Source organism: Microbacterium yannicii PS01, from assembly GCF_000304335.1.
Taxonomy (GTDB): Bacteria; Actinomycetota; Actinomycetes; order Actinomycetales; family Microbacteriaceae; genus Microbacterium; species Microbacterium yannicii_A.
The window spans coordinates 1-57671 of the sequence record NZ_CAJF01000018.1; the positions used below are offsets into that span (position 1 = coordinate 1).

Annotated in this window: 51 protein-coding genes and 2 pseudogenes (1 of these 53 running past the window's edge); 19 read left to right on the forward strand and 34 right to left on the reverse strand. The window is 69.2% G+C overall.

What is annotated here, in order from left to right; all coding sequences use genetic code 11:
- Positions 1–170: 170 nt before the first annotated feature.
- Positions 171–2339: an acyltransferase family protein gene (locus WYM_RS19985; protein ID WP_019180940.1), complete on the reverse strand. Its 2169-nt coding sequence runs from the start codon at positions 2337–2339 to the stop codon at positions 171–173.
- Between the two features lie 895 nt (positions 2340–3234).
- Here WYM_RS19985 and truA point away from each other — a divergent pair.
- Positions 3235–4088, forward strand: a pseudogene (truA, locus tag WYM_RS19990) (tRNA pseudouridine(38-40) synthase TruA).
- Between the two features lie 6 nt (positions 4089–4094).
- Here truA and WYM_RS11270 read toward each other — a convergent pair.
- The gene (locus WYM_RS11270; protein WP_237739404.1) at positions 4095–5282 is read right to left on the reverse strand and encodes a hypothetical protein; all 1188 of its coding nucleotides are present in this window, start codon (positions 5280–5282) and stop codon (positions 4095–4097) included.
- A gap of 5 nt (positions 5283–5287) precedes the next feature.
- Positions 5288–6937, reverse strand: a complete 1650-nt coding sequence (locus tag WYM_RS11275) for a sensor histidine kinase (protein ID WP_019180944.1) — start codon at positions 6935–6937, stop codon at positions 5288–5290.
- 224 nt (positions 6938–7161) lie between these two features.
- Here WYM_RS11275 and WYM_RS11280 point away from each other — a divergent pair, with 224 nt between their 5' ends.
- The gene (locus WYM_RS11280; protein WP_019180945.1) at positions 7162–7866 is read left to right on the forward strand and encodes a glycosyltransferase; all 705 of its coding nucleotides are present in this window, start codon (positions 7162–7164) and stop codon (positions 7864–7866) included.
- A gap of 110 nt (positions 7867–7976) precedes the next feature.
- Here the strand turns inward: WYM_RS11280 and WYM_RS11285 are convergent, their stop codons facing one another.
- Entirely contained in the window at positions 7977–8912 is a 936-nt protein-coding gene (locus tag WYM_RS11285) for a response regulator transcription factor (RefSeq protein WP_019180946.1), read from the reverse strand.
- A 241-nt stretch (positions 8913–9153) separates the two neighbouring features.
- Here WYM_RS11285 and WYM_RS19995 point away from each other — a divergent pair, with 241 nt between their 5' ends.
- The 3 genes from WYM_RS19995 (at position 9154) to WYM_RS11300 (ending at position 11602) form a co-directional block, all read left to right on the forward strand.
- Positions 9154–9864 (forward strand): endonuclease/exonuclease/phosphatase family protein, encoded by a 711-nt coding sequence (locus WYM_RS19995; protein WP_019180947.1) that lies wholly within the window; start codon positions 9154–9156, stop codon positions 9862–9864.
- Positions 9865–10139: 275 nt separating this feature from the next.
- Entirely contained in the window at positions 10140–10643 is a 504-nt protein-coding gene (locus tag WYM_RS20000) for a VanZ family protein (protein ID WP_019180948.1), read from the forward strand.
- Between the two features lie 176 nt (positions 10644–10819).
- On the forward strand, positions 10820–11602 hold the full coding sequence (locus WYM_RS11300) for an alpha/beta hydrolase (RefSeq protein ID WP_237739400.1): 783 nt from the start codon (positions 10820–10822) through the stop codon (positions 11600–11602).
- 17 nt (positions 11603–11619) lie between these two features.
- On the opposite strand, the gene WYM_RS11305 is transcribed toward WYM_RS11300, so the two are convergent.
- The 6 genes from WYM_RS11305 to WYM_RS11330 form a co-directional block, all read right to left on the reverse strand.
- A complete protein-coding gene (locus tag WYM_RS11305; protein WP_019180950.1) occupies positions 11620–12459 on the reverse strand; it encodes a hypothetical protein in 840 nt (279 codons plus the stop codon).
- Between the two features lie 478 nt (positions 12460–12937).
- A complete protein-coding gene (locus WYM_RS11310; protein WP_019180951.1) occupies positions 12938–13516 on the reverse strand; it encodes an LPXTG cell wall anchor domain-containing protein in 579 nt (192 codons plus the stop codon).
- Positions 13517–13573: 57 nt separating this feature from the next.
- Complete coding sequence (locus WYM_RS11315; protein ID WP_026059751.1) at positions 13574–15361, reverse strand: DUF4012 domain-containing protein; 1788 nt, start codon at positions 15359–15361, stop codon at positions 13574–13576.
- Positions 15362–15391: 30 nt separating this feature from the next.
- On the reverse strand, positions 15392–16336 hold the full coding sequence (locus WYM_RS20005) for a CPBP family intramembrane glutamic endopeptidase (RefSeq protein ID WP_019180953.1): 945 nt from the start codon (positions 16334–16336) through the stop codon (positions 15392–15394).
- 29 nt (positions 16337–16365) lie between these two features.
- Complete coding sequence (locus WYM_RS11325; RefSeq protein ID WP_019180954.1) at positions 16366–16749, reverse strand: hypothetical protein; 384 nt, start codon at positions 16747–16749, stop codon at positions 16366–16368.
- 99 nt (positions 16750–16848) lie between these two features.
- Positions 16849–17211, reverse strand: a complete 363-nt coding sequence (locus WYM_RS11330; protein ID WP_019180955.1) for a hypothetical protein — start codon at positions 17209–17211, stop codon at positions 16849–16851.
- A 141-nt stretch (positions 17212–17352) separates the two neighbouring features.
- On the opposite strand from WYM_RS11330, the gene WYM_RS11335 reads away from it, so the two are divergent.
- Entirely contained in the window at positions 17353–17667 is a 315-nt protein-coding gene (locus WYM_RS11335) for a hypothetical protein (protein ID WP_019180956.1), read from the forward strand.
- On the opposite strand, the gene WYM_RS11340 is transcribed toward WYM_RS11335, so the two are convergent.
- Entirely contained in the window at positions 17652–18014 is a 363-nt protein-coding gene (locus WYM_RS11340; protein ID WP_019180957.1) for a hypothetical protein, read from the reverse strand. The two genes, WYM_RS11335 and WYM_RS11340, sit on opposite strands and share 16 nt — an antisense overlap.
- 359 nt (positions 18015–18373) lie before the next feature.
- Here WYM_RS11340 and WYM_RS11345 point away from each other — a divergent pair, with 359 nt between their 5' ends.
- The 3 genes from WYM_RS11345 to WYM_RS11355 all read left to right on the forward strand — a co-directional run bounded on the left by WYM_RS11345 (position 18374) and on the right by WYM_RS11355 (position 19892).
- Complete coding sequence (locus WYM_RS11345) at positions 18374–18619, forward strand: hypothetical protein (RefSeq protein WP_237739401.1); 246 nt, start codon at positions 18374–18376, stop codon at positions 18617–18619.
- Between the two features lie 164 nt (positions 18620–18783).
- Entirely contained in the window at positions 18784–19044 is a 261-nt protein-coding gene (locus WYM_RS11350; protein ID WP_019180959.1) for a hypothetical protein, read from the forward strand.
- A 266-nt stretch (positions 19045–19310) separates the two neighbouring features.
- Complete coding sequence (locus WYM_RS11355; RefSeq protein ID WP_019180960.1) at positions 19311–19892, forward strand: GNAT family N-acetyltransferase; 582 nt, start codon at positions 19311–19313, stop codon at positions 19890–19892.
- A 74-nt stretch (positions 19893–19966) separates the two neighbouring features.
- Here WYM_RS11355 and WYM_RS11360 read toward each other — a convergent pair whose 3' ends face one another.
- Together WYM_RS11360 and WYM_RS11365 are read right to left on the reverse strand one after the other, a co-directional pair.
- Entirely contained in the window at positions 19967–21400 is a 1434-nt protein-coding gene (locus tag WYM_RS11360; protein WP_019180961.1) for an AAA family ATPase, read from the reverse strand.
- 581 nt (positions 21401–21981) lie between these two features.
- Complete coding sequence (locus tag WYM_RS11365; protein WP_019180962.1) at positions 21982–22920, reverse strand: DUF1214 domain-containing protein; 939 nt, start codon at positions 22918–22920, stop codon at positions 21982–21984.
- 117 nt (positions 22921–23037) lie between these two features.
- On the opposite strand from WYM_RS11365, the gene WYM_RS11370 reads away from it, so the two are divergent.
- Complete coding sequence (locus WYM_RS11370; RefSeq protein WP_157525112.1) at positions 23038–23280, forward strand: hypothetical protein; 243 nt, start codon at positions 23038–23040, stop codon at positions 23278–23280.
- A 28-nt stretch (positions 23281–23308) separates the two neighbouring features.
- On the opposite strand, the gene WYM_RS11375 is transcribed toward WYM_RS11370, so the two are convergent.
- From WYM_RS11375 to WYM_RS11415, 9 genes are all read right to left on the reverse strand, one after another.
- Positions 23309–24619, reverse strand: coding sequence for a UDP-glucose dehydrogenase family protein (locus WYM_RS11375; RefSeq protein ID WP_019180964.1), 1311 nt, complete (start codon positions 24617–24619; stop codon positions 23309–23311).
- Between the two features lie 49 nt (positions 24620–24668).
- Positions 24669–25667, reverse strand: a complete 999-nt coding sequence (locus WYM_RS11380; RefSeq protein WP_019180965.1) for a glycosyltransferase — start codon at positions 25665–25667, stop codon at positions 24669–24671.
- Entirely contained in the window at positions 25664–26929 is a 1266-nt protein-coding gene (locus WYM_RS11385) for a wax ester/triacylglycerol synthase domain-containing protein (RefSeq protein WP_019180966.1), read from the reverse strand. The genes WYM_RS11380 and WYM_RS11385 overlap by 4 nt, the downstream gene beginning before the upstream one ends.
- Positions 26930–27012: 83 nt before the next feature.
- Complete coding sequence (locus tag WYM_RS21110) at positions 27013–27630, reverse strand: 4'-phosphopantetheinyl transferase family protein (protein ID WP_192813742.1); 618 nt, start codon at positions 27628–27630, stop codon at positions 27013–27015.
- Between the two features lie 30 nt (positions 27631–27660).
- On the reverse strand, positions 27661–27942 hold the full coding sequence (locus WYM_RS11395) for an acyl carrier protein (protein WP_019180968.1): 282 nt from the start codon (positions 27940–27942) through the stop codon (positions 27661–27663).
- Between the two features lie 133 nt (positions 27943–28075).
- Positions 28076–29800: a fatty acyl-AMP ligase gene (locus WYM_RS11400; protein WP_019180969.1), complete on the reverse strand. Its 1725-nt coding sequence runs from the start codon at positions 29798–29800 to the stop codon at positions 28076–28078.
- 38 nt (positions 29801–29838) lie between these two features.
- Positions 29839–30849 (reverse strand): glycosyltransferase family 2 protein, encoded by a 1011-nt coding sequence (locus WYM_RS20015; protein WP_019180970.1) that lies wholly within the window; start codon positions 30847–30849, stop codon positions 29839–29841.
- Positions 30846–31397 carry an acyltransferase gene (locus WYM_RS11410; RefSeq protein ID WP_019180971.1) on the reverse strand — a complete coding sequence of 184 codons (552 nt, stop codon included), beginning with the start codon at positions 31395–31397 and terminating at the stop codon, positions 30846–30848. The genes WYM_RS20015 and WYM_RS11410 overlap by 4 nt, the downstream gene beginning before the upstream one ends.
- Positions 31394–32386: a glycosyltransferase family 2 protein gene (locus WYM_RS11415; protein ID WP_026059754.1), complete on the reverse strand. Its 993-nt coding sequence runs from the start codon at positions 32384–32386 to the stop codon at positions 31394–31396. Before WYM_RS11415 ends, WYM_RS11410 begins: the two co-directional genes overlap by 4 nt.
- Before the next feature lie 256 nt (positions 32387–32642).
- Here WYM_RS11415 and WYM_RS11420 point away from each other — a divergent pair, with 256 nt between their 5' ends.
- From WYM_RS11420 to WYM_RS11435, 4 genes are read left to right on the forward strand one after another with little or no spacing between them, the layout of a single operon-like run.
- Positions 32643–33671, forward strand: coding sequence for a hypothetical protein (locus tag WYM_RS11420; RefSeq protein ID WP_019180972.1), 1029 nt, complete (start codon positions 32643–32645; stop codon positions 33669–33671).
- A 9-nt stretch (positions 33672–33680) separates the two neighbouring features.
- A complete protein-coding gene (locus WYM_RS11425) occupies positions 33681–35246 on the forward strand; it encodes an O-antigen ligase family protein (RefSeq protein ID WP_019180973.1) in 1566 nt (521 codons plus the stop codon).
- A 5-nt stretch (positions 35247–35251) separates the two neighbouring features.
- Positions 35252–36097: a glycosyltransferase gene (locus WYM_RS11430; protein WP_040569290.1), complete on the forward strand. Its 846-nt coding sequence runs from the start codon at positions 35252–35254 to the stop codon at positions 36095–36097.
- Complete coding sequence (locus WYM_RS11435; RefSeq protein ID WP_157525114.1) at positions 36094–37731, forward strand: lipopolysaccharide biosynthesis protein; 1638 nt, start codon at positions 36094–36096, stop codon at positions 37729–37731. Before WYM_RS11430 ends, WYM_RS11435 begins: the two co-directional genes overlap by 4 nt.
- 13 nt (positions 37732–37744) lie before the next feature.
- On the opposite strand, the gene WYM_RS11440 is transcribed toward WYM_RS11435, so the two are convergent.
- The 6 genes and pseudogenes from WYM_RS11440 to WYM_RS11465 form a co-directional block, all read right to left on the reverse strand.
- Positions 37745–38983 (reverse strand): hypothetical protein, encoded by a 1239-nt coding sequence (locus WYM_RS11440; RefSeq protein ID WP_019180976.1) that lies wholly within the window; start codon positions 38981–38983, stop codon positions 37745–37747.
- Positions 38984–38993: 10 nt separating this feature from the next.
- Positions 38994–39971: a glycosyltransferase gene (locus WYM_RS11445; RefSeq protein ID WP_040569280.1), complete on the reverse strand. Its 978-nt coding sequence runs from the start codon at positions 39969–39971 to the stop codon at positions 38994–38996.
- Between the two features lie 42 nt (positions 39972–40013).
- Positions 40014–41198, reverse strand: a complete 1185-nt coding sequence (locus tag WYM_RS20020) for a glycosyltransferase (protein ID WP_019180978.1) — start codon at positions 41196–41198, stop codon at positions 40014–40016.
- Positions 41195–41341, reverse strand: a pseudogene (locus WYM_RS22530) (DapH/DapD/GlmU-related protein); the annotation flags it as partial. The pseudogene WYM_RS22530 and the gene WYM_RS20020, both read right to left, overlap by 4 nt.
- A 407-nt stretch (positions 41342–41748) precedes the next feature.
- The gene (locus WYM_RS20030; RefSeq protein WP_019180980.1) at positions 41749–42873 is read right to left on the reverse strand and encodes a glycosyltransferase; all 1125 of its coding nucleotides are present in this window, start codon (positions 42871–42873) and stop codon (positions 41749–41751) included.
- 138 nt (positions 42874–43011) lie between these two features.
- Positions 43012–44055, reverse strand: a complete 1044-nt coding sequence (locus WYM_RS11465) for an alpha/beta hydrolase family protein (protein ID WP_157525116.1) — start codon at positions 44053–44055, stop codon at positions 43012–43014.
- A gap of 269 nt (positions 44056–44324) precedes the next feature.
- On the opposite strand from WYM_RS11465, the gene WYM_RS11470 reads away from it, so the two are divergent.
- Together WYM_RS11470 and WYM_RS11475 are read left to right on the forward strand one after the other, a co-directional pair.
- Positions 44325–44786 (forward strand): hypothetical protein, encoded by a 462-nt coding sequence (locus WYM_RS11470; RefSeq protein WP_019180982.1) that lies wholly within the window; start codon positions 44325–44327, stop codon positions 44784–44786.
- Positions 44758–46350 (forward strand): DUF5979 domain-containing protein, encoded by a 1593-nt coding sequence (locus WYM_RS11475; protein ID WP_019180983.1) that lies wholly within the window; start codon positions 44758–44760, stop codon positions 46348–46350. Before WYM_RS11470 ends, WYM_RS11475 begins: the two co-directional genes overlap by 29 nt.
- Positions 46351–46412: 62 nt before the next feature.
- On the opposite strand, the gene WYM_RS21760 is transcribed toward WYM_RS11475, so the two are convergent.
- Positions 46413–46553 (reverse strand): hypothetical protein, encoded by a 141-nt coding sequence (locus WYM_RS21760; RefSeq protein ID WP_157525118.1) that lies wholly within the window; start codon positions 46551–46553, stop codon positions 46413–46415.
- Positions 46554–46817: 264 nt separating this feature from the next.
- On the opposite strand from WYM_RS21760, the gene WYM_RS11485 reads away from it, so the two are divergent.
- Positions 46818–48092, forward strand: coding sequence for a hypothetical protein (locus WYM_RS11485; protein ID WP_157525120.1), 1275 nt, complete (start codon positions 46818–46820; stop codon positions 48090–48092).
- A gap of 199 nt (positions 48093–48291) precedes the next feature.
- Here the strand turns inward: WYM_RS11485 and WYM_RS20035 are convergent, their stop codons facing one another.
- From WYM_RS20035 to WYM_RS11510, 4 genes are all read right to left on the reverse strand, one after another.
- Positions 48292–49689, reverse strand: a complete 1398-nt coding sequence (locus WYM_RS20035) for an HNH endonuclease signature motif containing protein (protein WP_040569292.1) — start codon at positions 49687–49689, stop codon at positions 48292–48294.
- Positions 49690–50056: 367 nt separating this feature from the next.
- Positions 50057–50302, reverse strand: coding sequence for a hypothetical protein (locus WYM_RS11500; protein ID WP_019180988.1), 246 nt, complete (start codon positions 50300–50302; stop codon positions 50057–50059).
- A 316-nt stretch (positions 50303–50618) separates the two neighbouring features.
- Positions 50619–51044 (reverse strand): DUF4260 family protein, encoded by a 426-nt coding sequence (locus WYM_RS11505; RefSeq protein WP_019180989.1) that lies wholly within the window; start codon positions 51042–51044, stop codon positions 50619–50621.
- A gap of 142 nt (positions 51045–51186) precedes the next feature.
- Positions 51187–51447, reverse strand: a complete 261-nt coding sequence (locus WYM_RS11510; protein WP_019180990.1) for a hypothetical protein — start codon at positions 51445–51447, stop codon at positions 51187–51189.
- Between the two features lie 267 nt (positions 51448–51714).
- On the opposite strand from WYM_RS11510, the gene WYM_RS11515 reads away from it, so the two are divergent.
- Positions 51715–55458: a DUF3376 domain-containing protein gene (locus tag WYM_RS11515; protein ID WP_019180991.1), complete on the forward strand. Its 3744-nt coding sequence runs from the start codon at positions 51715–51717 to the stop codon at positions 55456–55458.
- 842 nt (positions 55459–56300) lie between these two features.
- Here WYM_RS11515 and WYM_RS21765 read toward each other — a convergent pair.
- Positions 56301–57452 (reverse strand): hypothetical protein, encoded by a 1152-nt coding sequence (locus WYM_RS21765; protein WP_157525122.1) that lies wholly within the window; start codon positions 57450–57452, stop codon positions 56301–56303.
- Positions 57453–57554: 102 nt separating this feature from the next.
- Between WYM_RS21765 and WYM_RS20040 the strand changes: the two genes are divergently transcribed.
- Positions 57555–57671 carry the start of a polysaccharide pyruvyl transferase family protein gene (locus WYM_RS20040; protein ID WP_237739402.1) on the forward strand. Its footprint extends 948 nt past the window's final position, so 117 of the gene's 1065 nt are visible here — the first part of the coding sequence; it begins with the start codon at positions 57555–57557; its stop codon lies beyond the right edge, outside the window.

Genomic DNA, 57671 nt, shown 5'->3' on the forward strand with positions numbered 1-57671 from the left:
CTCGCTCATCTCCTCCGCTTATGACGGGCCGGTGGCCGAGGGTGAGGTCGATGCCGAGGTGCGGGGGTCCGTGAACGATCGGAGGAGATGGCAGAAGCGGGAGGACGGATCGGGGCGAAACACTCCTCCGTTTCCGCTCATCTCCTCCGGTTTTGCGACGGGCCGGTGGCCTAGGGGGTGAGGTCGATGCCAAGGCGCGACTCGATGCTGCGGATGGCGTTCTCCTGGCGCTCCCGGCGCTCCCGCTCGGCGGCGTCCACGGCGTCGGCGACGGTCTCGGCGAAGAGTCGGCCGCCCTCGAGCCCGGGGTGGATCTCGTCGCCCGCGAGCAGGTCGGTGCGCGGCGTGACCGCGCCGGACCAGTCCGCGATGCTCACGTTGCAGCGTGCGTCGGCGAACGCCTGCAGGTCGGCGTTCACGCCGGGGATCCAGTCGCGCGGCGCGTAGGCGTTCACCAGCACGAGGTGCCGTTCGGGTCCGACGGCGGCGACCATCCGCTCGAGCGATTCGGCGTTGACCGGTCCGTTGGTGCCGAGCGCGACGACGACGTACGGCCGCAGCCGTCCGGCATCGGCGAGGGAATCCAGGATGCCGGGGCCCGCCCAGATCGACCGTGACACCTCGGCGTCGACCTCGATGCCCGGCAGGCGCTCGAGCAGCCCGGGCGCCGATGCCAGCATGACCGAGTCGCCGACCGCCGTGATCTGATCGCCCGGGACGTGTGCGGAGGCCGGGTCTGCGGCATCCGTTCCCGTGGAGCCCTCGCCTGCGGCACCCGGAGTCGGCGTCGCACCCGGGGTTGCCGAACCCTCGGCGGCGGGGGTGGCCGCACCGGCCTCGGGGCTGGCCGCCGCCGACGCCTCGCGCATCGCCTCTTGGAGCGCGTGGCGTCCGGCCTCGACGACGGCCTCGCTGCTCGACACGGTCGGGGCGGCCGCGATGGCGGCGCCGGTTCCGGCGACGAAGAGCACGCCCGCCAGTGCGACTCCGATCGCCCGAACGCGCGCGCGTGGGCCGCTGCGCAGCCGGGCTCCGAGCACGTGGAGCGACCCCCGTAGCCCCCGCCGGCGCACCGGCATCTCGACGAAGCGATACGACAGAGCGGATGCCGCGGCCGTCGCCGCGAGCACTCCGAGTCCGATCCACACCGGCACGCCGGCCGAGGTTCCGGTGCCTTCGACAGCGGCGACCGCGAGCACCAGGAGCGGCCAGTGCCACAGGTAGATGCCATAGGAGCGGTCGCCGATCCACCGCAGCGGGGCGACGTCGATGCCCCGCCCGAACCACGAGCCCGGCCACACCCCGGCGACGATCGCGACGGCGGTGAGCGCGCTCGCGCCGAGGAGGCTGCCCGGGAAGGTCAGCGCGGAGTCCGCCGGCGCCACCATCGCGATCGCGACGATGCCGGCCACGGCTGCGATGCCGATGATGCCGCTGATGATCCGAGCGGCCCGGGTATCGATCCACGCTCGCTGCGTAGTGCCGGCAACCGCCGCTGCGGGAGCGTCCGAGGTGCCGGAGGCCGGCGCGGTCCGCGGGATGACGACCTTCCAGCCGGCCGGAAGCGCCACTCCATCAGGCAGCGCGGGCACGTGCGGCGCTGCCGCCGCCGAGACGGCGGCCTCCGGCATCCCATCGCTCTGCGCCACCGGCAGCCGCACGAGCACCCGCGCAAGCAGGAAAGCCAGGCCGACGCCGAGGAGCAGCCCGAACGCGTGCGTGTCGGTGCCGAAGTACGCGCGCGTGAGATCGTCGCCGCGGCTGACGACGGCGCCCATCCAGATCGCGGATGCCGCTGCGAGCGCCAGCGCGACCGCGACGCGCGCCCAGACCCGCGGCAGCAGCAGGAACAGCGGGAAGACGAGTGGCCAGAGCACGTAGAACTGCTCTTCGACCGCGAGCGACCAGAAGTTCCGGAAGAGCTCCGGCGTCGCGGCGGCGAAGTATCCGCCGCCGCCGGCGATCGAGACCCAGTTGTAGCTGAAGGTCGCGGCGCTGGCGACCTGGGCGCCCAGTCGTACGAGCACATCACCGCCGACGAGCCACGCCAGCGTCGAGCACACCGCTACGACCAGTCCGAGAGCGGGCAGGAGGCGTCGAGCTCGGCGCTGCCAGAACGTCCAGAGGCCGATGCGGCCGGTGGCGTCGTGCTCCCGCAGCAGCAGGCTCGTGATCAGGAAGCCGCTGATGACGAAGAAGACATCGACCCCGACGAATCCGCCCGGCAGCAGCGCCGGCGGGAAGAGGTGGTAGACGACCACCAGCGTCACCGCGATGGCGCGCAGACCGTCGAGTCCCGCGTAGCGAGCGGGGCGTTCGGCGGGCGCAGTCGACGTCATGTGTTCTCTCGAGGGGGGACGGCCAAGTCTACGACGACGCCTCTGAAGTCTCACCGTGAGTGGCGGTGCGGTGCCGTCGCCGGCCGGTCACGAACGGAGGAGATACGGCGGAACGGAGGAGGTTTGCGCGGGGACGGTCCTCCCCTTCCTGCCATCTCCTCCGCTCTCGCTCCGCCTGCACCGCGGCCCTGACCGCCCCAGTCCGCGCTGCCACCCGATCCCGCGCCACCACCCGATCCCGCGCCACCACCACCCGATCCCCGCCGCGACCACCCGATCCCGCGCTACCCCCCGATCCCCGCCACCCCCCGATCCCGCGCCAGAGCGGAGGAGATGAGTCAAGAGGGAGGAGGATTCGCCTCGACGGGTCCTCCTTACGTCCACAACTCCTCCGTTTCGTGCACGCCACCCCGCCGAGCACCGCACGCCACCCCGCCGAGCACCTCACGCCACCCCGCCGAGCACCTCACGCTCGCCGGGCGCCTCACCACGCCGTGCACGCCCATCCCGCCGGACGCCTCGCACCCTCCGAGCGCCCCCGCCGCCCCCGGCGCCAGAGGCGGAGGAGATGAGCCAAGAGGGAGGAGGATTCGCCTCGGCGGGTCCTTCGAACGTGTGCAACTCCTCCGTTCGCGTTCGGGCACCCTGCCACGCGCCACGGCTCGAAGCGCACCGATCCACGCCCTGGGCCAGCCGACCCCGCGCCCGAGACGGAGGAGATGCGGCAGAACGGAGGAGGCTCCGCCCAGCCCTGCCCTCCCATCCTGCGCATCTCCTCCGCATGCGCCGCTTACCGCCGCCGCACCTCGCGCCCGCGCCCCACCTCGCGCCCGCGCCCCACCTCGCCACGGCTCCTGCCGCGTCACCGGGATACGCCCGCAAGTAGGGTGGACGGGTGCGGATCCGGCTCGACATCGCCTACGACGGGACGCACTTCCGCGGCTGGGCGCGGCAACCGGGACTCCGCACGGTGCAGGAGACGCTCGAGTCCGCGCTGGGCCGGGTGCTCGGCGGCGAACCGCGGCTGGTGGTCGCGGGGCGGACGGATGCCGGGGTCCATGCCACCGGTCAGGTCGCGCACGTCGACCTCGATGAGAGCCAGGCCGAGCGGCTTCTCGCCCGCCGGCCACGCCCCGGGCACGACGCCCCGCCGACCGCACCGGCGCTCTCGCCGCCCGCATGTCGGGCGTGGTGGGCTCGTACTCCGACGTCGCGGTCACGCGCTCCGCCGAGGCCGCGCCCGGTTTCGACGCCCGCTTCTCGGCGGTGTGGCGGCGCTACGAGTACCGCATCGCCGACGCGGTCACCGGGTACGACCCGCTCGAGCGTCATCGCACGACCTCGGTGCGAGCATCCCTCGATCACGAGGCGATGGATGCCGCGGCCCGCAGCCTCATCGGCCTGCATGACTTCGCGGCCTACTGCAAGCCCCGCGAAGAGGCCACCACGATCCGCACGCTGCTCGAGTTCGACTGGCACCGGGACGAGGCCGGCGTCCTCGTCGCGAACGTCAAGGCCGATGCGTTCTGCCACAGCATGGTGCGCGCGCTGGTCGGCGCGTGCGTCGCCGTGGGCGAGGGCCGGCTCGACACGGAGGACGTCAGCGACATCCGCGACGCCCGCGAGCGCGTGCCCGAGGTGAAGGTGCTCGCCGCGCGCGGCCTGACCCTCACCCAGGTCGGCTACCCGGCCGACGACCTGCTCGCTCAGCGTGCCGAGCAGACCCGCGCGCGCCGGTCGTACGAGTGAGCGGCGTCAGCGCGAGTCGGCGCGGACCCGCGGTGTCTCGGAGCGGCTGATCAGCCGGTCGACGACGGTCGCACCCACGCGCTCCCATCGGTCGCCGCCCTGCTCGCTCGCCAGGGCCGAGGCCTCGCGTGCGGTGTAGATGAGGGCGTCGAGGTCGTAGCCGAGCGTCGACACCGGGGCCCAGCCGGCGCTCGCGGTCGGGCGGATGGCGAGGCTGCCGTGCACGTCGAGCTGCGGCACGCGGTCGAGAATGGTGCGCAGGTAGTCGCGCACGGTGGCGTCGGGGCGGGGCACGAGCACGACGACGGTTCCCGCTCCCGGCGAGCCGATGTCGGCCTCGGCGGGGAACACCGAGCCGACGGCGCGCTCGAACCGGCGCGACAGGTCGGCGAGGGCGCTCGCCCCGGCGGTCTGGCGGATGTCGGCAGCGTCGTCGAGGTGCAGGTAGACGATCGACCAGGGTTCGCCGGTGGCGGCGGCGCGCACCAGCCGGTCGCCCGCGGTGCGCTCGAACCGCTGCCACTCGTTCGAGGCGGCGGCGGTACGGACGAGGCCGCCGTCCCGCGTCGCCAGCCCGACGACGGCGACCAGCGCGCAGCCGACGTAGGCCAGCATCCCCACCGACGAGATCATGCGCAGCAGGCCGAAGTCGTCGCCGCCGGTGGGAGGGAAGAGCAGTCCGGTGAAGAGAGTTCCGACGCCGAGCACGAAGAACGCGATCGAGACGATCGCCATCGGCAGCACCAGTCGATCGTTCCGGCGGTCGGCGCCGCGCACCCAGTCGAGGAAGAACAGGCCCGCGAAGACGGATGCCGCGAGATACGCGACCCGGTAGGTCAGAGTGAACCAGACCATGTCGGGTGCGAGGGCCAGCGCCGTGCCCGCCACGGCCGCCATCGCGAAGCCGGTCCACGCGTACGGCGTGAGTCCCCACCACGCGCGGAAACCCGACCACAGGAATGCCGGGGCCCCGAGGAGCGCCCCGAGAGCGACGCGTCGCAGCGTCTCGGCGTCGTTGAGCTCGCCGGCAACGACGCCGTAGGTGGCCGTCATGGCCAGTGTGAAGGCGATGGACCAGTACAGGGTGGCCCTGCCGGGCTTGACCAGGAAGGCGATGCCGATGGTCAGCGCGGTGGCGAGCGTGGTGATCGCAGCCAACGCGATGCCGAGCTCCATCCCGGAGCTCACGAGCATGTCGTTCACGAGCGCACCTCCAGGTCGAGGTCGTGGGCATGGGGCAGTCGCACCCACACCGTGGTGCCTTCGCCCGCTGCGCTGTCGATGGTGAGGGTGCCGCCATGCGCGCGGACGATCTCGTTGGTGATGCCCAGGCCCAGCCCGGTGCCGCCCGCCGTCTCTTTGGCCTGCGTGGTGCGGTAGTACGGCGTCATGATGTTCGGAAGGTCGTCGGCCGCGATCCCGATGCCGGTGTCGCTGACCGCCAGCGCGACGCTGTCGCTCTCGAGGCGACCGACGATCTGCACGCGGCCGTCACGCGGAGTGTACTTGATGGCGTTGCTGACGATGTTGTCGACGACCTGGCGCAGGCGGAAACCGTCGGCGGTCACCGGCAGCGCCTCTTCGGCCTCGACGTCCACCGCGACCTCGTGCGCGGTCGCCGTGGCGCGGAACGACGCCACCGAGTCGAGAAGGATCGGCCGCAGGTCGATCTCGTCGAACGCGTCGCGCCGCGAGAAGCCGGCGCGCGAGGTCGACATCATGCTGTTGGTCATCTCGAGCATGCGCTCGCTGGCCGAGACGATCGCCTCGAAGCGCTCGCGCGTGCGCGGCGTGAGGTCGTCGAGCTCGAGGGCGAGCTCGGCGTTGCCGATCATCACGGTGAGCGGGTGCTTGAGCTCGTGCGACGCCATGGCCGTCAGCCGCTCCCGCTCGCGCTGCGCGTAGGTGATGACCGTGACGTCGTGGACGAGCAGCAGCACGCCGCTGTCCTCGTCGCCTGCGGCGCTCAGGCGCTTGGCGGTCACCGAGAGCGCGTGCCACTCGCCCTCCGGCGTGAACAGCCACACCGAGGCATCCGTGAAGGTCTCTCCGCGTGCGGCGCGCACGAAGGGCCGCTCAGACAGCGGAACCGGCATGCCGCGCTGCGCGGTGTACTCGACCGAGCGAGCCGGCAGCATCGGGTCGAGCGGGTCGAGGCCGTACAGGCGCGTGTACGCGTCGTTGGCGGTGATGAGGGTGCCGTCGCTCGAGATGCGGGCGATGCCGGTGTCGACGCCGTTGAGGATCTCGGTGGTGCGGCGCTCCTGGTCGGAGCGGCGCTCCAGCGTTGCGCTCAGCCGACCGGCTTGCCGGCGCAGCAGGCGCCTGAGCGATCTGGTGCGGCGCAGGGCGAGGTGCGCGGTGATCCCGAGGAACGTGAGCGAGACGAGCACGACGAAGACCCGCAGCGTCCCGGGTCCGCCCGGATTGGCCCATGTGTCGATGAGCAGGATGCCGCCGACCAGCGCCAGCATGGCGGCGAGGGCGACCGCGGGGAAATGCATCGCCACCCACATGACGGGGAACACCCAGAGGTAGCCCAGCCGGAGCTGGTTGCCGCTCGCCACGAACCCGATCGCCAGCGCGTCGGCGAACGGGATCGCGAGCACCGCAAGCGGTGGGAGGCGTGCCCACGGCACCGCGAGGGTGACGAGGGTCAGCACGATGAGGGCGAACATGCCGCCGGCGAAGTACCAGTTGCCGAAGAGGGTGGGCTCGAGAACCAGCACCAGGACGCACGTGAGCACAACGCTCGCGGCGAGGACGAGCTGGGTCAGCCACACCGAGCGGGTGCGCGCGTCCGGCGTTCCGACGACGAACGTCGGCAATGCGAGGCCCCCGGTCGCCATAGAAGCGATTCTATTCACGCTTCGCCCTCGAGCCCGCGCACCGATCCGGCTCGCCGTCAGGCGTTCTTGGGGAGGGCTTGTGCGAACCTTGCGCTTCCTCGGCGGCATCTGGGGCCTCGTCTTGCGGTCGGCCCGTCAAGCTGATGTCAGTCCCGGGGTCGGTACCCCGACTCCGACTCCGGGGCTTCCACTCCCGGACTTCTTCGAACCACAAGGCGACGATCGTGACAGACCTGGCTCCCATCCGCTCCACCGGCACCGCGCGTGCCGTCGAGCCGGTCGCGCCCCCCGTCACCGACGCCGCGGGCCACCACGCGACCATCGGCTGCGTCATCCCCGCCCACAACCAGGAGGAGTCGATCGCGCAGGTGATCGAGTCGCTGCTCGCCCAGACCCGCGTTCCCGACGTCGTCCACGTCGTGGTGGGAAACACCACCGACGCCACCGTAGACGTCGCGTCGCGGTACGCCGGGCCGCACGAGGTCGTCACGGTGCTCGGTGAGCAGTACACCGAGGTCTTCGTCCACGACATCGGCCGGAACCCCGGCGAGAAGGCCGGCGCGTTCAACTACGGCTACACCCTCCTCGAGGGCTATGACTTTCTGCTCGCCATGGACGGCGAGGCGGTCACTGATGACCGAGCGGTGGAATACCTGGAGTCGGAGGCGGTCGCAGAGACTCGCATCGGCGCCATGTCGGCGATCTCGTGGATCGACGACGCGTTCATCATCTTCTCGACGCAGGCTCTGCGCGAGGCGATGGAGCAGGGCAGCCGGTCTGCGCCGTGGGAGCGCACCGGCGAGGTCGCCGATCGGGCGGCCTCTCACGGCGGGATGCATCCCGTCGAGGTCCTGCACTTTCATCCGTCGACGGGCGGACGAGGTCTGATGCGAACCCGAATCGCATCGGAGAGTGGGGAGCGCCGCTAGCTGGGGAGCGCGGCGTGGGGGAGAAGAGGAGGCATCCGTTTCTGGGGAACGGATGCCTCCGCTTCCTTTTCGTGCGACGGTTTCGTGCGACGGTGCGGTGTCCGGCGGGCTCAGGCGGTCTCGGACGTGAGGCGGTAGCCCACCCCGCGCACCGTCTCGATGTAGCGGGGGCTCGCGGCGCTGTCGCCGAGCTTGCGGCGCAGATTGGTCATGTGCGCCTCCACCGCCCGCTTGTCGGCGTCGCCGACGAAGTAGCTGGTCACGTACGACTCGCCCCGCAGCACCAGCGTCAGGTCGGCCTTGCTGCGCACCCGGCGCTTGGACTCGAGCAGCGTCGCCAGCAGGTCGAACTCGGTGCGCGTGAGGTCGAGCTCTGCATCGCCGGCCACGGCGACGCGGTACTCGGGGTGCAGGCGCAGGTCGCGGTGGACGAGCCATTCCTCGACGGACTCCGTGTAGGTGTCGTTCCCGAGACCGGCAACGGCGGTCGCTTCGCTCGAGGAGGGGCGAGTCTCGACCTCGTCGAGGGGGACGACGTCGGCGTCGACCGCGTCGTGCGGTGGTGGGCTGGTCGTCCCGCTGGCCACGCGCGCTCCCGGGAAGGAGGGGCCCACGCTGTCCCGAGCGGGAAGCGGCGGAGCAGTCGTGGTGACGGCGCCCGTCGTCTCGCGGGAGCGGCGCAGCATCGCGTCGACGCGCGCGCGCAGTTCTCGCGGCCGGAACGGCTTCTGCAGGTAGTCGTCGGCTCCGGCACCGAGGCCGGCGATGACGTCGGCCTCTTCGTTGAGACCGGTCAGCATGATGATGAACGTGTCGGACTGGGCGCGGATGCGCTTGGCGGCCTCGAACCCGTCGATGCCCGGCATCGTGACGTCGAGCGTCGTCAGCACCGGCTGGTACGTCAGCACCGCCTTCACGCCGTCGATCCCGTTGCCGACCGAGACGGTGGTGAAGCCGGCGGCCTCGAGCACTTCGGCGAGGATCTGCCGGATCTCAGGATCGTCCTCGATGATGACGGCGGTCTTGAGTTCGTCTGGGGCGGTCATGGCGCGAGAGGGTCCTTTCGACCTTTCGACTTGCACCGGACCCCAACCCCCCAGCCGCGGCCCCCGACGCATGCGGCAAGTACACCTGATGCTACACATAACGGCCGACGGGCCGGACTCACCGCCCCGGGCCTGGGCGTCATCCGCCGGCTGACCTGGTCCCGTGTTGCCCTTAAGTCATCCGAGGGTCCACCGCAAGGCCAGGCGCGCGCAACCTCACGGGCCTAGGCTGGGCGGCGACATGAAGGTCATCTCGTACAACCTGCGCAAGCATCGCGCCGTGGGGGAGCTCGTCCACCTGGTCGAGCGTCACGGAGCCGATGTGCTCTGTCTGCAGGAGGCCGACACCTCCGACCTGCCGGAGGAGATCTCGGGTCTGAGGCTGGCTGAGTCGACGCAGCGCAACCGGCTCGGGCTGGCGGTGTACTACCGCGAGAACACGTACCGTGCCGACGAGGTGCGCGCCCTGGCGCTGAAGAAGTCGCTTCACGACCGCGTGCTGAAGCCGGCGGAGGAGCGGATGCTGGGGGTCCGGCTGCACGATATCGACGAGAACGTCGACTTCATCGTGGCGTCGTTCCACGCGGCGCCGCTCACCGCCCTGAATTCGCTGCGGCGGCACCAGATCCGCACGGCGCTTGCCGAGCTGCAGCAGCTGGGCGCCGATCTGCCGTCGCTGATGGTGGGCGACTACAACTACCCGGTGTTCAAGGAGCATCTGAGCCAGCACGTGCGCGAGCAGGGGTACGAGCTGAATCTCAGCGACTCGCGCACCTATACGCGCTACCGGTTCTTCCGCGGGCACTACGACTTCGCGACGTCCGTCGGCTTCGAGATCGACCGGGTGCGCACCCTCCCGCAGGGTTTGAGCGACCACCTGCCGATCCTCGTGACCGCGCACCCCTTGGCCGGCGTACGTCGCACCGTCGAGGCCCAGACCGGCGCCGCCTGACGCTCCGGTCCCTGAGCCCCTCCGGTCCCTGAGCCTCCTCCGGCCCCTGAGCCTCCTCCGGTCCCTGAGCCTCCTCCGGCCCCTGAGCCTCCTCCGCCCCCTGAGCCTCCTCCGGTCCCTGAGCCTCCTCCGGTCCCTGAGCCTCCTCCGGTCCCTGAGCTTGTCGAAGGGCGCCTGACCCGCGCTCGACCGGGGTGAACGCACCTGCCTCCGCGCGGTATCGTTGCGACACTCGCGCGGCATCGGGGCAGCGCCCGACGAGAGGGTTGCCCGCCATGAACGCCGCAGGGGATGCCGCAACCGGCGACACCGCCGCGCTTGTGGTGGTGCCCACCGCGGTGCGTGATCGGCGCATGCGTCACGATGCGCGCCGGTGGCTCGTGGCGTATGTCGTGGCGCTGACGTTGATCGCCCTGTGGCCGACGCCGGTGGATCGCGGGGCCGCGGGCCTCCTGTCCGCGATCACCCGGACGGTGCCGTGGCTCACGTACGACGTGATCGAGACGGCGGCGAACGTCGTGCTGTTCGTCCCGTTCGGCGTGCTGCTGACCCTCGTGCGCCCGCGGTCGTCGTCGCCGTGGTGGGTGTTGGGCATCGCGCTGGCCGCGACCGTCGCGATCGAGCTCGCCCAGGCCGTTCTTCTGCCCGAGCGGACTCCGAGCGAGCGCGATGTGCTGGCGAACCTCTGCGGTGCCGCGATCGGTCTGGGTGCGGTGCTGTGGCTCCGCAGGCAACGCGAAGAAATGGGGCTCGGTACCTCCGGCGACCGGGTCGTGTAGCTCGACCTGCATCGGTGTTTCGAACCTGCCGAGCGAAGCCGCGAGCTTCAGATCGGCGCTGATACGCTTGGCCGTCCGTGCAGGAATCTGAGGAGGTGGTACCCGTGAACGAATTGACGTCGGTGCTCCTCTGGGGAGTCGCGGTCGGGCGATAGGTCGTCCGGGAGCGCCGCATAGTGGCAGCACTCCTGAAAGGCACGACCATGCACTTCACTTGTGAACAGATTCTCGACGAGGGCATCACCGAGCGTCGATTCACTGTCGGCGACTTCTCCGGCATTCTGTGGACGCCGCAAGCAGCTTCGGCGTCCACGCCAGTTCCACTCATCCTGATGGGACAGCCCGGCGGGTTCGGCATCCGACGGATGTATACCCGCCTGGTTGTACGGGCGCTCAGCGCCGCTGAGCAGGGCTTTGCTGCGGTCTCCATAGAGCCGCCCGGGGCTGGCGACCGAAGGCCGTTGCCCGGTGCGGAGCAGGCGCGAGCAGACCTCATCCGTGCAATCTCCACTGGCGGTCGGCCGGCCGCGGACGTCATAGACCGACTGATCCTTCCGCTGGTGGATCACGCTGTGCCAGAGTGGCAGATCACTCTCGACGAGGTGCTCGACCGTCCCGAAATCGGCGAGAAGGTCGGATTTTCGGGTGGGGTGATCGCGGTCGGCACCCGCCTTGCCGCCATCGATTCACGTATCACGGCGGCCGGACTCTTTGCTGGAAGCTACGTGCCGCGCAAGACGATGGAAGAGGCGCGCCAAGTCACCATCCCGCTCCACGTTCTCCTGCAGTGGGATGACGAGGGAAATGACCGCAGTATGGCTCTCGATCTGTTCGACGCCTTCGCATCGACCGAGAAGACTCTCTCCGCCAACATGGGTGGCCACACAGGCGTCCCGCAATTCGCGGGAGAGGACGTGGCCCGCTTCTTCGCCCGCCATCTCGGCCCAGTCGTTGGCTGAGGGTGCGCCGGCCTCGACTATCGCAGGCCGGGGTCGGCCTCGTTCCACTTCTCGATTCCCTGCACGACCCAGAACGCGAAGAACAGCCCCAGCGCGGCCGCTTCGGCCAGCAGGATGAGCGGGATGCCGTAGGCGTCGGCCTGCGGCAGCAAGATGACGTACGCCACGAGCACCAGTGCGAGCCCGACGGCGATCGCGGCGTAGAGCACGCGGTACACCAGCCGCGGCGGTGCCTCCCGGCGCGGGAAGGCACTCCGGATCGCGACCGCCGCGAACAGCGCGAAGAACGCGATCGTCGCGGCGAAGTGGCCCTGCTGCAGAAACGTGTCGCGTGCGAAGGTCCATGTCAGTCCGACCGCTGCGAGCACGGCGACCGTGACGGCGAGCGAGAACCCGATCGCCGCCAGCGAGACCTGGCGAAGAGCCGCGAGAAGGAGGGCGACCAGCACGGTGACCCCGCCGACCACGAGGTACGTGCCGACGCCGTTCGCGGCATCCGCTTCGTATGCCGGTGGAAAGCAGCGATGCGCGCACGTCACCGAGACGCCAGGGATCGCATCGGGCACGACCGTCGTCGGCACCAGGGCGATGAGCGGGGCGAAGAGTGCAGCGGCGTCGAGCAGGGCGCGTTCGGTGCCGCGGCCCGAGAGCGCGACGAGGGCGAGGGCGACGGCGATCAGGGCACCGACGAACGCGTTGCGCGCGGGCGTGTAGAAGTAGTCGCTCACCGAGGTCAGCCAGCCGACGGATGCCGCGGCCAGGCCGACCGCGACGAAGATGACCACGACCGTCCCGGCGACGCCGATTCGCAGGTACCGGTAGGTGCGCTCGATCGACGTCGACACAGGCACGGTCATGCCGCCGACGATACCGCGAGCCGCGGACCTCGACGGTCGTTGCCGACCGCCGTTCGCGGGTCACTTCGCGCGCTACGCGACCGTGATTCCCGCAGGAACTGTCCCTCGAACCCTGATGGCGGCTCGGAAGTTTGTGTTCGCGGGTCACTTCGCGCGGCTTCACCACCGTGATACTCGCGCGACGTGCCCCTCGAACCCTGATGGCGACTCAGAGGAGTGTTGTGTTCGCGGGTCACTTCGCGCGGCTTCACCACCGTGATACCCGCGCGACGTGCCCCTCGAACGCTGATGGCGGCTTGGAGGTGTGTCTTCGCGGGTCACTTCGCGCGGCTTCACCACCGTGATACCCGCCCTACCTGTCCCTCGAACCCCGATGTGGCTCGGGCCGCTTGTTCGCAAGTCAGTTCGCGCGGCCACGCGACCGCGACTCGCGCAGGAAGTGCCCCTCGGATGCTGCGGAGCGAGCCCGCGAGGGAACTCAGTCGTTGTCGCGCATGCGGCGAGCGACAGCCGCGAAGGCGAGGGCCGCGCCGGCAGCCACCAGCGCGCCGCCGCCGATCCACAGGCCGAGCGTCGACGAGCTGTCGAGACCGGTCGCGGGAAGGCCGTCGGCCCCGGTGATCGTGAGGGCGGCGGTGCCGCCGGCCGATGTCGACGAGACGGCGGCGATGTTGTACGTGCCCGACGCGTTGGCGGGGAGGGTGACTCCGACGCGGGCGAGGGAGCCGTTGGACTCCGAGGTGACGATCTCGCTCGCCGTCGAGATGGCGAAGCGCACCATGCCGATCGAGGCGTTCGCGCCGTTCTCGCCGGTGACCGTGATCGTGACGCTCTCGTCACCCGAGAAGGTGCCGGCGGCGCACTGGAAGCCGATGGTCTCGCCGGCCTGCGCGGTCGCGGGTGCCGTGGTGCACGAACCCGACGGCGGGTAGATCGTCGACGACGCCTGCGCCGCGGCGGGAGCGCCGAGGATCGCGAAGGACGCCAGCGCGGCAACGGCTGCCACTCGGGCAACGGGCGAGGCGCGGCGTTCGGCACGCAGACGTGAGGCGATCATCGGCTCCAGACTACGGGTGCCGCCGTGGTCCTACCAAACTGAAGAACCCCTGTTCACTCAGCTGTAACTGCAGGTGGCGGTCACGTCGGCGACCGGCGCGGTGGTGGGCGTGCCCACGACCTCGATGGTCGCCGCTCCCGGCGTCACGGCCTTGGCGGTCACCGCCGCGGTCACCGACTGCCCCGGCGCGAGGTCGGCCGAGAAGCTCACGACCCGCCGGCCGTCGTGCATGCCGCCGCCGAATCCGGCGCCGTTCGACATCGTCGCGTCGGCCAGTTCCCACCCCTCGGGCAGATACGCGTAGGCCACGGTGCGAGCGATCCCCGGCTCCACGCCGAAGGCTCCACCGCCGGTGATGTACGCGGGCAGCGACGCTGCGTCCGCGGGCGCATTGTTAGCGATCGTCACCGACATCGTCGCGTCGCCGACTGTGGTGCCGGCGGCGTCCACGCGGCAGTCGTTCCAGGTGAGGGTCGAAGTGGCGGTTTGGTAGAAGTCCATCTTCGAGCCGGTGCCGTCGTTGAGGTAGACGCCGAAGCGGGCGGTCGCGGCATCCGTCACCGGCAGCCCGCCCGCGAGAGTCGTGTCGGCGAGCACGGCCTGCTCGTCTTCGTGTGCGCTCCACAGCAGCAGGCGGTTCTCGTCGCCGGCCTTGCCCAGCGCCTCGACCAGGGCGGCGGGATCGACCCCGCCGTTGGCCATCCGGTCGAACACCATCGCGGCGGCGGCGGCGAAGAAGGCGTCCTGGTCGGCGGGGCGCTCGTAGCGGAGGTACGCCTCGTTGAGCAGGAGCGGCACGGCGGTCTCGGGGGTCAGCACGTCGCCGGTGGGCATCTCGATCGGTCCCGTCGCCGCCAGCAGATACGACAGCGCGACGGGGTCGAGGGCGATGACGCCGTCGACCTGCTGACCGCCGTGCTCGCGCGCCCACATCTCGCGGGCGAGTGCGGCCGCCACGGCGAAGTCGGGGGCCTGCGTGACGTTCTGGATCCACCGGCCCGGGCGCTCGCCGTACAGCGCGGTCATCTCGTCGCCGAGCGGCAGCACCGACGCGTCGTAGCGGGGGTAGTCGGTCGACGACTCCTGCGCGGCGAGGCTGAGCGCGCCGCCGTCGGTGTGCAGCAGCGCCATGGCGCCCGGGATGCCGCCCAGCGAACGCCACTCGGCGTTGTTCTGGAACAGCACGAGGTAGTTGCGCGGCCCCTCGGCGCCGAGCATCGCGGGCAGCAGGGTGGTCGCTCGAGAGAGCGCGCTCGTGGCCACCGTGGTCTCGGCGAGCAGCGCGTCGACCTGATCGACGGCGCCGCGCACGGGCGAGAGCAGCGGGGTGCGATCGATGGCCGAGACGGATGCCGCGGCGGCGGCGATCCCGTCGGCTGCCGTGTGCGCGGCATCCTGGATCTGCACGATGGTCGTCAGGTCGATGCGGCCGTCCTGCGGGCGAAGGGCGTCGAGAGGGAACCCGGCGGCCGCGTCTGCGAGCGGCGCGAGGGCGTCGGACGCGATGTCGTCGAGCGACGCCGCCACGCTCGAGACCGCCGCGAGCTGCGGACCGATCCAGGGCGCGCCCTCGGCGAGTCTCCAGATCGGATCGGAGGTGAGATCGTGCGCCGCTGCCGTGTGCGGAGCGATGCCGGCCACGGTATCGGCGGCGGCAGCAGGGTCGGACAGCTGAGCGCCGGCGCCGGATGCCGCAGCCTGCGCGTCGCGCAGGTGACCGTACGCGAGGGCACCGCGGATGCCGATCCAGGCGACGACGAGAACGACGGCGATGAGCACGCCGGCCAGCACCCAGGCGAAGACTCGACCCGCCGTGCGCGCAGAGGAGGGCAGCGGTGAAGTCACCGCACCACCCTACGACGCCCGCCCGAGCGTTCACCGCGCGCGATCAGGCGCGTCCACTTCCTTCTGCTCCGCGGCGACCGCGGCTTCCGCGCCGTCGAGCCGGAGCTCTTCGACCGGGACCTCCCGCAGGTAGTGGTCGAATCCAAGCCGACCCCTGGTGAGAACGACGATGAGGAGCGCGGCGCCCCCGAAGCCGACGAAGCCGTTGACGAGGCTTCCGGCCTGGGCGGGGAACAGCGCCCCGATGTAGATCGAGAACGCGTTGATCGACGTGTGGGCGAGGATCGTCATGAACAGACTTCCGCGGGTCCGGTTGTAGATCCACGAGAGGATGACCGTGATCGGGATGACGCTCGCGATGTAGATGAGCATGGCCGGGAGGTTGACTCCGCCGTTCTGCGCCGCCCACGTCGGCATCATGTACTGCGGGAAGTGCCAGAGCGCCCACAGCACACCCAGGATCAGCGTGCCGACGAGCGGTCCCCAGTAGCCGAGCTTCGCCTCCATTCGCGGGAGCGCGAATCCCCGCCAGCCGGGTTCCTCGAGGAGCGGCCCGCCGACGACCAGCACCAGTACGAAGTAGACGGCATAGCTCGCCCAGCCTCCGGGCAGCCCGGGCAGCGCCGGCGGGACGGGCGCGACGGTGGGGTCGAAGGACGCGATGGCCCCTGGCAGGGGCAGCGTGCCGAGCACCAGGACGACCGGTATGCCCACGAGCACCACCAGGTACCAGACCCAGTTCACTCGCACGCGGATCATCCGCTTCAGCAGGTGCAGCACGCCGGAGCGCCCGTACAGCACCGCCTGCATGGTGAACGCGGCGACGAACGGACCGGCGGTGATCAGCACGATCGTGACCCACGTCGTCGGCAGGTCCGGTTGAGGGATGACGTGGACGAGCACCACCGCCCACGAGATGAGCACCGCGAGCGCGAAGTACGCGATGAGCGGGTACCGACGCAGCAGCCGGATCACGGCCAGTCCCTTTCCTGAGGCGGTGTTGCTCAGCGGGTGAAGAAGGCGTTCGCCGACTTCGTGTAGAGCAGGATCACGCCGATGATCGACGGCAGCGCCGACAGGAGCGCGGTCCATAGGCTCTGCGTTCCTGTGAACATCTGGATGACCGCGTTGACGATGTTCAGAACGAACACGACGGTGACGATGATCCTCGCCACGTTGCTGCCTCGGAACAGGCCGAAGCTCACGATGATCACGACGATTCCGACGATGATCGAGATGACGGCGGCGATGATGAGCGCCTCGCGGCTCATACTGGCGACTTCCAGGCCGCTGATGATCATGAGGATGCCGCCGAGGATGCTGAAGAATCCAGAAATCCAGGCGAGAACCGCCACGATGGTGACCCCGACGGGGCGTGACTGTGCCATGAACGTACTCCGTTGTTCGTTCCCCAGCTCACGAACGTGAGTTGCGCACAACGTACTGGGTCGACGCCACACCCGTCTACAGGGCAGGCAGGCGGGCGCTTACGACCCGAAGTACTCCCGCGCCTGGCGCGTGTAGAGCAGGATCAGCCCGACGATCGACAGCGCCGAGCCGAGGATCGCCGACCACAGGCTCTCACCGTTGAACATGCCGAGCACTTCGAACACGATGTTGATGACGAACACGATGGTCGCGATGGTGCGTGCGGTCGGGTTGCCGCGCCACAGGCCGACGCCGACCGCCAGGGTGACCGCGCCGATCACGAGACTGATCCATCCGACGACGGCCGGCCACGTCACGAACTGCGCCGTGATGATCACGATGACCGAGCCGATGACCTGCACAAAGCCCGACAGCCACGCGATGATCGCGACGAGGGTGACACCGAGGGGGCGCTGCGCCATGTGAATTGTCCTTCGTCTTGTCGAGCACGGGTGCTTCGGTCACAACGTAGCGGCCGCGCCGGTCGGCGGGATAGCCCGAGTTGAGGCTGTCCGATCCGCGACGTATTCTGTTGCCCTCGGCCGGAGAGAGGGGAAACTCCGGTGGAGGACCGAGCGGACTGGCATCCGATCCTGGCGGCGGTCGAGGGACCGACCGGAACGTGGCGCATGATCGCGCCCGACGGCAGTCAGTACGGCACGATCGAGATCCGTCGCGTGATGAACGGCGCCGACGTCCGCTATCGCGTGGTGCGGCGCGGCGAGGTGCTCGGCTGGGCGACCACGCTGCGTGAGGCGTGCCAGCGCGTGCATCGCGTCTACATCGACGCGCACGGCCCCCGCGGCGGAGCCGTCGCCGACTGGGGCGAGCTCACCGGCCGGGGGCGCCGTGCAACAGCCCGTCAGTCGCCGAAGTAGGCGCGGGCGGAGCTGGTGTAGAGCAGGATCAGGCCGATGATCGACAGGATGCTGCCGCTGATGGCCGACCACAGGCTCTCGCCGTTGAACATGCCCAGCACCTCGAGCACGATGTTGGCGATGAAGACGATCGTGGCGACCGTGCGTGCGGTGCGGCTGCCGCGCCAAAGCCCGACGCCGACGATGAGGGTCACGATGCCGATCGCGAGGCTCAGCCAGGCGACGAGCGCGACCGGGGTGATGACGAGGGCGGCGACGATGACGAAGATCGAGGCGATGATCTGAAGAAGGCCGCTCACCCACGCGATGATCGCGACGATGGTGACGCCCACAGGACGCTTGTTCATGAGTTTCTCCGATGGCGAGGGTTGCGTACTGGCCCTCACCGTAGCGGCGCCGCGTGACGAGCGCGAGGGGGTCCCACGCGCTCATGGTCGTCCAACCGGATACGACACGGTCATTCGCACGGTGTGAAGACATCCCCGCAGCTTCCTTGGGGGACTCGCAGAACGCGAATACTGCGGGGATGCCGGTCACGCCAGCGGCTCGTCATCCCGATCGTACCAACCGGACAATTCCTCGAGAAGAGGGTCGGCCGCGGGCGTGACGTCCCTTCCCGTTCGCTGCCCGGCGGCCTAGACTCGACCCATCCCTCGCCGGGAGCAATGGAGCTTGAGGTATGGCAGGTCGGTTCAGGACAGTGCCGGTGAGCGACACCGGCTGGCTCATCTCTGACACCGCCTATCCGCTCGACGACTCGCGCCATGTGGTCGCGCACATCGAGGCGAAGCAAGACATCTTCGACGTCACCTGGTTGCGGCACCTGCGCCTTCCCATGTCCTACATCCGGCTGGAGGACGCGCTGCACGACGTCGAGCGACGCACTGCGACTGGCACGCTTCAGCGCTCGACCCGACCGATCAAGATCCCGCACCTTCCGCCCGTGCGGTAGACGTGCGCCCATGAGTGCCGACTTGTATCCCGCCGCATGAGAACGCCAGGATGAGGGATGCCGCGACACAACGCGGCTGCGCCGGCACAGGGGACACGATCACGGTCGGCGAACGCGGCTCTGGGGAGAGCACGCGCACTGGGGAATGAGTCTGGGGATTCAGGATGAGCAAGGGTGAGACGCGTTCTGCCCAACGGCGTTACGACCGAACTCGCGACGCGTATCTGCGCGATCGACTCGGATCGGCGAAAGCCCGCCCGAGGATCGTCGCCGAGTATCGCGGCGATGTGGGCTGGAAGCGCTCGCGGGGCGGGAGGCTCGACGTGCAGAAGGCAGAACAGCTGCGCGCCGCGGGCGTGACGCTCGTCCGGGTGCGTCGATTCTTCACGACCCGCGAGATCACCCTGCGGCGGTACCTCGGCTGAAGGCCGCTGAGGGTGAGGGCCCGTGTGGGTCGGCCTCGCCCGACGCGTCTCCAGCACACCGCGGGCACTCGGTGAACCGGCCGAGATCGAGGACCGAACGAATCGATCTCGTCGACTGGATCCATCATGACAGGGCCCTCCGACATCGCCCGAAGCGCCGATCACCACCGCCGCTGCACCGACCACGCCTGGTGCAACCACCCCCGCGTTGCGATGATGGGCGGTGACGTCGTCCCTCCTGCGCGACGCCCGGAAGCGGGGCCTCCATGACATCGCCGACAATCGCGACCGCCTCGGCATCGGACGAAGCCGCGGTTCTCGCCGTCCTGGTGCTGGCGTTCGGCTCGGATCCTGCGACGCGCTGGACCTGGCCCGCTCCCGACGAGTACCTCCGGCATTTCCCTGTCTTCGCGCGGATCCTCGGAGGCAAGGCGTTCTCACACGGGAGTGCGTACTACGCCGACGGCTACGGGGGTGGGGCGCTGTGGTTGCCGCCGGGCGTCCATCCGGACGAGGGCGCGCTGGCCGAGGTGATGCAATCCTCCAGCGCCGCGCCGCCGGAGGACGTCTCCGCGCTGTTCGAACAGATGGAGCGGCATCACCCGCAGGAGCCGCACTGGTATCTGCCGTTCATCGGGGTCGACCCCTCCCACCAGGGCGAGGGATACGGCGGGGCGTTGATGACGCATGCGCTCATGGCCTGCGATCGCGACCACACCCCGGCCTATCTCGAGTCCAGCAACCCGAAGAACGTCCCCCTCTATGAGCGGCACGGGTTCGACCTGCTGGGAACCATTCGGGTGGGAGAGTCGCCGCCGATCTTCCCCATGCTCCGCCGGCCACGGTGACCGCTCCCGCGGGCCCCGCCGACGCTCCACCACTGCCGGCCCAACCCACCGCGTCCCGGCGAACGCCCCGCTCGCTACTGGTTGGCGAACCAGCCGAATCCGGCTCCGGGCTGTCCGTTCTGACCCGGCTCCGACAGCGCTCCGGCGCCGGAGCCCAGCATCGTGCGCGTGAGCTGTTCGCGTGAGTCCATCAGGCGTGCGAGCTCAGCGGCCAGGTCTTCGTCGGCCGGCTTCCGCTCGTCCTGGGCGGCCCGGAGGACGGTGCGCCTCATCAGCTCCTTCGCGAACGATCCCGTGGTCCCGTCGGCGCTGTCGGCCGCGTCATCGAGCGCCGCATCGGTGAAGGGCAGGTTCTGCGCGTAGCGGCGGAACAGCCGGCGCCGCTCGGCTACCGCGGGGAGCGGCACCTCGACGGCCAGATCGACGCGCCCCGGACGCTCGGCGAGCGCCCGCTCGAGCACTTCCACTCGGTTCGTCGTCATGACGAAGGCCACGTCGGCATCGCCGTCGAGGCCGTCCAAGGCGTCGAGCACCTCGAACAGCAGCGGCTGCGGAGAGGCATGCCGTTCCATCGCGACGAGATCGATGTCTTCGAGCACGACGATCGACGGTTGGAAGGTGCGCGCGATCTCGGCGGCGGCGCTGACGAATCGGATGCTGGACCCGGTCAGCACCACGGCGGTCGTATCGGGCGTGGCGGTGAGAAGGTGGCGGACAGTAAGCGTCTTTCCGGTTCCCGGCGGTCCGTACAGCAGCACACCCCGCTTGAGGTGCTGGCCGGCGCTCTGCAGCGCGTCACGGTGTGCGCCGATCGTGACGACGTGCTGGAGCACCTCCTGAAGCACGCCCTCGGGGAGGACGATGTCGTCGGAGGCGACGGAGGGTCGCGTCACGAACGTCGCGCCCGCATCCCGGCCGTATTCGGTCGCCTGGAAGGAGAGCACCTGGCCGCGGAGGACGCTGCGCTCCACCATCGTGCGCCGCAGGGTCTCGAGGAAGCGCGTCACCATGGCGGGATCCACGCCCATCACCTCGACCGTGGCACTCTGCCGGCCGTATTGGGGCGCGGCGGCGCGCTGGGCCACGGCGATCGGTGCGCCGTCGAAGCGCAGCAGCCGGATGCCGAGCGACACCACTCGTCTGCTCGAGTCCGGGCCGGTGGCCCGCTCGGCGTAGTCGACCGGCCCGGCGGCGTATCGGATGTGACTGCCGATCACGAACTCCGCCAGCCCCTGATGGTGCCTCTGGTCGCCGCCGGTGATGCCGAGGAGTCGGCCCTCGCCCTCTCCCGCGAGCGCCTCGAGAGCGAGGTCGGCGTCGACCAGGCGGTGGTCGGCGATGTGCTCCACCACGACCGAGACCTGTGCCGCATCGGTTCCGAGATGTTCACTGATCAGGTCGCCCAGCGGTGTTCGGGTGGCGAGCGTCTCCTGGTGCGCCAGTTCGTTCACGCGCTGGAGGTAGCCCGATACCGCCCGCATCACTTCCCGGTCAACGTCAGTCAGCATGCCTTCGAACCTCTCACGGATCCGTGGTGCTGCACGAAGATTCAGCGCAGTGTCTGGAAGAACTGACGGATGTCGGAGGCGAGCAGGTCGGGTTCTTCATGAGGAGCGAAATGACCGCCCCCGGGGCAGATAGAAGAAGACCGCGACGAGGAATGTGCCGAGGAGGCTGACGCCACTGCTTGGGAGGCGTCGCACATTACCCGATGACCCGGGTGCGTGAGAAGTCTCAATTGGCAATCGACGTCTGCTCATAGGCTCGACGTGCACGTTCTCGATCGACCCTCCCCCGGGCCGAGAGCCTCTGTGCCGCGCGGACTGCGGATGACGTCCCGCTTCGACCTGCAGTGGTCGAAGCGGGACGTCCACGGATCACCGGGTGCAAGGGTGATCTGGGCAGGGATCCCCTCGGCTCCATAGGGGGCGAGGACGAGGGGACCCCAGGTCCGCCGTGACACTATGAGGGGGATCTCGGCCGTCGGAGGACTGCCCTGACTGTAACCCCCAGGATGCATCGCTGTATCGGGGACTACCCCGATATCACGCCCCGGAACCCCGGAAGCTTCGCCCGGGAAGCGCCGGTCTCATTCGGCCAGTTGCGGGAAGACCCAGCTGCCGTCAGTGATCTCGGGGCGCGGCCGATAGAGCCGCACGAGGTAGTTCCATCCGTCGGTGAGGGGGATCGCGTTCGGCGTTCCTGCCGGGTAGTCGCCGAACCGCACCGTCGTGGAGCCGTCGGGGTTCTTGACGCCGGTGATGTTGTTGACGGTATAGGCGTCGCGGTCGTTGGGCTCGAAGAACCCCTGCCCGTTGTACACCGAGATCGACCAGAACCCGTCGACCGGCACATCTCCCACGGTGAGCTCGTACTGTCCGACCGGCAGTCGAGGATCCACACCGATGTACGAGGCTTCGCTGGTCGGCAGGCCGCCCCAGCCGGCCGCGGTCCCGATCAGGTGCCGTACCGGCCAGACTTCGTCCTTCCTGCCGAACATGTGGTCGAAGCCGGTCAGATCGCGTGCGAGCGAGAGCAAGGCATTCCGGGTCTCGTCGAACGAGACCGTGTCGTACTCCGGATACGGGAACGGCTCGGCGGATCGGCTGCTCAGCGTGATCTGATCCTGCAGCGCCGTCACTGCGGCGATGTCCTCTGGGTCTGCCGGGTCGACCAGGATCCGCACTGCGACGACAACGTAGCGGCCTCCGAGTTCGTCGGCGGCGAGCTCGTAGACGCCCGCGTCGTGGAAGACGGCTTCCACGAAGTGGTCTTCGCTGACGACCATGACCGACAGATACCGCTCTCCGGGATCGGGAAGCGTGAGCGTCGCGCCGGCAGCGAGGTCGACGACAGCGAAGCTGTAGAGCGTGTCTCGGTTCAGCCGGATGACGGTCTGGTTGTCGATCGCGGCCGGCTCGCGATTGTGCAAGAACCGGTTGACGCCGCCGGAGCTCTCCTGCAGATCGTGGAACATCCGATCCGTCTCAGCACGAACGAAGTTGTCAGCATTCACCCGGATGGCCACGCCGCGATCCTCCCACAGGGCCGGCCGACATCGCCACGCCCCGGTATCAACGACAGCGATCACCGACTCCTCCATGATGTGCTCACGCACATCACCGACCGAATGAAAGGCGACATCATGGCAATCAACGACGGGGCCGACGCGACCGAGACGACCGGGCCCACGAAGACGGGACCCTTCGTCATGCTGGTCAACGCCGATGGCACTCCCTTCGTCGGATACGACGAGAACGGCGGCGGCATCGGCGGACACCTGCTCGGTCAGGTCTGTCACAACCACGTGCTCACCGAGGTCTACGCGGACTTCGATGGCGAGGGCCACCTCGCCGGCATGCACACCCACGACGTCGGCAGCTGCTGAGCCGGGATTCGCCGGCGATGCCGCGAGCTTACGGCCGTCCCATGCCGTAGTACGTCCATCCGGCGTCCCGCCAGGCCGCGGCGTCGAGCCCGTTGCGGCCGTCGATGACTACGCGGCCGGTGGCGAGGGTCGATGCGTGTTCGGGGGCGAGCTCGCGCCGGTACTCGTCCCACTCGGTGACGAGGATCAGCGCGTCCGCACCGCGGATGGCCTCGTCGCGGTCGGCGACGTAGTTCAGCTGCGGGTGCAGGCGTTCGGCGTTCTCGAGCGCTGCCGGGTCGGTGATCGTGACCCAGGCGCCCAGACCGTGCAGGCGCACCGCGACATCGAGGGCGGGGGAGTCGCGGATGTCGTCGCTGTGCGGCTTGAAGGCTGCGCCGAGCACGGTGATGTTCTTCTTGAAGACGGAGCCGCCGAACGCGCCCACGACCAGGTCGACGGCGCGATCGCGTCGCCGCAGGTTGATGGCGTCGACTTCGCGGAGGAACGCGACGGACTCGCCGCGGCCGAGTTCTTCCGCGCGGGCGGAGAAGGCGCGGATGTCTTTGGGGAGGCAGCCGCCGCCGAAGCCGATGCCGGCGCCGAGGAAGCGGCGGCCGATGCGGGCGTCGTGGCCGATCGCGTCGGCGAGCTGGGTGACGTCGGCTCCGGTCACTTCGGCGATCTCGGCCATCGCGTTGATGAACGAGATCTTGGTGGCCAGGAATGCGTTGGCGGCGACCTTCACCAGCTCGGCGGTGGCCAGGTCGGTGACGATGAACGGGGTGCCCTTGCCGACCGCCGGGTGATACACCTCCCGCAGCACGTCGGCCGCGGTCTCGCCGGGCTCACCCGCGGGAACGCCGACGACGAGCCGGTCCGGGTCGATGGTGTCCTGCACCGCCCAGCCTTCGCGCAGGAACTCCGGGTTCCACACCAGCGTCGCGCCGGTGGCCTCCACGCGCGGGGTCAGGTCGGCGGCGGTCCCCACGGGAACCGTGGACTTGCCGGCGACGATGTCGCCGGGCGAGAGGTGCGGGAGCAGGCCGTCGATCGCGGCGTTGACGTAGGTGAGGTCGGCGGCGTACCCGTCCTTCTGCTGCGGGGTGCCGACACCGACGAAGTGCACCTTCGCGCCGGCCGCCTCGGCCATATCGGTCGTGAACCGCAGGCGCCCCGAGGCGATGCCCTCGGTGAGGATCTCCTGCAGCCCGGGCTCGAAGAACGGCGCCTCACCCTTGGACAGGGTCGCGATCTTCCGCTCGTCGACGTCGATACCGACCACATCGTGACCGATCGACGCCATCGCTGCCGCATGCACGGCTCCGAGGTACCCGCAGCCGATGACAGACAGACGCATGGAACTCCTTCACTGGGGGAACGGCCCCGACCGGGGACACTCCGTCCTATCACACCGATATTTCACTTCTGTCACGCACGTCACGCATCCGCGTGGTGGTGCGAGCCCTCCGATAGCCTCTCAGCGCCAGGGCTCGGCGCAAGAATCGGGTGACCCCGTCCTGCAGCGTCCAGACCCGGAGAAGGCCCGCTGCGCGATAGGTCGCGACCGCGAAGGCCTGCACGACGCCGCCCCGGTCGCGCGCGGCGATCGACCGCTGGCCGGCAGCGAGCACGCGGTTGTACGGCGGCGGGATCTCGACGAGGGATCCGAGCTGCGTCGGGCGCTCCCCCCAGCGCTGTTCGAGATCCCACACGGCATGCCCGCGCACTTCGCACTCCCGCATATACGCGCGCAGTCCCCGAGAGTGATGATGGGCGGCGCGGGCCGCGTCGTCGAATTCCGCCGTCGCTCCCAGAGCGAGAAGCCGGATGCCGAGATCCAGGTCCTCGTTGTAGTCGAGGCGTTGCGATGGCTTGGCCGCCTCGGCCCGCTCGTAGAGGTCGCGCGGCATGCTCACGTTGCCGCCCCAGAGCGATCGAAGAATCGTCTCGGACCCGCTCCGGCGCCACACTCGCACCTGCGCCTCGTAGTCCCGCGCATATATATAGGACGGGGCGTCATCCCGAGAGCGGCGCCGCGGCAGCGCGACGGGCATGTATCCCTGCAGCACACGGTCACCGCCGTCGGCATGGAAGGACCGGTGCGTGGCCACTAGGTTCTCACCCGGGATCACGTCGTCGTCGACGGCGAGCACGACGTCACCGCGGGCGTGGCGCAGACCTTCGATCCGCGCGAGTGCGAGGCCGACGTTCGCGGGAAGCTCGATGACGCTGAGGCGGTCGTCCGGCGGAGGCAGGATGTCGCGCCATCCGGGATGCGGGCCGTCCAGCACGACGATGATCTGATCGGCCCCCTGCCGGCGATACTCCGAGACGAGCGGCGGCAGTCGCTCCAGCCGGTGGAAGGAGGGCAGGACGACCGCCACCGACGGCGGCGCCGAGCTCATGCGAGCGGTCTGCCGGTGTCGGGCAGCCCGGTCATGAGCTCGTACATGCGCCCCACCGTCGCCTCGACGTCGGCGCTGGCGGCCATATTGGCTCCGATGAACAGCTGGCCGCGATACATGATGCCTGCCGCGGCGAGACTGTCGCGCCCGAGGCTCGCGGGGAACGGCGCGACGTCGGTGATCTCCGCGCCGCAGAAGTAGCGAGGTCGCGAGACCCAGGGCAGTAGGGTGCTGTAGCCGATGGCGAAGCCCGGAACGGGCGGGTAGGGCTTGTCATCGTCGCGGTCCTCGACCTGCTGGTGCACCGAGCGGACGGTCGCGGCGATGTCGGCGTCGGCGTCGCCGTACACCTCCATGTCGCGCACGTGGTTGCGGATGTGCGGCTCGGCGGAAGAGTGGAACGACACCGGGAACCGCAGGCTCACCACGCGCTCATCTCCGCTCCAGGCGCCGATGATCGCGGAGACCTGCAGGTCGCTCAGCGTCCCGCCCAGCTCCCGAGCCCGCCGCCCGGCGAGTGCGGCGTCGAGTGTGCGGTAGGCGGAGTGCCGCGGCGGGAGCGCGGCGGCACGCGCCGCCTCGCCGCCCCGGCCGTACCGCACGGGCAGCGTCAGCCGCGCTGCCACGCGTCGCACGCGGCGCAGGAACGGCTTGCTCCGATAGGACCGCCACGCCGTGGCGACCGAGCCCTCGCGGGACCACCACTGAGACAGGGCGAGGAACGGCAGCTGCCACGAGCGCGCGGGACGGACGCCGGCGAACGGGTCACGCGGCTCCGGGAGCACGTCCTCCGGCTTCGCCTGCGTCACCGTGGAGAACATGCGCATGCCTGACAAGCCGTCCAACGAGGCGTGGTGGAACATCATGCCGACGGCGACGCGACCATCCGTCAGCGGCGTGATGCGCATCCGCCAGAGCGGGTGCCGCTCGGAGAAGACGGGATCCTCCGATCCGGAGAGGCGGCGGAGGTCGGCGGTCGCGAAGTCGACGCGCTCGTCCGAGAAGATGAGGTGACGCTCGAGGTCGAAGGCGTCATCCGGAACCCACGCCGGCGGCGTCAGGCCGAGGAACGAACGCTGCAGCCGCAGGCGGAAAGTAGCATGGCTCGCCATCGAGGCGGCGACGTAGGCACGGATCTTCTCGCGATCGAGCGTGCCGTCCTCTCGCAGAAGGGGAGCGCCCTCGGCGATGAACAGCCCGGGAACCTGCATGTTCTCGAAAGAGATGTGGTTCGAGACGTAGCCCTCTTCCCAAATCTGCATGAACTCGGCGTGGGTGCGGGGCGCCTGCGCCGGTTCGGCGGGGGCGCGACCGTCGGGGTCGTTACGGCGGACATGGCTGCTCCTCAGACGGTCAGGTGGGCGTGAGAACGCAAGACGCGCTCAGTGTGGATATCGGTGCGGATGACAGCGCCGCCGACGAGTGCGAGGCCGGTCACGACGGCATCGCCGCCGTCGATGACGGCGAGGTGGCCCATGGCCGAGCATCCGTTCGGGGCACTGGGCACAGCAGTGCCGAGGCTTCGGAAGTCGCGGGCGAGTCCCTCGCCGCTGGCCTTGACCACGGCTTCTTTCGCAGTCCAGAGCGAGGCGAGGAAGAGCTGTCGCTCATCAGGCGGAAGGTTCGACGCACCCCGCAGTTCCTCGGGAGTGCACATCCGGCGTCTGAGGGCGCGCGAGTCGAAGGCCGTGAACGGCGCGCGTTCGATGTCGGCGCCGACCCGTGCTCCCTCCGCCACCGCGACCAGGACGGCCGCGCCGCTATGCGAGACGCTGAAGTCGGCGTCCGGATCACCGGCGAAACGGGGTTTGGTGCCGGTATCGACGCGTTCGATGCCTCGCCATGCGAAGAGCCGACGACGCCGCACGATGTCCTCGACCCAGGCGCGCGCCAGCCGTGACGGCGTGACGCCCGCATCCGAAGCGCTGCCGAGTCGCCAGTACACCCGGCGACCGGCGAGCACGCTCTCCCCCTCGATCACGGTCCGGCTGCGTCAGGGGCCGTCGACGCGAGCGGCGAGACCGTCGGCCAGGTCGCCCAGGGTCTGGTAGTCGGCGAAGAAGGTCGGATCGATCGCCACGCCGTACGCGTCTTCGATGTCGCCGCACAGTGTCAGCACGTAAATGGAGTCGAGTCCCAGCTCGGCCAGCGGCGCGTCCACCGTGATGGTGGCAGGGTCGACCTGGTCGTAGAACGTGATGCGGTCGATCAGCCATGCAGCCATGGGCGAGACGGTGGCCTCAGTCGTTGCGGCGGAAGTGGTGCTCTCGGTCATGTCGGTCTCCGGATTTCTGATGGGTGAGGGTCGAGGTCTATGAGATGGTTCACGGAGTCGTAGTGGAGGGGTGAGAGAAGTGCCGGGCCGGCCGGTGTTCGGGGAATGGGAATGACCGGCCCGGCGGGTTTCGTCAGGCGACCGTCAGGGCAGGACGGAAGCCGGACGAGTAGATGGTGGGGAGCGTGCCGTTCTCGATCGATGCTCGAGTCGGGGTGCGCCGCACCTTGCCGGTGGGTGTGCGAGGAAGGGTGCCGGCGGCCACGAAGGCGACGGCGAGCGAGGGAAGCGAGATGCGCGTCATGAGGGCGTCGCGCAGACGGACGGCGAGGTCGTCGAGGCTCTCGCCCGACTCCGTGAGCGCCTCATCGTCGACTTCGAGGACGATGCCGACGACGGAGGGGTGGCCGCTGAGCTCGAAGCAGGCGCCGATTCCCACGGCGGGCGAAACCGTCCGCGCGGCGGCCTCGATGTCTTGCGGGTACAGGTTGCGGCCGCGGACGATGATCATCTCCTTGAGGCGACCGGTGACGTAGAGCTCGCCGTCGAGAACGGCCGCCAGGTCACCGGTGCGCATGAACGACCCGTCGTATCCGTCGAGCGTGTGGCCGAACGTCTCGGCCGTGGCGTCGGGTCGGCGGAAGTACCCGGGCGACACCATCGGCGACGACACCCAGATCTCTCCGACCGAACCCTCTGGGACGGGGAGGAAGGTGTCGGGGTCGACGATCACGACAGTCGTCTCGTCGGTGGTGCGCCCGCACGACACCCATTCGACGCTTCCCTCGCCCTCGGCCGGCACGAGACTGCCGGACTCCAGCGCGACGCCGTCGAACCGGCGCACCGTCAGATCGTCGCCAGCGAACTTCCCCGCGATCATGTTCGACTCGGTCATGCCCATCACGGGGGCGATCATCTTCTCGGTGATACCGGCGGGGGCGAACCGCTCGACGAATGCTCGCACCGTCTCGGGACGCACCGGCTCGCTGCCGGAGAAGAGCGCCTTCATGCTGCTGAGGTCGAGTTCGGCGATCTGCTCATCGGTGGCGAGCTGCGTGCAGAGGGCGAAGGCGAAGTTGCCGGCCGCGCTCATCGTCGCCTTGTGCTTGCTCATGAGCTGCAGCCAGAAGACGGGACGGCGCTGGAACTGCTCGGTCGTGGTGGCCACCGCGTTCGCGCCGTTCACCGCCGGGATGACCACCTGCATCATCAGTCCCATGATGTGGTGCATCGGCGCCCACCCGACGAGGGTGGCAGTCGGGCTGCTGTCCCAGATGACGTTCGCCGCCTCGGCGGTCGCGCCTACCGTCCCGTGCGTGGCGATGACCCCCTTCGGGTCGCCGGTGGAGCCGGACGTGTAGAGCAGGTAGGCGATGGTGTCGGCATCGATCGCCGGTGCGACCCAGGCCTCGGCGTCGCCGTCGGCGAGCAGGTCTTCAAGGAGCAGGACGGGGACGCCGAGGGCTTCGGCGTCGAGCCGGGCGAGGACGCTGGCGTCGGTGAGGAACACCGACGCTTCGGCCGCCTTCGCCATGCCGGCGATGCGCTCGCCGATCGCGGCGCCGGTGCCGTAGCCGGCGACGGGCGCCGGGATGAACGCCAAGCCGGCGTACAGCGCGCCCCACGCGGCATCCGCCCACTCGAGGCCCGTGCTCAGGCCGATCACCACCATGTCGCCGGTCTTGTAGCCGAGGGTCATGAGCGCGTCAGCGACCGTCCGCGCGTTGCGCTCGAGGTCGGTGTAACTGCGGTAGCGGGTCTCGTCGGGGGTGTCGTAATAGAGGATGCCGTGGGTGTCACCGACGTTCTCGGCTGTCGCGTGAAGCCGGTCGACGAGGGTCATGCTCGATGCGTTCATGTCGTGCTTCTCTCGAATCGGTGGAGCAGGGTGGATGGTCAGGACGGCGCGATCGCCGCGATGGGCTGCCGCGTGTCGGGAAGGGATTCGGCGGCGCGGGCACCGGGATCGGCCCCGGATCGTTCGTCGGGGGGACCGAAGAGAGCGGGACGCGCTGTCGGGTAGCCGCTGCGCCAGTCGCGCCGGCGGTGCCAGACCTCGGCCCACATCGGGTTGCGGCTGCGCAGCAGTGCGCCCAGCTCGAGAAGTCGGATGCCGACGGCACGCGCCGGCCGTGCCCACGAGGTGTGCAGCACTGTGGCCTTGCCTGCCATCACCATGCACATCTTGCGTCCGGTCGACGCGGTGGAGCCGCCGACGTCGTGGATGATCGTCGCCGACGGGACGACGACGGGGTACAGGCCACGCCGGCGTGCCCGGTGGGAGAAGTCCGCGTCTTCGCCGTACAGGAAGAACCGCTCGTCCATGCCACCCAGCCGGTCCCAGTTCGCGCGCGATGTGAGCAGGAGGCATCCGGTGATCACCGGCACCTCGCGAACGGTGTCGCGCTGCCAGCGTCCGAGAGACTCCGGATCGAACAGGCGGGAGCGCTTGAACACGGTGGACAGGCCGGTGGCGAAGCACATCAGCGACCACAACGACATCGCGCCCCAGCAGGAGCTCGGGTCGGTCGAGCCATCCCGGCGCAGAGTCCGACCGCCGTACAGTCCGAACAGCGGATGGGTGCGAGCGAACGCGAGCAGTGCGTCGATCGCTCCCGGCAGCACCTCGGTGTCGGGATTGAGGAGAACGATGTTCGGAGCGGCACTGTGCGCGGCGCCCAGATTGACACCGGCGGCGAACCCGAGGTTCTCGCCCGCTGCGATGACGTGGATGTCGGGGAAAGCCTGGCGCAATGCGTCGACGCTGCCGTCGGACGAGCCGTTGTCGACGACGACCACGTCGAGGAGGGCCGTGGTGTTCTCGCGCAGCGACCGCACCGCGGCGATGGTCTCGTCACGGGTGTTGAAGTTCACGATGATCACGGCAGCGACGGGTGCGGAGCTCATGCGGCACCTTCTTCCGCGAGGGCGGAGCCGCCGCGCCACCCGATGATCCGTGCCGGGACGCCTCCGACGATCGCACCCGCCGGGATGTCCTTGGTGACGACGGCACCGGCGGCGACCACCACGCCGTCGCCGATGGTCACTCCCGCGAGCACCACGGTGTTGGCGCCGAGCCACACATCGCGTCCGATGACGATGTCGCGTTCGATCTTGGGCTGGTCCATGACGAACCGGCCGGGAACGGTGCCGTAGTTCGATGCCGTGATCGTGACGTGCGGGGCGAGCAGGCACTTCTCGCCGAGGGTCACGCGACCGGTGCTGTTGCCCGCCCAGATGATGCTCTGCTCGCCGATGTGCGTGCCGTCGCCGAGCGTGATGCGTTCGGCGTTGCGGAACGAGACGTTCGGCGCGAAGGTCACGTCGCGACCCCGGTTCAATCGCCCCACCTGCTGGACATGCGAGTACGACGCGAAGTGGAGGAGGCGGAACGCCTGCGCGTAGGTGCGGGGGTTGAGGAGCGAGCGCGCGACGCCCGAGAGTTTCCCGTTCATGCCGGCTGCCCTTCTGCGCGGACAACGCCGCTCGAGTCGCTGTCGCTCGGATCGTCGACCCGCACGGCCGTCGGGGGGATACGGTCGACGAAGTTCCCTCCGCTGATCGGCAGCTGGCGACCCTCGCGGATGCCCGCGCCGATGCCACGGAAGTACGCGCGCTGCCCGTCGCGGCCCCGCGCGCTGTGGCGCCGGCGCAGGTACCTGACGGCGCTGCGACGGAAGACGACCGAGGCCAGCGACGCTCCGTGGACCGGATGCGTCCGCATCCACTTCGCGAGCATCGCGCCGATCCCGCGCCCGTAGTTCTCGTTCAGCGCCACATAGTCGTGGTCGTCGCGCGTGTTCAGGTGCATCACGACCGATGCCGCGACGCGTGCGATCTTGCCGCCCTCGCGCAGGAGCCGGCAGAACGCGTCCATGTCCTCCGCTCCGCCGAAGCGGCGTCCCGCGCCGAGCAGGGGATCGAAGCCGCCGGCCGAGAGCAGCTCGGCGCGGCGGAAGGCCATCAATGCACCGTGGCCTGCATCGAGACCGCTCGACACCCTGCGCAGCACATCGACAGTCGGCACGGGCGGAAGCGAGTGGTCGGCGATGTCTTGCAGTCGTCCCGTCGCCCCGACGATCGCCGGCTCGGCGAAGGGGGCGAGAAGCGGGGCGAGGAATCCCGGATCGACGGCGCAGTCGTCGTCGGTGAAGACCACGATCGAGCGGCGGGTGCCCGAGAGGCCGACGTTCCGTGCGATCGAGAGACCGGGGATGTCGCAGCGGATGTAGCGGACGCCGGCCGACGCGGCGACCTCGCGGGTCGCCGCGTCCGCCGACGCGGAGTCGACGACGATGATCTCGGCGCCACCCGCGGCAGCCCGCAGAGCGTCGAGCGCGTTCGCCAGCATCGCTGCGCGATCACGTGTGCACACGACGATCGCCGCGTCTGATGCCGTCGGTCGTCCCGCGTTCGAACGCGGGACGCGGAGGTTCGACTCCACCCCAGTTCCTTCCCCGGAAATGCAAGAACGGCGCCGATATTCCCCAGCGGCGCCGTTGACAGAACCCCAGAGTTGCGCCTTTGCGTCGGGCGTGCAAGCAGCTTGGCGATTGTGCGATCGCATTTTCGTTCGTGTTAACACACGCGCAACACGGCGGTGCGACAGTGAGGGTGCGGCCCGGCGTTGTGTCGCCTTCAACGGCGGTCCCTGGGGTACATCGGATCGTCGATGTTCGACTTCGGGGGAGACAACGTCCATGGAACAGCCCACCTATCTTCGGCGACTTCTGAACCAGAAAGTCCTGCTGATCATCGGATTCGTCGTCGCAATCGCCGCCGGGCTCGTCGCAGGCTTCACGATCGAGGACGGCGAGATCACGCCGCGCGCCGACCGGACGTACCTGGCGTCGTCGACGGTGCTTCTCACGCCTCCGCAGTCCAATCTCTTCCAGACCCAGATCCCCGGCACCACCACGGCGCTTCCGCAGCCGGATCCGAACAATCCGGCTGCGCAGCAGGAAGTGGTCGTTCAGGAGCCGATCCCCATCGACCTCGCCGAGAGCGCGATCCTGCTCGCATACATGGCGTCGTCGGACGCCGTCGCCGACGCCGTGCAGGACCGCATCGGCGAGTTCGAGACGGGTGAGGCCATCACCGCCGTGCGCCGCACGACGCAGCCGGCCGGCGACGAGCAGTTCGGCGGACGTCTCGCACTGCCGATCATCGACATCGCCGGCGTCGCCTTCTCGGCCGAGCGCGCCGAAGAGATCGCCGCCGAGGCGACGACCGTGTTCGGCGAGATGATCGCGGCGCAGCAGAACGAGTGGGGCGTCGCGGACGACATCCGCCTGACTCTCGACGAGCTGAATGCGCCGATCGCAGGCGAGCCGGAGGGCGGCAACCCCGCGATCCCGGTCATCGTCGTCGCCGTGGGAGTGTTCCTGCTCTTCATCGCGCTCGCCCTCGTCATCGAAGCGGTGCGCGATCGCCGGCGGCGTCGCGGCACTGATTCAGGGACGGATGACGGCGACCAGGCGTCGCCGGACGACCAGGTCACCGAGCCCGACGCCGACACCTCGCGAACGCACGACTTCGAGGCGGTTCCCGAGGAGGAGAAGGTCCTCGTCGGGGCCGGTTCCGGCTCACCGTCTGGCGAGACCGTGGCCCGTACCGAGGCGGCGGCGGGTGCGTCGCGCCGTCGCAGCCGGACGGCGGACGCCCCTCAGGCCGACGAGGACTTCGACGCCCTCCTGCGCCGCGACGACGCCGACTCGCCGCGCGCGTAGGCGCCGGACATGGTCGATCCCATGACGACCGCCTCGCCGCCCCGGCGGCAGACGCCCCAGGGGCAGACGCCACGGCGGCGGACGAAGCCGCTGGACGTCGTGCTCGCACTCGTCGTCGGCGCCGCGGTCATCGCCGCCATCTTCTTCCTCGATCCGCTCATCGTGGGCGGGGTGCTGCTCGTGACGGCGGGCCTCTTCGTCTTCCGTCGCGCGTTCTTCAACTGGACGACGATGCTCTTCGTGCTGACGGCGGTCGTCCTCCTCGTCCCCATCCGGCGCTATGCGCTGCCGATCAGCGTCGGGTTCGCCCTCGAGCCGTACCGGGTGCTGATCGCGGGTCTGCTCGTGGCGCTCGCGATCGCCGTCTTCCGTCGGGGTACGTCGTCGCTGAAGCCGATCGTGTGGGGCTGGCCGATCGCCATCTTCCTGTGGACGATGTTCGCCTCGCTGATGATCAACGCCGTCACGATCACCGAGGCGGGGCTGATCAACGCGGGCTTCGCCAACATCTTCCAGCTGGCGTTCCTGCTGTCGGTGATCATCCTGACGCGCCAGATGCTCTCCACCGAGCAGGTCACGATGATCCTGCTCAATGTCATCGTGTTCGCCGGCGCGTTCGTGGGCTTCTTCGCGTTCGTGGAGCGCCTGACGCGCCGCAACGTCTTCTTGATGCTGCACGAGTTCCTGCCGCTGACCATCCTGCGCGACGACGCGGAGTCCCTGCGTGCAGGTGGTGGCAGAGCGTACGCGTCGTCGCAGCATCCGATCGCCCTCGCCGTGCTGTTCTGCATGATCATCCCGCTCGCGATCTACCTGATGAAGTACAGCCCGTGGCCGCGGTTCGCCTTCACCCGCAAGCTGGTCTACACGGCGGCCCTCGGGGCGATGATGGTCGGGATGCTGTCCGCGGTGTCGCGCACCGGGGTCGTGACGCTCGGCGTGATGTTCCTGTTCGTCCTCGTCTTCCGGCCCAAGCTCGCGGGCCTTCTCACGGTGATCGGTCTGCCGATCCTCGTCGTCGTGGGGCTCGTGCTCCCGCAGCTGTTCGAGACCATGGTGCTGTCGCTCTTCGACGTGCAGGGCGTCATCGCCTCGCAGCTCACGAGTCCAGGGATGGCGGGGCAGGGGAGACTTGCCGATCTGCCCGACGCGTTCCGCGAGTTCGGTGAGAACCCCCTCGGTGGTACGGGGCTCGGCAGCCGGATCGTGGTGGGCGATGAGCGCAACGCCCAGATCCTCGACAACCAGTGGCTCGGCACGCTGCTCGAGACCGGCGTGCTCGGGATCATCGGCCTGGGAGCCCTGTTCGTCTGGCCGGTGTTCGTGATGATGCGCTTCGCGCTGCGGTCGTCGGCGCCCGAGAGTCGGCGGTTCCTGGCGTTCGCGATCGCGACCTCGACGGTCGGGTACACCACCTCGATGTTCTTCTACGACGCTTTCGCCTTCATGCAGACGCTGCTGCTGCTGGCGATCCTCTACGCCGTCGCCGCGTGGGCGATGACCGAGGGTCGCGAGACGTGGGAGACGAGAGCGGATGCCGTCGCCCGGGGCGCTGCGGACAGGGTGCCCGCGTGAGCGCGATGAGCGTCGTGATCCCCGCGCACGACGAGGCCGCCGTCATCGAGCGCGCGCTGAAGGGCATCCTCGCCGATCACGGGCGCGATATCGACGTCATCGTCGCGGCCAACGGCTGCAGCGACGAGACGGTGCCGCTGGCCCGCGGCGTGGACGACCGCGTCCGCGTGGTCGAGACCGACACCGCCTCGAAGATCGCCGCGCTCAACCTGGGCAGCGACGCCGTCCGCGCGTACCCCGTCGCCTACGTGGACGCCGATGTGCAGGTGGCCGGATCGCATCTCGTCGCGCTCGCCGCGCGGCTCGCCGACACTCCCGGAGCGCTCGTCGCCGCACCCGCCATGCAGGTGCTGCCGTCGCGATCCTGGTGGGTCCGTCAGTACTACCGGGTGTGGGCGCTCACCGGCTACCGGGCGAGCGGGCACATCGGCTCGGGCGTGTACATGCTGAGCGAGGAGGGCCGTCGACGGTTCGACCGGTTCCCGGACGTGATCGCCGACGACCTCTTCGTGCAGCGCCTCTTCTCGCCCGAGGAGCGCCTGGCACCGCGCGACCTGACGTTCGCGGTGAGCGCCCCCGCGACGCTGCGTGCACTGATCCGGCGGAACACGCGCATCGCCGCCGGAAATCGCCAGCTCGCCGAGCGCTATCCCGACCTCGCGCCGCCGTCCGGGGGCGCGGGCGCGAAGGTGCTGCTGCAACGCGTGTGGCGTCGGCCGCAGCTGTGGGCCGGATTCGCGACGTACTGCGCGGTCTACGCCACGTCGCACCTCCGCGCGCGGCGCCTGCTGGCGCGGCGTGCCCGCATCGCGTGGGGCCGCGACGAGACGACCCGGACGGCCGGGTCGTGAGCTCGACGAACCTCGCGCGCCACGCGAGCCGCGGCATCCTGCTCACGATGGGCGGGCTCTGGGGGCGCGCCGGTCTGCAGATGATCTCGACGATCGTGCTGGCACGGCTGCTCACCCCTGCCGACTTCGGCCTCATCGCGATGGTGGGAGCCGTGATGGGCATCGCCGAGCTCGTGCGCGACTTCGGCATGACGGGCGCGATCATCCAGGCGCAGAACCTCAGCGAACGCGTGTGGCGCAGTCTGCTGTGGCTCTCGGCGGGCATCGGCATGGTGCTGTCGGGAATCGTGGCACTGTGCGCGCCGCTCATCGCGGCGCTGTACGACGAGCCGCGACTCGTGCAGATCACGCTGCTGATGGCGCCCGGCGTTTTTCTCAGCGGGCTCGTCATGCCGCTGCAGGCGCGCGCGACGAAAGAGATGCGCTTCGGCACGCTGGCCTCGCTCGACGTGTCGACGATGGCACTCGGCGTCGTGGTCGGGATCGTCACCGCGTTTCTCGGTTGGGGCTTCTGGGCGCTGGTGGCCATGGCCGGTGCGCAGTTCCTCGTGCGGCTGGTGGTGCTGTGGGCGATCGTCCGCCCGAAGTTCGGCCCGCCTCGCATCGTGAGAGAGACGTGGCCGCTGCTCGGAACGGGCGGCAGCATCTTCGGCGCCGAGCTGCTGGGGTACGCCGAGAAGAACCTCGACAACGTCATCATCGGCGCGACGCTCGGCCCCACGGCGCTCGGCCAGTACTCGCGCGCCTATGCGCTGTTCCTGCTGCCGCTGCAGCAGATGAACGGCCCCCTCGGGCGCGTCGCGCTTCCGGTACTGAGCACCCTCCGGGAAGAGGGCGAGCGCTACCGCCGCTACATCCGCAGCGCCGCCCTGGTGATCGGCTACCTGACGCTGCCGACGTACGCGATCGCCGCGGGAGTCGCCCAGCCGCTGGTCTCCCTGCTGCTCGGACCGAACTGGTCGACGGCGGCCACCATCTTCACCCTCCTTGCGATCGCGGGCTTCGCGCAGGCGATCGGCCGGCTGCGCACCTGGATCTACATCTCGCTGGGGCACTCGCACCGCCAGTTCGTCTACGACCTGGTGGCCCGGCCCCTGATCATCGGCGGCTACTTCTTCGGCATCTGGTGGGGCGGCCTCAACGGCCTGGTCATCACGTACGGCGTGATGAGTCTCCTGCTGCTCGTGCCGGGCTTCGCCTTCGCCATCCGCGGCACGTTCGTGCGAGGAAGTGACATCGCGCTGCCCATCCTGCGCCCCGCCCTGATGGCGATCGTCGCCTTCCTCGCGGCGTACTTCCTCTCGCGCCTGATCCCCACGCCGCTGGCGATCCTCGAGATCCTCGTCGGCTGCGCAGCCGCGCTGGTGTGCGTCGCGCCGCTGTTCCTGATCCCCGGATACCGCAGCGACGTCGCCCTCATCCTGGACTTCGTCAAGCGGGTTCGCGCTCCGAAGACGCCGGCGCAGGAGGCTCAGGCCGAGGCTGTCATCGACGAGGAGCTGCTGCCGGTCGAGCCGCAGACCTTCGCCGAGGCCGCCGAGGCCGAGCCGACCGTCCGGGAGCCGCACGCGCGGATCTCATCGGCGGCGGGTGACGGTCCGCTGCGCCGGGATCTGCGTCCGCGCGACCGGTGAGGCTGGAGCCCCGTCACCACCGCCACAGCGCCGCGAGGGAGGCCTCGTCGTAGTCGGCGAGCTCCTGATGCGACATGATCTCGTCGCGGCTCCACCCGGCGATCGATGCGTCGACCTTCCACCGGCCGGATCCCGACGGCTGCTGCGAGGCGACGGGGGCATAGCTGAGCGTGCTGTTCTCGACCACGGTGAACCCCATCCGTCCGACCGCGCCGGCCACGATGGAATCGTGCAGGCGCACGTCACGGCATCCGCCTGAGAATGCGTTCGGATCGCCATCGTAGTCACCCGGCTGGAGCGGGTAGACCCGCCAGGGCAACTGGCCGCCCAGCACCATGCAGTGACGGTACTCGGCGCTCACGAGCCTGTCGTGCAACAGCATCGCGGCGTTCGACGAACCGTAGTCGACGCAGTCGACGCTGACGAAGGGCCCGAAGGCGCCGTCTCCGGTGCCCTCCAGCTGAACGGTGTCGCAGTGGGCGTCGCTGCCGGCGGGCTTGACGGAGGGACCGAAGACGCATCCGTGCCGGCTGATGTTCGTCATCGCGAACGATTCGGTCGGCCGCAGCCCCGCCGTGTCTTCAGGGTTCTGGCGGAAGCCGAGCACGAGTTCGTAGAAGGCGAGGTCGGCACCGCCGCGAGTGATGTTGGCCGACGAGAAGCGGCTCCAGCCGATCTGGACGCCGGTGCACTGGGTCAGCGCGAGGCCTCCCTCGCTGACGAATCCGAAGAACGACAGCTTCGAGCACTGGTCGAGGCGGATGCCGGCATCGGCGATCCGTACCGACCCGAAGCCGTCGCGAGGGCAGATGACGACGTTGCGCTGCCACTCCGGGTCGCCGATGCCGCCGAGGGCGGGTTGTGAGGACGACTTCGCCCCGGCGCCCGGAAGCTCACCGGGCGCGACGCGCACCATGACACCCGCTGCGACGTCCTCGCGCGTCAGCCGTTTCACGACCCGCGCGATGTCGACCCAGTCGCACTCGGCCTCCACCTCGACCGCGGCGACCTCGCCGAGCCACGGAAGGTCCTCGGGGAAGTGGGTGCCGTTCGGTCCGTACGACGTCGACACCGCCGGCCGGATGCTGGTGCTCTCGCCGCCGGCCGTCGCGGGGGAGGGTGTGGGCGACGGTGTTGCGGAAGGCGTGGTCACGGCTCGCCGTGGAACGGGGGCGCAGGACGCCGTCGCGGCGCCCAGGGTCAGCAGCAGTCCAGCGCTGAGGAATCTGCGGCGGTCGAAAAGCTGGCCCATAGGCCTCCGATCAGCGGAGTGTCTTCACACCCCTGGTGGGAAGCAGAGTGAACTGCGGGGGAACGGTGGTCTGCACGGTACGTCGCGCGGCCTCCTCGATGTCGGTCATCGTGAGGTCTTCGGGCAGGCGAAGGGTCGCGAGATTGCGGCGAGACAGCTCGCGAGCGACCTGCATCTGGTGCCCGTCGATGTGCTCGTGCGCTTCGGCGCGGCGAGGGACGAGGATCGGGTGCTTGCCCGCCTCGAGCGCGGTCAGTGCGGCCCCCACGCCGGCGTGCGTCAGCACCACGTCCGCGTCGCGGATCGCCGCTTTCAACTCGGCGTGCGGAACGCTCGGCCGCGCGTCGATCCCCAGACCGCCCACCTCGGCGTCACCGGTCTGCCACAGCACCTCATCCATTCCGGCCAGCAGCGGCACGGCGGCGGCGATCATCGCGGTGAACGGATACCCCTCCTGCGTGCCGACCGAGACGACGGCGCGACGGGGCCTGCGAGGGGAGCGTTCGGTCGGACCGGGCTCGTACTCGTCGAAGATCGAGCCGCGGTACTGCCAGCGGTCGTCGGCCCACGCCGGGTACTGCGTGTAGGTGCGCACGCCCGGCATCTTCGCGATGATCCTGCCGGTCATCGACGGACCGTCGGCGCGCGCGGCGCTCTCGATGTAGTGGGCCGGGATGCCGCGCATCACGGCCTGCGGCAGAAAGGCCACCGCCGGGCTCGAGCCGGTGCTCACCGCCTCCACGAAGCGGGTGCCCCGGAACACCGACCCCGACATGGCGACGAGCTTTGCGAAGTTCTTGCCGTCGCGCGGTGCGGTGAAGGGCGCGTAGACCACCCGGCGGCCGGCCAGCAGCGACTCGCTCAGGCCATTGCGGAAAGTCACCCAGACCTGCTTCTCCGGCGCGTACCCCAGGCGCTCGGCGAAACCGGCGAGTTGACGAAGGTGGCCTCCGCCGGAACAGACGAGCAGTACATCCCCAGTTGTCATGTGTCATCCCCAGTTCGGGCTCCCGCAGGAGCGTTATGTCGGTCAGCCGCCGATCAGCGACAGGATCTCGGCGTGACGCGTCCCCCACGCATTGGCCTCGATGTACGAGGCCCTCGCCGGTTCCTCCTGAATCCCCATCCCCAATGCGGGATCGATCAGATCGACGAAGTCTGCGACGGTGTCGGCCAGCAGCACGCGCGACCCGAGCCCGTTGACCGGTCGCAGGTCGGTGGCCAGCACCGGGCGGCCCGCGGCGAGGTACTCGTACACCTTGAGCGGGCTCATCGCCTCGGTGAGCGCGGTGCGCCGGTGGGCGAGCAGCGTGAGCTCGGCGTTGCGCAGCACCGCGACGACCTCGCGCCGGCGTACTTCTCCGCGAATGTGGATGTTCGGCCGGTCGCGGAGCGAGCGGATGTAGCCGTGGTCGGGAACGGGCCCGATGAGCACGATGTGCACGTCGGGCCTCGCTGTCGCCAGTGCTTCCAGGCCCTCGATGTCGAGCCGGGAGTCGAGGGTGCCGAGGTACGCGGCGCGCGGCCCCGGGATGCGTTCGAACCACGCCGGCGGTGCGGGCTGGGCGCCGAGCCACTCCGACGGCTCGATGCCGTTGGGCACGACGCGGTGCGGCCCGGTCGGCTCGATCCGGTCGATGATCTCCTGCGAGACGGCGGCGACGGCACGCCCGCTGTCAGCGATGCGCTGATACGCCTCGCGGTACGCCGGCCAGTAGCGTCGCCGCGCCGGCGAGCTGAGCCAGTCGTCGCGCGCGTAGTACAGCGCGCCGTCGGTCCAGTCGAGATCGGCGAAGCCGGCCACCAGCGGGCTCGCCGTGACGAAGGCCGGGCGCTCCAGCCCCGCGCCGTCGGCCGCTCGCCGCACGATCGCCTCGTAGCCGAGATAGACCTTCTCCACCCCCGCCAGGTCGACCGGGTCGGCGCGCGCGATGCGCATCGGGCTGACGTGCCGGAACTTGTCGGTCTGCCGCGCGCGGTGCTGGATGTCGACGAGGGTGCGCGCCCAGCTGGTGACCCAGGAGCGATAGGGGTCGGCCACCAGGATGCGGCGCACGTCGGCACTGTTGATGAGTGCCGAGACGAGCCGGTCGGGCGGGCGCATCATGCCGCGCTTGTGGGCGTCGGCGTACGACTCGTACGAGAAGGTGAAGACGAAGTCGCGCGCGTGGTGCGACGACGCCGGCTTCAGAGGCGATGGCTCGGCAAGCGTCATGGCAGCTCCCTCAGGACTCGTGCGGGGGCGCCGGCCGCGACAGTGCGGTCGGGGATGTCGGAGGTGACGACGCTGTTGGCGCCGACGACGGCGCCCGCGCCGATGGTGACCCCGGGCAGCACGACGCAGTTGTGCCCGAGCCATGCCCCCCGGCGGATGTGCACGGGCGCCACGCGTGACAGCGGCTGGTCGCGGACGAACCGGTCGGGGTCGTCGAAGCCGTGCGAGTGATCGGAGATGTAGCAGCCGCGGGCGAGGGCGACGCCCTCCTCGATCTCGACGCGGTGTACTCCCGAGATCGACGTCTGATTCATGCGCACCCGGTCGCCGATGATGATGTTCGGACCGGGCGACTTCTGCTCGGGCACGATGAGCCAGGATCCGGCCCCGATCAGCACCCGGTCACCGACGGCGATGTGCTGGGCGCCCGACAGCCGGGTCGGCAGCAGGATGCGGGACGAGCTGCCGAAGCTCGCGAAACCCCGAGCGGCGAGCTTGCTGAAGACGAGGTCGCGGCCGCGCTGGGCCGATATCAGCAGGTCGAGGGTGCTCATGCGACGTGCTCCTGATCATCGACCGACGCCATCGCCGCGAATTCCTCGACGGCGTCAGGGATCGGCGTGCTCGTCAGCACGGACCGCGTGATCCACACCAGGCGGGTGATGTAGTCGTGCTCGCTGAGGCCGCGCATCCCGGGGAGCCCGGTGTCTTCCGGGATGTAATGGCGCGCGCGTGACGCGATGGCGCGCGTGAACCCGTCGACGTCGCCAGCGGGCACCAGCGCGCCGGCCGTGCTGCCCTCGAGGTACTCGTCGATTCCGCCGACGTCGGTCGCGACCACCGGCACGCCGGCCGACAGCGCCTCGATCGCGACCGTGCAGCCGGATGCATGACGGTTGGGTCGCAGCGGCAGCGCGACCACCGTGCTCGAGCGGTACAGCGTGCGCAGCAGCTCGGCCTGGCGGAGGCTGCGCACCGTCACGTTCGGGGGCCAGTCGAGGGCGTGCACCTCGCTCGCGAGCGAGATGACGTCGATGTCGACGTCGGGCAGGGCGTGCGCCGTCGCCGCCATGAGGTCCCAGTCCCGGTGCCGGTCGTTGCCGACCACGACCACGCGCGGCCGGCGCTCGCCGTCGGTGCCCGCGTCGGCGAAATGGGTGCCGAACGGCACGCGCAAGACGCTGCGGCCTGGGGCCTCCCGCCGCGCGTCGTCGCGGTTCTCACGGCTGAGCACGATCTCGACAGCGTGCCGCTGGAGCAGGCGCCGGAAGAAGCTCCGGCGCAGACCCGACAGCTCGGGCCACAGGTCCCACAGCCATACGGACTGGGCGATGCTTGCGGCACGATACGCGCGTGAGTTCAGCACCTTGAGAAGGGCCACGGCGAGGTGCTCCCGCTCGGTGTGTGTCCACACCGCATCCGCGCGGGCGATGACGGCACGATTGCGCCACACGTGGACGAAGTCGAAGCCGAGGATGCGCTTGACCGTCATGCGCCACCAACGTGCGAGCGGGCCTTCGGGGCGATCGTCCGACCACTCGAGCAGCACCTCCGGCTCGGCCAGGTGGTACGCGTACGGCGTGCGGTCCGCGACTTCTCCCCGGTCGTACCGGACCGCCCAGCTGCTCGGATTGAGTCCGTAACGGACGATGACCGCGACGCGCGGTTGCTTCATACTCGCGCCTCCCCATGGCACACAAAAAGCGATGCTCCCCAAGCAGCATCGCTGGCTTCAATGTAGACCGGGGGTCGGCGCCATCGGCCGTTCGTCACGTGATCGTTTCATGACGGACATCTGGCCGATTTCTTCTGGTCAGCGCAGCACCGCATCGAACGCCGCCACGATGATGGCATCGCCCTCGTCGCGCCGCGGCTCGAGGTGATGGTCGCCGCCCTCGAGGATGACGACCTCGGCATCGCCGCCCGCCTGAGTCCAGGCATCCGCCGTGTCTTGGGCCCACTGTGCCGGCGCGACGTCGTCGGCCGAACCGTGGATCAGTAGAAGCGGTTCGGTCGCCCGGTCGAAGAAGCTGGCCGGTGAGATGTCGGCCCAGTACTCCGGGTTCTCGGTGGGCGACGGCACTCCGTCCGGCAGCAGCTCGGCCACATCGGGGTCGGCGGCGACCGCGAGCTCGATGGCTGCGTCGAGGTCGGCGGCAGGTGCGCTCATCGCGATCACGAGGTCGGCTGCGCCAGGGGCGATCACTGCGGCGTCGAGGGCGAGGAGGCCGCCGAGCGAATGCCCGAGGAGGCCGACCGCGTCGGGTTCGACTCCTTCGAGCTGACCGCTGCGGGCGATCTCGAGGGCGCCCACGACATCCAGCGCCATGCCCCAGTCCAGCACGGTGGCCCATCCGAACCCGGGGTCGACGGACGGACTCGCGGCGTCGGCGGCGTCGGATCCGGCGTAGCCGCGCATGTCGACGGCGAGCACGGCATAGCCGGCGTCGAGCAGCGCGCGCTGCTCCGGCACGAGATCGCGCCCCGTCTCGTAGCGCTCGGGGTCGACGCTTCCGTGCACGACGATCACGATCGGCACGGGCTGTTCGGCCTGCGGCATGCGCAGCACGCCGGTGACGTTCAGCCCCCCGCTGGGATACGACACGCCGATGGCGGTCTCACCGGCGATGGACGGGACGGTGCCAGTGGTCTCCACCGTCGGCGTCTCGCGGTCGCTCTCGATCAGCGTGCGCACGCTGCTGGTGTCGACCTGCGCGATCGTCGGAGTCGCCGTGGCCGTCGGCGTCGGAGCCGTCGCCGTGTCCGACGTGCACGCGGTCAGCAGGAAGGTGGCGGACAGTGCGGCCGCCAGCATCCAGCCCAGCGATCGGCGCCGGCGAAGAGGAGCGACAGGCACAGGCCGACAGTACCTGCGTGAGCAGAGGTCGCTCGGCGATGTCACACGACGTTTACATGACCGAATCCTGATCGTCGACCTGGGACCCCTAGTCTCGACGTGAATACGCGAGGTCGCACGTGTGATGCCAGTCACACCGGCCTCGCGTTTCTCCGTGAGGGGTTGGGTTGCTCCGAGTGCGGGGCGGAAATGGGGACCAGTTGCCTTCTGTGCAGCGCGCGCATTCGACGCGGATCCAGACGAGATTTCGAACCGCTGCGGTCGCCCTCATGGCGGCCGCGCTGACGGCGCCTCTGGTGGTGATGCCGGCATCCGCCGCAGCCGCTGACGACACCGTCTCCGCCACGTCGACCGACGTCGTCGTGAACGCCCGCGTGGCGTATCAGCGCGCTCCCGTCTCCGATCTCGACAACCCCGCGTTCCTCGAGGGCACGACGTTCGAGCTCCACACGGTGGCCGGCGATCACCCAGGCGTGCCGACGGGCTACTCGTGCGAGATCGCCGACGGTGCCCTGGACTGCATCATCGAGGTGCCCGACACCGGGCCGGGCGGCATGAACGAGGGAGCTCGCTTCTTCGTGGTGATGACGGATGCCGGGGAGGCGGCGTACCCGATTCCCTCGCTGATGACGGGCACATCCTCGGAACCGGCGACCCTGCGCTTCTACCCAGGGGTCACCCCGCCCTGGCGGCGGGGAGACCGTGGCGTTCCCGCAGCAGGGGAGGGGTGAGACGCTCAACTCGCTCGTGGTCGCATCGGGACTGCGCAACCCCACGGTGCTGCCGGTGTGCGCTCCCGGCCGGGATCCCTTCGAGCTCATGGTGCAGATGGACCTGTCGGGCTCCGTCACCGAGCTCCAGCGGCTGCGGTACCGCGACGCGTTCACGACGATGGTGGAGGAGCTGGCCGGTCTTCCGATCGAGCTGAGCCTCGGCACCTTCGGCTCGTCTTCGCCCGTGCTCGGACGGGAGAGCGGTCCGTGGTCGCTGGACGACCCCGCCGAGGTCGCGGGTGTGATCGATGACATCGCCGACTTCACCGCCAACGTGCCCGGCGCCACCCAGCAGACGAACTGGGACCTCGCCCTGCGGCGCGTCGCGGAGCGTCCGGGTGCCTATGACGCGCTGCTTATGCTCACCGACGGTGCGCCGAACTGGGTGAGCGATGCGTCCGGGACCGGCGGTGTGGGCGTCGACGGCTCGCGCGTGACGATCGCCTCGCTCGAGCAGGCGGTCTTCTCGGCGAATGCCGTCAAGGCCGAGGGCACGCGTTCCCTGGTGATGGGCATCGGCAACGCGCTCGCCGGCGACCGCAACCGCAACCTCGCAGCCATCTCGGGGCCGACGCTCGGCTCGGATTTCTTCCAGGGCGACTGGGACACCCTCACGGATGACGTGCGGGCCGTGGTCAACACGATCGTCTGCGCCGCCGATGTGACGGTGACGAAGACGGTGGTGGATGCCGCGGGTCAGAGCCCCTCGCCTGCTGACGGGTGGAGCTTCTCGCTGGACGTCTCTGAGGTCAGCGCCGGGTCGGCGTCCATCGTCGGCGAGAACCCGCAGCTGACCGGCTCGGGCGACAACGCCGACGGCGAGGCATCCTGGTCGGTCACGTACTCCGACTCGGCAGCCGCCACGCTGACGCTGACCGAGGCGCCGCAGGACGGCTTCGCACTCGTCGGAGCCTCGTACACGATCACCCACCAGGACGGATCGACCACGACGGGAACGGGCACTGAGACCGCTCTCTCCATTCCGGGGGTCGGCTTCACCGACGCCGTCTCGGTCGAGTTCGTCAACAAGGCGGTCGTGGCCCCCGAGACGGCCACGTTCCAGGTGCGCAAGGTGCTAATCGGTGACGGGGCTGACGACGTGCCGGGCGACACGGAGTTCGCCGTCGACTACGCGGTCAACGGCGAGCCGGCTGACCAGCCGCTCGTCATCACCGCGGACGGCGCCCTCGTAGACGGCCCGGAGCTCAGCGTGGGCGATGAGGTGTCGTTCACCGAGCAGACGCCGCCGAGCGTTCCGGGGATCGCGTGGGGCGAGACTCCCGAGATCTCGCCGATCGTGCTCGGCCCGGAGCCCGTCATCGTCGAGGTCACCAATGTCGCGACCCCGAGTGGTGTGACGCCGATGCCGACTCCCACGCCGACGTCGCCGGGTGGTCCAGACGCGCTCCCGGCCACGGGTGGGGAGGTGAGCCTGGTGCCGATCGCGGCAGGTGGTGCGCTCCTGCTGGTGGGTGCGGCTCTGGTGGTGGCGATGCGACGCCGGCGGATCCTCCGTGAGTGAGGCTCAGACGACGTGGTCCGTCGTCGCGAGGGGCGGCGACGGCGGCGACCCGGCGCGCCGGCTCAGGATGCGTCCGAGCCTGCCCACGAGTCGAGCTCGCCTTCGCGATCGGCGTCGCGACGAAGTTGCGGAACGATCCGAGCGGCCACCGCGATCAGCGCGAGAAGGGCCAGGATTCCGGTGGCCACTGCCCACGTACGCATCACGGCCTTCCCATCGTCCGGGTCAGCTCTGGACCGGCCGCGGTTCTGCGCGGGGCAGATCCGTGACGATCAGCGACGAGTCGAGGTGTGACGAGCACGGTTCCAGACTACGTGCCCAGGCGTGGAGCCATGTGGCACGGCAGGCGAGAGCAGGCCGCCCGGTCGCGATCCGCTGTGAAAATTGTTACTTGTGTGAAAGAAGACAACTGGTGTAGTTGTGTACTCGACAGCGTTCGACGACGGATCGGGACGATCGTGGAAGCAGTGAACAGATCTTGGAAGCGCCGTGATGTGCTGCGGGCGGGCCTGTGGGCGATCCCTGCCTTCGCTCTCGGTCAGGCACTCACTCCTTCGACCGCGAGCGCGGCCACCGGCTCGGTGCCGGGGGCTGTGGCATGCGAGGTCCCGGGAGAGCCGGTGGTCGTACCGGCGACCGGCATCTTCGGCCCGACCGGCGGACACTGGCCGTCGCGCACGCCGCACCTGACGGATGCCTTCGACCTCGAGATCGAGGTCGATCCCAACTGGTGGACGATTCAGAACACGATCGCCCAGGCGCTCACCCAGCAGCCGCAGGGAAAGATCAAGATCGCCGTTCGCCCGGGCGTTTTCGACTTCGGCTACGGCGCCGGCTCGACCGATCACGGCGTGCTGCAGGGCGTGAACGCGAGCGGGCGCCAGTGGCGGGTGCTCGTCGTGCCGCGCGACGGGTGGGGCACGGTGACCGCGAGCGGCACCATCGCGCAAGCGGCGAGTCGCGGGTACTCGTTCGTCGGCGTCTCGGGTGTCTCCGTCGTTGGTTTCAACTTCAGCGATCAGGCGGTGCTCGTGCGCGATTCGCAGGACTTCGCCCTGGCGTGGTCGACGGTCGGCCAGTTGAACGTCACCGCCAACGGGGCGAACACGACGGGCATCGAGTTCGTGGAGTGCGTACTGGCCAAGCAGATCGACGACGACAACGACCGCATGGCGTTCCGGGTGGCCAACAACTTCTCCATCGACGGCGTGACCATGCGTGGCTGCTATGTGGCGCCGGCGTACAAGGCGGCCGGGTCGAGTGCGCATTGCGACACCCTGCAAGCGAGCCGTTCGAGCGGCAGTGGCGGCATCCGCAATCTGCGCTTCGAAGACAGCGTGTTCTTCCAGTCGAGCTCGCAGGTGCTGATGATGGAGCAGACGCGCAACGTGACGCTGGCGCACTCGGCGTTCATCGGCGGTCTGCGCGGCACCGGCCGCTACCCGATCGGTTCGGGTCGCCACGTCATGACGGGTCAGAACACGCTGTGGGGCAAGACTACCGACCAGGTGACGGGCGTGAACGCGGCCGACAGCTTCATCGCCGGTTCTGTGCAGGGGTGGAGTTTCTCCAGCGTCGCGAACACCGTGGTGTCGCACAACCCACCGGCGGCAGCTTCCGGCTCGTTCACCGTCGATGCCACGTATGCGCCGCAGGGTACGCCGCTTCCGACGAGCTGGTATTCGGCGAACTGCCCGATGCCCGATGCCGCGCGTCTGGCGTCGATCTGGGCAGCCCTCTGACCGACGCCCCGAGCGAGATCGGGGGAGGTTTCGGCGTCTCTGCCGCGGCCGCGGTGGGGCTCTCGCGGAACGTGCGTGGCGTCGACGCCGCGGGGATCTCGCTTTCGCTGGTGGCGCGCCTGAACAGGTGCCGGGCGAGTGTCCGAGAATCCGGTGTTCATGAGTATGATCCATCGCGTCTGCGGCTGCCTCGCCTCCGTCAGAACGGGGCGGCCGGCCCTTCACTGGGGAGGAAGACGACGCGCGGCGTTGGGCTGTCGAGGTAGGTGCGACCGGACGGGCTGGTGAATTCGAGCGCTCCGCCGGGGAGTTGCTTCACCCGCCAGTCGGTCGCGTGCTTCAGGGTGTGGTGGCGTTTGCACAGGCACGCGAGGTTGCAGAGTTCGGTCTTGCCGCCGAGGGCGTGGTCGTGCGTATGGTCGTGGTCACACAATCGGGCCGGTTTGCGGCATCCGGGTGCTCGGCAATGTCGGTCGCGGGCGTTGAGGAATCTTCGCTGCGCAGCACTGACTTCGTAGCGGTCGACGGCAAGCACGATGCCGGTGACGGGGTCGGTCAAGACGCGATCCCACCCGGGTGCAGTGCCCGCGAGGCGCTTGGCAGTCTCGGGATCGACGGGTGAGATGCCGTCGAGCTCTGCACCACCGGAGGTGACACCGGTGAGCGTGGTGACCGGTACGGTGACCTGCACCCGAGCCCGGATCGCCCCGAGACCGCCGGGGAGGGCGTCGAGGGTCGGGTCGATCAGCGGCGACCCGGTGAGGAGCATGTCGGCGACGAGGTCGGCCCGGATCTGATCGATCGTTCGCTCGTCGAACCAGAGCGTGTCCGTGTCCGACACTGAAGCGTCGCCTTCGCCTGCCCCGGCTTGGATCGCGTCGCCCGCGGCGGTCTTCGTGGCGCGTTCGACCTTCCGCGATTCTTCGACCTCGAGGCGGTGGGCGGCATCGATCTGCTTGATCTGTTTCGCCTGCTGGGTGGTGCGGTCGAGGATGCCGTGCGCCATGACGGTGGGGAGCAGATGGCTCAGCAGCGACATGCCATGGTCGAGGTCGGTGACCCAGATGCGGCGACCCTGCAGCGCCAGGTCGTGCCGCTCCTGCATTGTGCGCGGATTGAAAACGTCGGCTTGTGAACGTGCGTAGGCGCGGGTCCGCGCGGCGGTCGTCGTCTCGGCATAGCCGAGCACCTTCTGCTCGAAGGCCGCTCGCGCGGACGGCTCGTCGATGGCGCCGCCGGTGTCGACGATGGCGTTCGCGTGCGCCCTGGTGATGCGCCCGTCGTCGAGCGCTGCCAGCGTCGTCTCGAACTCGGTCGCGAGCACGTGTGCGTCCCACATGTGCGACTGCATGGTGCGGTCGTTGACGCGCACCGCCATGCCGAGTTCGGCGGCCATGGACCGAAGCGGCATGTCGCGGAGTCGCGAGGCGGTGGATGGAATCCGAGCCTTCTGCGCCTCTGCGAGCGCCCACGCCTCGGCGAGGACGCGCGTCCGGCGGGCGTGCAGGGCGGCCTCTTCGGCCTGGATCCGCTGCAGCTCGTCGGCAAGGTCGCCGGCGCGCTGCGCCTCGGCCCTGTCGCGTTCTGCGTGGTCCACGTCGTGCCCTTCGTTCGCGCCGTCGCGCGAACCCGTTCTCGCGATGATCGCGAGAGCCCTGTGCCGGCCACGCACGATGCGTGAACCGCTCCGGCCGCGCGACGAGCGCGCGATCCATGTCGGCCGCGCGGCGTCGCGCGACTCGTCCCCTGAGGGATAGCACCCACTCTGCGCGCTTCAGGCACGCGGTGCTCGGACCTTCAGATCGGCCCGAACCACCAGTTCTCTTCGACGAGGTCCACTATGGCAGCGACCTCCGACATCCGCCCTGACCCGACATCGCTCCCGCCTCGAGTCGCCCGCAGCCTCGAGTTCGCCCTGGCTCCGACATCGCCCGCGACCTCGAGGTCGGCCGACGAGCGGTAGATCACCGCCCGGCGGAGCGCTCCTTGACGAGGAGCGCCAACACGAAGACACCAACCGCTACGAGCGTGGTGAGTGCTGCCACGGTCATCACTGCCGCGTCCCCGGGAAGCATCGCGCATCCCGCCGACGTGTCCTCGTAGTCGCAGCTGCGCCACGGCTGGAAGAAGTAGACGACGGTCACGGTCGCCCCAACGAGTGCAAGGAGCGCGCTACCGGCGACCAACCATCCGCGCACCTTCGGCTCCATCGACCGAGCCTATGACGAAACCTCTCACGGGTTGCGCATGCCGGGTCGTCGAGGGGTCACCGATGCGCCGAGCGAGACGCCGCACCCCGCCGTGGGCGTCGCTACGTTGACAGCATGGCTGCCGAACGGATCACTCCATCGCCGAGAAGCGACTCGGAGCCTATGCGGTTCACCCGATGGGATTTCGTGCGGGGCGGCACGCTCATCTCCCGCTCCCCGTGCCGGCGAGCCACCCGCGTCGAGGAGCAGCCGTTGACCGCAGCGGGCCAGCGCGCCTCGCCGCGTCGGATCCGCACAAGGCCGGAAGCACGAGTGATCAGGGGTTCACGCTCGCCTGGTGCTTGCCGCGCCCGATGCGACCGAGATGCGTATGCGAGAAGTCCTGCATCTTGAGTCCATAGCCGAGCGCGCGGTCGACGGCCACATGGAACGCCCAGCAGGCTGCCGCAAGGGCGAGCCAGCCAAGATCCTGGCCGGCGAGTGTCAGTCCCGCGTACGCCGCCAGCAGGATCGACGGTGCGGTGTAGTTGTGCACGGCGTTGTAGAGCAGAGCGCCGAGGCGAGGGCCGCCCGCATACCCGATCGCCGAGAGATCGAAGATCAGGAAGGCGGCCGCCAGCCACCACCACTGCTGCCCCGACGCGATCACCGCGACGAGGATCGCCACCGCGATCGCGGCGTTCTCCACCCGCTGGATTGTGTCGACCGCCTTCTGATCGCCGCCGGGTCGTCTCTCGGTCATCGCACGCGTCCTCTCATCTCGGGCAACGGTGCCATTTCGACAGCACACACCTGTTCCGACGACCGCACAAGCGCCGATCAACCTACATACCGCCTGCTCTCCACCGTGCCGCTTCGACCGTGGGAGGCACGGCGTGGGGCTGTCAGGTGTAGGAGTGGTGCACGTGCCAGTCGTCTTCGTCGCGGTACACGTCGAATACGGCGACGTCACCGCCGTCGCTGGTGGCCTGGAACCGCCAGCCGTACAGACCGGACCCGTGCTGTAGCGGTGCCGTCCAGATCGACTCCCGCAACCGGGTCGGGGTGTCGGTCACCCGCCACCGCTTCCCGGCGTAGAACATCCGCGCCGGGATGTCGTTGCTCATCCAGAGGGTCATCTCGCGTTTGATTTCTGTCGCCGTCATGACATATGAGAATAGAACATAGATTCGATGCGCGGTAGAGCGCTCATGTGGCCGGAGGAAGGATGCAGCAGACGGGGTGGCGACGAACCGCAGGTACGCCGATCGCGTCGATCGGACGACGGATGCCGAGGGCTGCAACGCACCGCAGAGACGGGGAAGCTCGAGACGCTGACCGATCAGGAGCTGCGACTCCGCCGCAGATCTATCCGCGCGCCCTGACCTGCGCTATACCTGTGCTTACGTCGACGGCGACGAAGGGTGGGGCCCGTGAGCGCGTTCGAGACTGCAGAAGGCGTTGCCGACCGCAGGGCGGCCCGCACCGAGCCGCCCGACCGCGGTACCATCGCGCCCCCAGAGTCATTCGAGCAAGGCGCCATCACGCTTCCCATCGGCGGCCGCGAGCCGGCGGTCCGCGCCTCGACCGACGACCCGCCCGATCAACCGTTCGGCCGTACGCTCCGCGTGGCGTTGGCGATGAAGGGCGGCGTGAGTCTGGCCGTGTGGATCGGTGGCGCCGTGACCGAGCTCGACCTGTTGCGGCGCATCCGGTTGACGGGCACCGCCGACCACCCCGGCGCAGAACTGCTCGTTACCTGGCCGACCGGCACGGACCCCCTCGAGCAGCACCGCCATGTGATCACGCGTGCCACCTGCTACGCCGAACTGCTGGTCTCACGTCGCTACGACCGCGTCGAGATCGACGTGCTCGCGGGTGCGAGCGCCGGCGGTCTCAACGCCGTGCTGTACGGGGTGGCGCAGCGCGTGGGTGCGAGCACCGACCAGATCCTCGAGACCTGGCAAGACAGCGGCGATGTGTGGAACCTTCTGCGAGAACCGCAGGTCGGCAGCATCGACTCGATCCTTCGCGGGGACGACTACTTCTGGGGCCAGATGACCGACGCCCTCTCGAAGCTGCACACGACCGCACCGAGCCATGACGAGCTGGTCTCCCGGGTGTCGATCGACCTGTCGGCGACGATCATCGACGGCGAAACGAGCTCTGAGCGCGGCATCCGCGAAGGAAAAGGGCACTTCCACTTCTCGGGCGGCACAGAGACCGATCTGGAGGGGAGGCGCATTCCGCGTCGGGGCACGGTCGGGTGGGAGCGCGCGATCGAGCGACTCGCGTATGCGGCGCGCACGACCTCGTCTTTTCCGGGCGCCTTCGAGCCGGCGCTCATCTACTCCGGCGAAGACGCGGCGCCGTCAGACGTGGTCGACATGCGTCACGCCTTCCACGCTCACCGGCAGGCCCGTCCGCCCACGCAGCGCTCGGCGGAGCCGAACGGCAGAGTGCTCGATCCGTTCCGGGTGGTCGATGGGGGAGTCACCGACAACGTGCCGATCGAACGCACGCTCCGGGCGATCCGCGATCGGTCGGCAGACCGGTATGTGAACCGCGCGATGATCTATCTCGACCCGAGCCCGAAACTGCAGTTCGACGGGCTCGTGCGGCCGGTGGCGTACGAGGGCGAGGCGCCGAAGCGGCCCCGCGAGGGTGAGCCGGGTACCAAGCGTCGGGATGAGCGGTCGACCTTCGTCGGCGTCGTGCTCACGGCGGTCGGTCACATGCTCGGGCGCGAGTCGAAAGACGATGAGGTTGACGTCGTCGAGCAGTTCCGCCGCACGCTGTTCATCGAGCAGGCTAAAGACGAGCTCTTCGGACCGATCACCGAGCAGCCGATCCCTCGCCAGGGCAACGGCCTGCCCGAGCACGTTTCGCAGGCCTACGCCCGTTTCCGTTCGGGAACCGACTTCGACCTGCTCGTGCGTGTGCTCGCGGAGCCGTCGTTGTGGCAGCTGACCACCGACGAGCCTGCCGCCTCGCACCTGGCCTACAGTCGCGAAGACCTCCGCCTTCTCGAGTCCGACTTCATCGGGCGGGTCGGCAGCGCCACCAGCCGGCTCAGGCTCGACGGCATCTGCACGGGGAGTCAGGCCCTGGTCGACGCCTGCCGCTGTCTGATCGCGTGGCTGCGCTCCATCGAGGATGCGGCGTTCTGGCACGACGAGACCTACACGCTTCATGGGCTGGACGCTGTGGTGTGGCCCCACGCCATCGCGATGGCGTCTGCGCCGTCGCGCCTTGACCGGGAATACCTGCGCAAGGCGCTGCACGATGCGCTGAATGGGGCGGTGCGCCGGCGCGACGCGGCGCTGAGGTGCCTGTTGCAGGTGACGGATGCCGTCGGCCGGAGTGGCGAGGTCGATCCTCGGCGTCTCGCTCGAGCAGTCACCAGCGCGTGGCTGCGCTACGCGAATGCTGCCGAGCCCGCCGAATCGTGGGACGAGCTGAGACCCCTGATGGACCTGCTGCGCGCGGTGTCGCACGCGATGGACGAGCGAGTGGGAAACCCGCCGTCGGTGGTACCGGATGAAAGGGACTACGACCGCTCGTCAGATTGGGCCCGGTCACCATGGTCGGGAATCGGACGCACGAGCGCGGACTTCGGCGCCCGAGACCTCGCGCCGCTCGTCGCCGCTCGCGGCATGCCCATGGTCATGCCCGCGATGAAGTACGAAGACATCACGGCCGCCGAGTGCCTCGTTCAGCCGCGAGCCTTCCGCACGCTGATGCAGGCGCAGATGGTCGACGGGTACCGGGCGCTGATGAAGCTTCACCTGCCGGATGCGCGAAAGCTCGCGATGACGAACGGCGACAGGCGCGGAGAGAAGCGGGTGTCGGAGAGCGTACGGCGGCTGATGCCCGACGATCTCCTCCGGCCCCGCACCAAGCTCGCCGGGATGGGGTTGTTCAACTTCGCCGGGTTCCTCAGTCGTGACTGGCGAGCGAACGACTGGTGGTGGGGTCGGGTCGACGCCGCGCACGGCATCATCGATGTGCTCGAGTCGTTCGCGGCACTCCCTCCCCACCCCAGCGGCGAGGCGGCTGCGCTCGCGCTCGGACAACGGCTGCGCGTCGAGAACGCCGTCATCGATCAGTGGAGCGGGGCGACAGCCTCGACGGATGTCGTCTCCCGTGCTTCGTTCCGAGCGTCGCTCGGTTCGCAGACCGGGGGTCTGCCCGCACTCGACCCCAGCTACCGGCTCGCGGTCGCCTCGCGGCTGCTCCGGCTGGCGTCGCAGGCTCTCACGCGGGGAGCCGGACCGTTGTCACCTCGTCGTGTGGTCCAGTGGATCCTGCGACCGCTCCTCGTCTTCGTGCCCCTCGCGCTCGCCCCCGCGCGCCTGGCGCTCGTTGTCGCGATCTTGGCGGCCCCCTTCATCGCTTTCACGTCTCCCACGTCGCTGACTTTCGGCGCCGGCGTGGTGGGAAGCATCTTCGTCGTGGTGATCGCCAGTGTCCTTGGGCGCACAATCGTCGAGCGTCTCCTGCGACATGCAGCGCTTCATCGTGCACTCGACGCCGAGCGCCGGTCGTACCTGGCAAAGCCGCTCCGGCGCTCGGCGTGGCTTGGTGGCATCCTCGCCGCATCAGCGATCGCGACCGTCGCGCTGGCCGTCACTCTGAGCGTGGTCTCTTGGCAGACCGGGCCCGGCACCTGGGTGCTGCTCATCGCGGCGCTGGCCCTGGCCGTGCTCGCGCACGGACGGTTCCTGGCTCCGACTATGAGATCGGGCCGGAGTTCGCTCCCAACGGTCTCCGCAATCGTGGTGGCTTTCGCGATCGTAGCGACGGCATGGCTGGTGCACCCGATCGAATGGGTGAAAGTCGTCGCGGTGGACGAGATCTGGCATGCGATCATCGCCGCGGCGATCGGCGCGGTGCTGGCATGGGTGCTTACCTACGGCTGGCTCTTCGGCTTCGCGCGCCGGCCCCGGCCCGGGCCCAAGGTCGCTTCATTTCTTCAGTTCGTGGCGGTCGGCGTTGCAGCCGCATTGACGGCCGCGGTTCCGTGGCTTGCACCGGCATTCGAGTGGGGTGGGTGGCTCTCGTGGGTATATCCGGCGATCGTCAGTCTCTGGCTGTGGGGCTCCACGGTGTGGTGGCTGCCGGCGATCTGGAAGTCGGTCTACACGCCGAGTGACGAGCCCGCGCGGCGAGCGTAGCCCGACCACGGTGCTCTTTGTCGGTGTGGCGGGTACGGTGTCTTTCAGACAAAGGACGCAATGACTGGCGACCGTGCATCCGCGATCATGCAGGAGTGCTCGCCGAACCATGCCCGTGCGGCACCGCCACCAAGACGGCTCAGCCGCCGCGCGCCCGGTATAGCGTGCCGAGCTACTTCATCGTCTCGAGTTCCGCTTGTCGGTGACCATCCGATCGAGTTGCTCGCGCGCTCATGAACAGCATGAGATGCCCGTAAGCCAAAATCAACAGCAGTACGACTTGCTCAAACAACCAGATCGCACCACGCCCCAGCGCACGCCAAACTTGCATTGCACTTCCCCCTAATCCGACATGCAACCCCAGATTGCGTCGAATGCTTGGAGAGTACACCTTGGCGGTATACGAGAACAGAACCAGGCGCGTGCGCATCGAGGCGGGGCTAGACGGTGCTGCCGCGGAAGCTGGCCGACCTGGTGGATCGCGTTTGCCTAGCGCGCTTGGGGACCCGTCAAGAACAGCACGCACCGTTCAGGCCTGGCTGTTCTGTTCGGGATTGTTGCCGACGCACGTTGGGGTCCGGTGTCGAAGCGAACGGTCTAATCTTGCAGCTTGGACGCCGAGATGGCATTCGTGTCCTGCGCTACTGCCCGGCTAACTCCGGTCGTAGGTTGATCCTCGTCTAGGGCGTCCTTTCTGGCGCACGTCCCACAGGGCGCGTGTCGGCGACGGCGCGCCCGAGATGCGAGCTAACGCACGACAGGGTGCGGTGGTGCGAGGACTCGCGAGGAATGTCCAGCGCATTGACAGATCGATCCGTGTCTCCAGAGCGAGCCTTCGACGCTCACCGACCGCGAAGCAGGTCAGCGAGACGTCTTGCGCCAGGAAGCTTGAACACGCTGGCCCGCGCCGCCTTTGCTATGTGCTCGCGCCGAATGCCACGACGTATCGCGTCCTCCAGTGCTTGCTGCAGGCTCGGGTCCTGCACCGCGTTGTCGAGGATATACGCCAGGTTCTCCTCGGCGAATAGCCGTTCCGAAGGGTCGGACAGCGGTAGCCGACGCAAGTCGGCAAGATCGAGGGGCGGCAGCGTCTCACAGGCGCCGTCGTGTCCGCTCGCGCGTAAATTCACGCGCGTTCGCACGCATTTCTCACAGACTCCACAATTGCCCTCCGTGGCTCCCTGCCAGCACACGCGCAGTGCAGCGCGGGCGCTGGCAGCACTCATGATCGAAGCCACCTTCTCTGCGCGGGTCTCCGTCGTCGAGTCGTGCCTAAGTCGCTGCACCGAGGACGACCAGTATGGGTCCAGCTCGGGATGCGTACCCCAAGGATGTAGTTGTTCGGTGTTGTAGCTGGACGCTACTCGAACGTCGCTGACGTGGCGGCGGAGCGCGTAGGACACGCCAGCTAAAGCCGCACCGTGTGCGACGTAGCCCCAGTGCAGGTATGGGTCCGTGAGTTCGCGAATGTTGGAATCTACGCGAATCGCACGCGCCCCAAATTCTTCCGCCGCGGCCCGTGTGCCGTTCCATGCGAACTCCAGCCGCGGTGCAGCATCCCAAGGTATGTCGAAGCCTCCGACGAAAATGAGAACGTCTAGCGGAGGCGTTGCGGTCTGAGCGGTGAAGAAGGAATCTACGCCCCCGCTGAAGAAGGCCCCAGATCCGCCTGCCGGGGTCCCCGTGAGCCGCCCTTCACTTGTGATTTCGATACGGCTGAGCTCTCGCGGGAACCAGCGGGCTAACACTTCTTGCGCCCGCGCCACGTTCTCCAGCGCCGCTTCGTCGACGTTGCCTTCGAGCCGGAGGTGCGCGCGCAATCGCATGGCGAGAGGGAGGGTGGCGATCATCCACGACGTGAGGTCGCTTGAGTCATGCTCAACGTCTTCCGATCGCATCCATGGTTGCGCGACACTCCCGTCTGGAAAATGGACAGTCGCTTCGAGGGCGGTATGCCCGTCTCGGGCGCTAACGACGAGCTCGCGGTTCGGCACCGAAAAAGCCTAGCCCGGAGAGCGCTGTCGACGGCAACATGGCGCTCCCATCGGCTTTCGCTCGAGCCAATGCTGGGGGTCGCAGGGCGGTAGCCTTCAATGGTGAGCGGACTCAGATCGATCCAGGACACCACAATGAGGATCCTCGCCGAGGAAATCCCTCCGGGAACGCGCGTTGCACTCGTTGACTTCCCGAATCACCAAAACGCGGGCGACTCA

Coding starts and splice junctions, on each gene's coding strand:
- WYM_RS20015 (WP_019180970.1), bottom strand. CDS start 30,849: ATGAGCTCCGCACCCGTCGCTGCCGTGATCATCGTGAACTTCAACACC.
- WYM_RS11305 (WP_019180950.1), bottom strand. CDS start 12,459: ATGACCGTGCCTGTGTCGACGTCGATCGAGCGCACCTACCGGTACCTG.
- WYM_RS11310 (WP_019180951.1), bottom strand. CDS start 13,516: ATGATCGCCTCACGTCTGCGTGCCGAACGCCGCGCCTCGCCCGTTGCC.
- WYM_RS11370 (WP_157525112.1), top strand. CDS start 23,038: ATGGCAATCAACGACGGGGCCGACGCGACCGAGACGACCGGGCCCACG.
- WYM_RS11360 (WP_019180961.1), bottom strand. CDS start 21,400: ATGCTGACTGACGTTGACCGGGAAGTGATGCGGGCGGTATCGGGCTAC.
- WYM_RS11270 (WP_237739404.1), bottom strand. CDS start 5,282: ATGCTCGTGAGCTCCGGGATGGAGCTCGGCATCGCGTTGGCTGCGATC.
- WYM_RS19995 (WP_019180947.1), top strand. CDS start 9,154: ATGAAGGTCATCTCGTACAACCTGCGCAAGCATCGCGCCGTGGGGGAG.
- WYM_RS11395 (WP_019180968.1), bottom strand. CDS start 27,942: ATGACCGAGAGCACCACTTCCGCCGCAACGACTGAGGCCACCGTCTCG.
- WYM_RS11275 (WP_019180944.1), bottom strand. CDS start 6,937: ATGGCGACCGGGGGCCTCGCATTGCCGACGTTCGTCGTCGGAACGCCG.
- WYM_RS11330 (WP_019180955.1), bottom strand. CDS start 17,211: ATGGCGCAGCGCCCCCTCGGTGTCACCCTCGTCGCGATCATCGCGTGG.
- WYM_RS11445 (WP_040569280.1), bottom strand. CDS start 39,971: ATGACAACTGGGGATGTACTGCTCGTCTGTTCCGGCGGAGGCCACCTT.
- WYM_RS11340 (WP_019180957.1), bottom strand. CDS start 18,014: ATGAACAAGCGTCCTGTGGGCGTCACCATCGTCGCGATCATCGCGTGG.
- WYM_RS11510 (WP_019180990.1), bottom strand. CDS start 51,447: ATGACGGCGACAGAAATCAAACGCGAGATGACCCTCTGGATGAGCAAC.
- WYM_RS20030 (WP_019180980.1), bottom strand. CDS start 42,873: ATGAAGCAACCGCGCGTCGCGGTCATCGTCCGTTACGGACTCAATCCG.
- WYM_RS11350 (WP_019180959.1), top strand. CDS start 18,784: ATGAGCAAGGGTGAGACGCGTTCTGCCCAACGGCGTTACGACCGAACT.
- WYM_RS11425 (WP_019180973.1), top strand. CDS start 33,681: ATGGTCGATCCCATGACGACCGCCTCGCCGCCCCGGCGGCAGACGCCC.
- WYM_RS11505 (WP_019180989.1), bottom strand. CDS start 51,044: ATGACCGAGAGACGACCCGGCGGCGATCAGAAGGCGGTCGACACAATC.
- WYM_RS11325 (WP_019180954.1), bottom strand. CDS start 16,749: ATGGCACAGTCACGCCCCGTCGGGGTCACCATCGTGGCGGTTCTCGCC.
- WYM_RS11355 (WP_019180960.1), top strand. CDS start 19,311: ATGACATCGCCGACAATCGCGACCGCCTCGGCATCGGACGAAGCCGCG.
- WYM_RS21760 (WP_157525118.1), bottom strand. CDS start 46,553: ATGCGTACGTGGGCAGTGGCCACCGGAATCCTGGCCCTTCTCGCGCTG.
- WYM_RS11470 (WP_019180982.1), top strand. CDS start 44,325: ATGGCGGCCGCGCTGACGGCGCCTCTGGTGGTGATGCCGGCATCCGCC.
- WYM_RS11375 (WP_019180964.1), bottom strand. CDS start 24,619: ATGCGTCTGTCTGTCATCGGCTGCGGGTACCTCGGAGCCGTGCATGCG.
- WYM_RS11410 (WP_019180971.1), bottom strand. CDS start 31,397: ATGAACGGGAAACTCTCGGGCGTCGCGCGCTCGCTCCTCAACCCCCGC.
- WYM_RS20020 (WP_019180978.1), bottom strand. CDS start 41,198: ATGACGCTTGCCGAGCCATCGCCTCTGAAGCCGGCGTCGTCGCACCAC.
- WYM_RS11400 (WP_019180969.1), bottom strand. CDS start 29,800: ATGAACGCATCGAGCATGACCCTCGTCGACCGGCTTCACGCGACAGCC.
- WYM_RS11385 (WP_019180966.1), bottom strand. CDS start 26,929: ATGCAGATTTGGGAAGAGGGCTACGTCTCGAACCACATCTCTTTCGAG.
- WYM_RS11440 (WP_019180976.1), bottom strand. CDS start 38,983: ATGGGCCAGCTTTTCGACCGCCGCAGATTCCTCAGCGCTGGACTGCTG.
- WYM_RS19985 (WP_019180940.1), bottom strand. CDS start 2,339: ATGACGTCGACTGCGCCCGCCGAACGCCCCGCTCGCTACGCGGGACTC.
- WYM_RS11430 (WP_040569290.1), top strand. CDS start 35,252: ATGAGCGTCGTGATCCCCGCGCACGACGAGGCCGCCGTCATCGAGCGC.
- WYM_RS11285 (WP_019180946.1), bottom strand. CDS start 8,912: ATGACCGCCCCAGACGAACTCAAGACCGCCGTCATCATCGAGGACGAT.
- WYM_RS20000 (WP_019180948.1), top strand. CDS start 10,140: ATGAACGCCGCAGGGGATGCCGCAACCGGCGACACCGCCGCGCTTGTG.
- WYM_RS11500 (WP_019180988.1), bottom strand. CDS start 50,302: ATGGAGCCGAAGGTGCGCGGATGGTTGGTCGCCGGTAGCGCGCTCCTT.
- WYM_RS11380 (WP_019180965.1), bottom strand. CDS start 25,667: ATGAGCTCGGCGCCGCCGTCGGTGGCGGTCGTCCTGCCCTCCTTCCAC.
- WYM_RS11420 (WP_019180972.1), top strand. CDS start 32,643: ATGGAACAGCCCACCTATCTTCGGCGACTTCTGAACCAGAAAGTCCTG.